A 41,397-nucleotide genomic window follows, 5' to 3' on the forward strand; every position below is an offset into this window, starting at 1 on the left:
TGCGGCGTCCAACAACGAAACGATCTCACCGATGTCGAGATCGGCGGTTGTGCCGTCATTTTGCAATACGCGCGTGCCATGCTGCGAATCGTGGGCAATGACGCTGCCGGGCAGGACAGCCTGATTGCCGCCTGCAAGCTTGATTTTGACGCTGTCCGGCAGCGTTACCGCGACGCTGCCCTGGAGTGTAATCGCCTCCGATTCGGTCGGCCGGGCGGGTTTGGGTATCGTCAGCGCAAGTCCGATAGGCAGCGCGATCCGATAGCTGAACGGCAGCGTCTGAAAGGTGCCGTCGTCGTTCGCTTTGTATTCGGTGTCGGCAGCCTGCAATCCCGGTACCGATTGCTCGTTCAGCCGCTTGACCAGTTCGCCCACGTAAGGGTGAAAGTGCGAATAGAAGCGGTAACGCAGCGTACGGGTCAAGGTGATGATGTTGCGTTCGCCTGTCTCGGTTACGACGACATCCTCGGCGGCATTCAAATACCTCCGGGCAATGGAATCCATCACCCCGTGAAAAGGAGTCGTCACATCGTTTTTGGCACTATTCATATGAATTCTGCTCCTTTACCTTCTCAAATTAAAGCTACCGTTAACACTGGTGATGATGCGGGTATTCGGATCGGGATTTTGCAGCCGGCCTGCGCGTCCTACGACCGTACTGCCGAACATAACCGCAGTGTCGGGCTGGGCGAGCATATCCCGGTTCGGCTTGATCGCATGCAGCGCCGTCGGGTCAATCAGAGCAGGCAGCTTGTATTTGGGCGGAATGATCGGTACGAGCTGTTGCGGCGGGTGCTCGATAAAGTCCTTCCACTTGGGACGCTGCGATTTTCGGGTATGGCTGTAACCTTGCCACAAGTCGATTCTTGTCTCCGTCAGCGAAGGCTCGACAAAAAAAGTATGCAGGTCGTCGGCATAAAACACCGGGCTAATGAGCGGCACGAACTCCGCATTGGGAAAAGCCATGCGGTTGCCGCTCGGCAGCAGCGTATAATCGCCGATGTTCGACAAAATGGGTTGCGGTGCAGGCGGATCGGCTTTTGTGACGCCATCCGTCGTTTCCATTTTTTGCACGTACGTTACCGCCAAAGAACCCGTTCCCGTATAGCGGTTATACAGCTTCTCTTTGGCATAAGGGGAAACCGGACCGGGCATTCTTGGTTCTCCTTTAAGCTGGGGGAGGCTGTTTTTGCTAATGACGCGGAAGTATAATTTCAAGTTGAGCTTGTCCGCATTCAAATGGATCCGGATGGCGCCTTCCAAATCCGAATCCGGATTCTTTTCCTTAGACGCAGTCATAAATATTTGGCTTGGGTCGAACGGCGAGGATAAAGAAACGGTATAGTCAAGCCCGCTCGATTCGCGCACGGTCCAACTGCCTTGAAAGTATTCGGACCAATTCAGCTGGATGGACAGCTTTCGAGCCGTCACCCCCTGCGAAATCGCCGTCGCCGCCGTGACCAGTTTGTCGAAATGCAAGCCACCTAGTGCACCTTGTTCCGGCACCTGCGGCCCCTTCCCTGTTTCTTCCATTTTCTCCATGAACGTCAACCAAAATAAATGCAGTCGCTCGCGCCACATGACCGCTACGAGATGATCTCCGTCTATTTCGGCCGTCACGGGCTCCCACGGAGTCCACATCTGATGGGCGTAGCGGCGGTAAAAATATTGATGCGGCGACAAATAAGTGCGCCCGATGACATGCATGACCGGCGGGCCGAGCGGCTTCTCTTCGGCATACATCGTCACGATTTCCAGCCGCGCCAATTGGTCCAGCTTTTGCAGGTATACGTACAGCGCATCCTCGGCGAGCTGATTGGTCACATCGCCCTGCAGCAAACTACTCTCCAGTTCCTGGAATAAATGCGTTTTGTCATCGCGCCATTCCGTCTCCAGCCAATTTTCGGGAAACAGAAATATTTTGCGGTTCGCCTCCCACACCCGATAGCGTTTCATCCAGCTCCAGTGCTGCGCGTTCAGTACGGAAGGATGCACTTGCTTCTCCAAATTCAAAAAGCAGCGTTGAATGAACGTTTGCAGCGAAGAGATCGCCAGTCGCAGACGGGAAGTTTGTACGACAGGTTCGGTACCGGGATCGATCAGAAAATATTCGAACAGCTTCTCCACGCTGTCCAGCTCTTCGTTCATATGCATGATGCGCGCGACGAGCGCATCCCGCTGCCGCTGCCGCAAAGGATCAAAGACGGATTTGGCGATACGCTGCCAAGCCTCCGGTTCAAAGCGGGCCTTGACCGCATTGCGCACATTCATGGCGACGGGCGCGTCCGGACGCGGGGTCAGCCATCGCTTCAACGCTGCGGCCGACACGCCGAACCGCTCCAATATTTGCAGAGCATGCCACAAACTTTTCAAACGTACGACGCCGGCAAAATCGGCGGCTTCCGTCATCTTCAACATGGCCGCTGCCGCTTGAACTGCGTCAAGCCTCCGCCGCGTCATATCCGCTATTTTTTGGCACAAATCCTGTATGCCCGCGGCAATATCCGCCGTTGAACGATGCGCGGCCTCGAAAACGGCAATCAGGTCGTCGCCCCCGCCGGCCATCTCCTGCTTGAGCGCATCGTAATCCAGCAACCCCATTAATCCGGCGAAAAGCATGGCGGCAGAATCAGCGCTCTCATCGGCCTGCGTCGGCAGCAATCGCCAGTCCACGCTCCCGCAATCCGACGGGTGGGACAACATATGACGAACCTCCCGCTCGCTGAGGTTAAGCCCTTGCGCAAGCTGCAGCGCTTTGGCCAGCATAGTTTGCGAGCGCAATGCCCCGTCCAGCCCGGTTTGAGGAATCATAGCCACGAGCTGGTTGAGGGGCACTTTGGCCGTCGTCTCCCCTTTGATTCGCAATCGAAACGCTCCTTCTTGCAAGCTGCTTGCTTGCAGCGTCACTCTGTATAGCACACCTGACTTCAAGTCAACAAAGCCGCTTAGCTCAGCGCCGTCTTTTTCCGCCGTTCCGGACAAAATCGGTTCATCGGCCGTGTCGAATCGCATTTCGACCGCTGCGCCTTTCTTACCCAATATGGCGTAGAACCGGTAAGCGCCGTCCGAAGGAACTTCGATAGCGCCCTGCCACCGGGCTTCTGTGCATTTGTCGGCTGCCCGGATTTCGAACAGGCCGTCAATGTGCGGCTGCCCGGGAGCGGACGGCGTGAAATTCGCGGAGAATCCGCTCGCACCGAGCTCTTCAAACCGCGCTACAAGCGGCTCGTTGCCCGAATCGGGCAAAGCGAGAAACTCGCTGTTAGCCGTCAAGGTTTCGACGAGCACCGGATCGGCGCCGGTTTGCAGCGCCAAAGCCCGGATGATAGCCTGATGCGTCAGCTTCGCTTGCAAGAACGGCAAAATCTTTTTCACTAACCCGCTGCGTCTCTCTTCCCGCGTAACAACCGCTTCCCCGCCAAAAAAATCGTCAAACTTTAACAGCGCGTCATCAAAATGCTGGTCAAAGAACGCCTTGTATTGGTCTATCGATTTCGTCGCGATGTTATCGAGCAGCTCCGCAAACAATGCATGTGCGGCGGTGGCGGCCCGATCATCAGGCGCCGGTTGCGGCAATTGGTCCAAGAGCGCTTTTTTCGCCGCTGCGGTTAGCACGCCTGTATATGCTGCTTTTTGCAGCTCGCGCGTATCGTCATAAGAGACGGTTACTCCATTTTGACCGAATACCGCTGGGTCGAGACGATTCTCCGGAAGTACGTTTTCCTTTGTTGCGGTAAATACGACTTTATCCAGCAGCGTCTCCACGACATCGGGCGCAAACGCCATGGCCAACTTTTGCCGCAGCACATCATCGCTTATGTCGTTCCCGCCGCCAGGCACGGCAAAATCGCCGGCAATCGTCCGCAGTTCCGCTGCCAAAGTTCTGAGCCATGCCCCGTTGGCGCCTTTGTCCGCCCCGTATTTGCTGAGGGGATCGGCTTTGTGCCGGAATACGTACTCGAGATCCGGAATCGAGAATGCACTCGTTTTTAACTGCTGTGCGCGCTGCACGAATTCAATCGTATGCATGATCGGGTATTCGTTCCGCACATCCGCGCTTATACGGACAAACGGGTTCACGCCGCTTAACGTTTTCAATGCAATCAATTCGCCTATGGACAACTTTAATGCTTTCGCCAAAAGCCCGTAACGGTATAACAAGGAAACATTGGCGAGCGTGAGCGCCGCATTGCCGACATCGCCCTCGCCGCCAACATTGCCGTCCTGCAAAATTTGCGCAATCTCGCCGGCGGTTAGATTCAGCGCAGCTTGCAGAGCAGGCAGGTGATCGATAAGCGGCACATTGGAGCCGCCAAGGTAATGTCCTGATGGATCGTCGAAAACATCGTCGTCTTTCAGAATGCTGCGCGTTAAAAATAATTGCGCATACAACGAGTTTTTGCCCTTGACCGGCAAGTCGCCCCACAGCGTCAGAAGCTTGATTTTGCCAACGCCGATAAGCGCTTCGAGCTCTTTGAGCTGGGCAAGATGGACGACTGCCGTCCTCATCGCATTTCCTAACGATTGGTCGCTTACGACCTCGTTGTCGGGCAAGAAAAAGAAAGCTTTCAGAGTGCGATCCGTCTCCTCGATCGACCAGCCGAGCCGTTTCCATAGCCGAACGAACATATTCAGCTTCATCAAATCTATCGGCTTTACGACTTCATTCGGATTCGCATAGCTTAACTTCGTATCGTCGAAATTGCCTCCCGATCCCGAGTCCTTGAGCAGCAAAATGCGCTCGAATTTGCCATCGTCCCACGCACTATTCAGCCAACTTGCGGCATCGAATTGCGGCTGGAACTGCCCGGTCAGCAAATCAAGCCTCTTCTTCAATTCAGCCTCATCTTCCGGGGAGAGCGGTTCGTAACCTTCGTGTTTTTTGTAGCTGAACACCTGGCTTACTTCCAAACCGAGCTTACGCAGCGTTTCCAAAGCGCTCAGCTGCGGATTTACGAATTCCGTCTCCAACAACCGGACGAGTTCTTTGTAAGTCACGCCTAACCGATGCGAAAGCGTTTTGGCCGATAATAACGCCTCGATCGCTGCTTCGGCGGTGTCGTTTTCTTTGTCATAGCCGTATAGCTTCGGCCATTCCGCAATCCTGGGTGTCGTGTAAATGTCGTATTCGTTAGGGGAAATGCCGAGATACTCCGCAAAAACATGCTCGCGGTAATAGGCTTCCGCACCCGAATCGATCGGTGCGAAAACATCATCGCCGGTCCGGAACGAGTCCAGCACTTTCCAGAACGGCATGTCAAAATAGTCGCAGAAACGGCGAACGGTTTCCAACCACAAATCAAACGGCAAAGTTAGAGGATATACCGCGTTTTTTAACGTATCGTATACCTGAGGGATGATATGGTGCGGTTCGGCGATTAGCTCGGCCGACGGGGCTTCGCCCGTATCGTACACGGCGTTTTCGTCCATGCGATGATGGGCGACGTAATATTCCAAAATTTCGTTCACAAGATCGATGTAAGGCAGCGCCGTGTTCGTATTTTCGCAGGTCAACGGCAGATGCGGCAAATCCGGGCGGCGGAGAAGGAGCGCGTCATACGGTTTGAGGAAGTTATATTCGGGCCCTGTGTACTCCCGCTGATTGTGCCTCTCTTTCCAGTCCTTCATTATATGTTCCCAGTCTTGTTCCGCCGGATCGATAAAACGCAGCAAATCGACCATATATGCGGCCGGGCTCAGCACCGAGCGGCAATGCTCGCATTCGCAGTAATCCATGGAACCGAAAAGCGATTCCATCGACGGATACTCTTTAAGCAGCATTTTCAAATCTTCTTTCGTTTTTTGATGCCGTTCGATAGTGCCGGAAAGCGCCATCACCGGCGGGGTGCTGTCTATTTTTTTCGCCAGCGTATAGATGTTGAACGTGGAGGAATAAATTTGCATGCTTTTATCCCAGACGACTTCCGTTTCTGTGCGCGTGGCGAACTCCTCCCCGTATATTCTTACAAAATCCGCTTTCGGAATGGAGGCGATCTGGCTGGCCGACGTAAAACCGAGCGTGAGCAGCTTCGCCATCGTTTCGTCGCCGGGGGTCATCTGATAAACCCGGGTCAACAGCTTGGCGCCGTCCACGGCAAATTGTTTGTTTTCCTCGGAGAGACCTTCCAACACATCTCCATGCTGCTTCAAAAACGAATCCACCGGCGTTTGCCCAAGTTGAAACCCTTTATTCGCAGCACGTTTCAAAAACGATTGCACCGGCAAGTTCATCGCTTCACGCTGCGCGCCAAGCGTGAGGTCTTCATTTTCCAACATCCGGCCGATGACTTGGGTGGGGTAACTTTGCCGTACTTTGTGCGCCATGTCGCTTGCATACGCATCAAGGCGGTCAGCGGCTTCGCTTTGGGTATAGCCTGTCGGAATCAGCTTCGCTAACCGATCCCAATCCAGAACGCCGCTATCGGTCGCCAAGCCCTTGAGCCGGGTGATCCATGCTTCTTTTTTGTACAAATCTTTCTCGGCCAATTGCACCAAATTGTCCTGCGAGCCGATCTCATTTTGCAAGGACTCGATCAGCGGCGCGTTGTTCAATGTCAAGTAAGCCAATTTCCCCTGCAGCTGCAGATCGGCGATTTGTTCGCCCGGGATTCCGCTCGTCTTGGCTTCCTTCCAGAGGTCCTCGTCTTCTCCGTCGTGCATAAGCACCAGCTTTTCAAAAACCGCTTTATGCGCCGGCTCGATGCGCGCCCGGTCCAGCAGCTCTCCCACGCTGGACAACGTGCCGGGGACGATCAGATTGCGCCTCGTTCTCAGGGCATAGTCCGCGAACTGTTTGCCGGCTGCAGCCAGCCGCTCATTGTCGAAGGCAATGACGCCCGCCTCATTGGCGCGGGTCAATGCCGTCGCGAACGCATCCGGGCTCACCAATGCTAACGCTTCCGGATCGTCGGGCAATCCGGCGCGAAAAGCGCCATACAGCGCTTCTTGCGGAATGCCTGTTATGGCGTTCATTTGGACGGCCGAGGAAGCTCTGGCGATCAAGCGGGCATCCCAATCCGTGGATTGATACAGCATGGTCAAATCCTGCCGGTCTTCGCCCTCCGCAGCTTGGGCGAGCTTGCTCAAGTCCGCACCCGCGAACGTTTCCAAATCGGTCGCCAGCAGCGAAAATTCGTTGGCCAGGGATTTGACCGCGGACGGCGCGACGAGGTTCAGCACTTCGCTTCGGTCGGCATTAAATTTAGGATTGGAGAGGCGCACCTCGTTGTCTTGCCTATCCCACGTACGCACCTCGATATTGGCTGCCGCTCCGTTTATCTCGTACGGCAGCGCATAAAACCCGCGCTCGTCAGTCTCAATCTCGCCCAGCAGCGCCTCATCTTCGCCGAAGCCTTTGTTGACGATACGCAGCTTGATTTTCGCGCCCGGCAGCCCGTTATCCAGGACGATACGGCCTTCGACCCGTCTGGGATGGGCGGCATTGCCCGAAGTGATGGCAAGAGCGCTGCGCGTTGCGTCGTCAAACGCCCCGGTGCGGGCAAGATCGTATTTCGCTTGCAGCTGCAGCAGCGCATCGCGAGTCCCTACGCCGAAGATGCTCTCCGCCAGCTCGCTCTCCGGCAAAATAGCGCCTGCGCGGGCCAACTGCGCATGCAAGTCTTTTACGGCTTCGCCGCGCATGCCCAACGAAAGCGTCGGCGCCGGCGCCGGCGTTTGGCCGCATGTGCCGAGCTTCTCGTCGATCTTCGCCAAATAATCCGTACCGCGGTTAATAGCGGTTAACGTTTGGCTCTGCGCATTCAGCGCCTCGACTACTTGCGCCCAGCCGCCGTCGCCGAGCAATCCGGACTCGCGCAGCATGGCGTTGATCGCGCCGGCGGTCCGTTCGTCGACCGCACCCCCGCCTTCCATGCGCCGCTCCTCCTGAAAGATGCTGACCAGTTTACGGGTGGCATCCTTATAGACTTGCGCGGCGCGTTCGCGCTGCAGCTCGGCGCCAAGCTCCCGGCGGACCGCCTCATCGCCGGGCAAAATTTTGCCCCGGTCGAGCATCCATTGCAGCGCATCTTGCAAATCGGCCACTTCAGGGCCTTGTTTTCCCGGTTGCAGGGGGAAGATGATTGGGTTCATGATGATCCTCCTCGTAAAATCATGTTCTCCTTCGATTGCTGCGTATTTACCATCTATTGAAGCTTGCACCTCTGCCGGTTGATAAGTGAATATGGAAAAACTGATCGATGAATAACGCTTGAATAAAGACGCTTCGTTTAGCAGCTTCATCTCTTGCAGTTTCTAATTCCTTTTTGGCCGCAGGATTCACGATCCGGCTGAAACCCGCGTCTCCCGTTGTATGAATGGTTCCTTTATAATCCTTGTAAACTCGCGGAAGAATACTTTGGCCGCCCTCCGGTCTGTAAGGCGAAGGCGTCAAATTTTTAATTTTGCCGTTTGGCTCAATGACAGCAGGCGTTGCCTGTTCGCTGGAGGACAAGGAGCTGTTGTAATCATTCTCAAAAGCTTTATGCTTTGAATCGCTCTCGATTTTAGGGTTATCCAAAAAGGTCGCGGGATTCCGCGGCAGCCCAAAAGCATATTCTCCGGCGGGCAAATCGCCTATTAATTTAATTAACGCCTTTTGTGTTTCCTTCCATGCATTTTCGCTGCCTTGACTAATAAAGTGTCCGGCATATCTGCTAATATCAACTGCAAGAAGAGAACCATGCAGCCCTTGACCGCTTCTGAATAAACTATCGATGGAAAAAGTAATCAGCTGATCTTTCTTCTGATAATCCTTAGCTTTTGCCGCGAGGACCGCCAATGGCTGGAGAATATTCAATTCTTGCAGCTCAGTGCCCCTCCATTGCTTGTCTGTATAAGTTAATTTCTTGAGCGATTCTAATTGCGAACGGACGGACGGGTCTAAACTTACGGCGGCGTCCGATCCGGTTGCAGAATCCAGGATCGCTGCCGCATTTTTCTTAATGGCATCTATCGCTTTTACTCTGTCGTTAAATTTTTTATTTTGTTCAGCAGCATTTCGGGCAAATTCCTGTGCGTATTTACCCGGCTTTTCCTCGACCTGGTCGTCCGGGGGCTCTCCTTCGTATCCTTGCAGATCAGACAATACAGTAGGCCTATTATTTGTATATGCATACAAATTAGGCCCATCCGCCAGTCCCGCCGGATCGCAGCTGCACCACCTCCCCAGCCACGGCGCGTAATACCGCGCCCCGTGATAGGTGAACCCCGTCTCCTCATCGCGCTCTTTGCCCGTATAGCGGTATCGCTTCAGGCTCACTTCGGCGGCGCTGCGTCCGGCGCAATAAGCTGTGCTGCCATATGGCGTATATTCCTCATACGTGATCACCGCAGCGTTATCGTCCAGTTCCAGGCTGACCGAACCGAGGTGGTTGCCCAGTTGATAGCGCACAATCGGCGGAGGATCAACGACCGGTGTTTGCTCCCGGATCGTCTGCGTCTCCACCAGCGCCACAAGCTGCTTGTCGTCCATCACGTGCAGTGATTCGCGCTCCATTGCGACTGCTCTGCCGCTTCCGTATTCGCGATACACCTCATATCCGCCGAGATAAATGCGCTGCGTACCGATTGCCCCCGACTGGGTTTCGGTCACTTTGCGCACGCGTTGTCCTGCCGCATCGTACACATAGTATGTCGTCGCAGGAACAGTGTCCGGCGGCGGGCTGCTATTTATAACCGTCCCCGCAGCTGCGAGTAATTGGTCTTTGAAATCCCATTTCATCTGCGGCAAGTGCGGCATCGCTGTCATATTGCCGTGCACATCGTACGCGTAGCTCACGCTGTAACCGGGTGCGGCGGCATAATCCGGCAAAGCGTCGGGATCGCCGGGCAAACTCGTGGCCAGCAAACGATTGCTGTCCATCGCGTATTGATAGCGCCGGTCCCAAAGCGCCTGACCCGGCTGCTCCGGATTGCGGCCGGCATGATGCACCAGCTGCATGATATTGCCAACCTCGTCGTAGCGATACGTCTCGACATAGTTCCGGAGCGCCTGACCGTCATTTGGCAAGGTCGTCATATATCTCGGACGGTCGTTCCCGTCATACGGCTCGCCTGTGCCCTTGTGCTCGCGCCCGCTGGCCGCGATCAGACGATACAGCGCATCATAGCGATATTCCGCGCCCGGCAGCACTTGTTGATTGCTGTAAAACACGTGATCCTGAGCTTCGTCGACGATTTGGGTAATATTGCCCGCCGGATCGTACGTGTAGCGCAAGTCTTGCAGCACCGCCCCGTCGCTTGCCCGCGCAGTTTTCGACCGGTTCAGCCGAAAAGTGTACGGATCGTAATCGTACGACGTTTCCGCTCCATTGGCGTATTGCAGCAGCAAACGCTGCCCTTTGGCGTTGTAATCAATACGGCTCGCCACATGCCGGCTTGCCGAATCGGCAGCAAGCAGCGCCGCCGGTACGGCGGATTGGCTGAGCCACACATCCACCCGCTCCAACAAACCGGCTTCGTTGTAGACAGGTTGGGTGACCGTGATGCGCTGCGAATGATTCGCCAAGTTATGGGGTGCGACGATTTGGACCGGCCGGTTCAGCGCGTCGTAACAGATACCGGCGGCATAGCGCTCATCTTCCAGAGCCGGAATTTGCGACCAGTCGGGAACGGCCTTGTAATCGGCCGCCAGTTGGCGTATCGTGCGCATCGGGTTGCCCTTGAAGTCGTAAGCTTCGCTGGTCGCGATGCCCGCGGTGTCCATATGCTGATACAATTTGCCGCGGAGATTGTACTGCTTGCCGTCAGCCTGCCCTTCGCCATAAATCAGCTTCTCGAATTGAATCTCGCGCGCAGGATCGGCCGGATGAACGCCGGTGACGAAAGAGCCGGTCGGACGACGCAGCTCATCGTAGGTTATCCTCGTCGCGAACGAGCGGCTGTTCCAGGCGAACATCGGCTTGCCTGCCGCGTCGTTCAACATCCAGCGGTCGCCGGCGTCCATGCTGTGCTGAAAAAGCAAATTCCCTGCGATGTCGTAACAGGGTACAAACCCGCCCGGCGCCAAATTGCCGGCATCGTCGAACGGATGACCGCCTTCCGGCAGCGGCGGCATGATGTACTGCATCACGCGGTTGCCGCGTGAATCTTGCACCCACAGCGGCTTGCCCTCCGCATCGAGCCGGGTGAACGTAACATACCGCTCGTCCGCCGCCGAGTCAGCGGGTCCTACGCGGTTGTGAGCGATCGTGACGACTTCGCGCCCGAGGCTGTCGAGCACCGTCACCGACGGCGTGTCCGCATGTTCCGCAGCAAGCCGGGCCGCGCGCCGGTCTTCCGCCGATGCCGTCGGCGCGCTTTTTGCTTTAAACCAGGCATTGTCCGCTTCCAGCACCGTATCGTTCGCATCGTAGTGCACCGCATCCCACGCCGAAAAATCGACCCGGCTGTACGATCCGTCCGGCGACTCGGTGCGCCCGATCCGCCCGACCGCGTCATAAAACATGACCGGCGTTACGCCTGCTTCAACCGGTTCTTCGCAGCGATGCCCGGCTGCCGCCGGACTGAAATACGGCTCATACTGCTTGACCGGTTTGCCCTTGTTGTTCAGGATGACTTTGCCGCTCGCAATCCATCGCAAAGGCCCCCCGGCCTGCTCCGGCTCGGCCTGCGTCTTCTTCACGAGCACGCTGCCCGCCCCGTCCGAATACTCAAAAGCGCACCGTACCGGGCTATCCGCTTCGTCGGCCAAGTGCCGCTCCCGCTCGATGCTGCAAGCGCATGCGGGATGCTGCCCCCACACTGTGCCGCCCGCTTCATCCGCGGTTTCGCCCGAATAATACAGATACCTTATGCTGGCTCCGCTTAGCCAGCTTTTGGCCTCGGCCGCATCATAGTCCTCCAGGATGAAAAACTTTTGCAGCGCATCCGGATTCGGATTCAGCAGCGCCTCGCCAGGATCAAAGCCGCTGAGGCTGTCGGCTTCCGTACCTTTACCGAGCATGGCGGCGGCGGTTGGCCTGCCCAGCGCATCGAATCGCGCTTCCAGCAAATTGTCGTTCATATCTTTGATTTGACGCGGAGCCAGCGCATGAAAATCGAACTCCGTCACCTCGGTGCGGTTGCCGAGCGCATCGGTGCAGGACGCGATGTAGAGACCGTGCGGGTCGTAAGCCAGTGCAGTCAGGCTGCCAAAAGGGTCCGTATACCGTTCGGGCAAATAAAAATGAGCTGCCGGTGCCGCGTCCGCGTTAAAACCGGCAACGCCGGAACACATCCAGTATTGTCCCGCAGAGTCGGGCCCAAAACGCAAAGCCAGATCGGCGCCTGCCATGCAGCCGCTTTTACGCTGATCTGCAAGCGCGGTCCGAACATCCGGAGTGATTTTGTCCGCGAAGATCCGATCCAGAATGTCATCCGTCAGCGCCAATTTGTAACTTTCATACGGCAATGCCAAAGCATTCAGTTGGCCCAGCGTCAGCGGCTTATCCAACGTTTTATCGAAAAACAGCGTGCGCGTATGTTCCATGAGCCGTTTTTGAGGCGAACTGCGGTCAGGCTGCAGATGGTAAGCGATTTCTTTTACGGCCATGCCGCTGCTTTGATACTTGTCGCTCAACCGATAGGCGCGCAGATCCGCCAAAGTATAGTGACGATTCACCGAATCGGCGTCACGGAGTATGCCTGTCAGCTCATAAATCATGACCTCGCATGGCATGCGCAAGCGATAGTTGTCCGGATCGGGGTTAGCGGAATCCGGCAAGTCGTTGGTATAGCGCGTCTCGGTGTAGGACATCCGGAGCTCGTCCTGAAGCTGCCGGATCAGCTCCTGCGCGTCTTCCTTTAGCGTGGCGTCGGCATATTTGCCCAAGCGGGGGTACACCGCAGTGACGGACTGCCGGACGTTGCCGTACTCATCGACGTTCAGATGAAGCGCGTGCACGATGCGCGGATCGGGATTCAGCGAATCCGGACGCAGATCCAGTTCGTAATGATAAGTGACCGCCTCGCTCTCGGTAACGTGAAAAACCGCATGGAGGTTGGCCGCTTGCGGCTGTATACGGCGAATGCGGCAGTTGTGATACGCAGCCGAAAAAAGCTTGACCGGCACGTGCCTGCCGTCTCTCAGCGCATCCACATCGAGCTCGTACACTTCCTGGCGCAGCATCATGCTTTTGCACGCGCGCAGCGCCTCGCGCCACTCGTCCGCAGTAAGGTCCGATGCCTCGAGGTCAGGCTCGGGCAGCTCATTTTCCGCAAAACCGCCCGGCACTTGCAAGCCCGGCCTCCCCGCTTTCAGCGCGTTCGGAAAATATTCGTCCTTAAACCGCTCCAGAGCCGCTTTGCGGTTAAGAAAATCGCCCGTATGATACCAGGTCACGGTTTTGACTGGCGGTTGAAACAGCGTATGGTCGTCGGTCATGTAGGGGCTGCTTATGTTCCCCGATGCGAAGGAACCGTAATCTTCCACATCGATCTGCTCTACGCGCCCAAAACCGCGAAACTCGCGCTCCGGCCCATCGAAGTAACCATGATGATAGCTGTAAGCGGTTGAAAAGGCGGTTTTGCGCCAACGATCGTGCACCGTTACCTTCTCCACACAGTGCACCGGGAAGGGCAGCTTGGTGATCCAAGGCTTTCCCGCCTGCTTGTCCTGCAAATAGAACTTGGTTGAGGGCGCATACGCAATCGTCGTTTCCGCACCCAGATTGTTGGACGTTTGGATCAGCAAATGGGGCTTCTGCCCGCCCATCAGATCCAGGTAACGCAGCGGACGGCGGGCATCGCCCGGCAGCGGTGAGGACCAGACCAAACAGGCCGTGCCATTGCCCAATAGATCCAGTACCTGGACGTCAACGGCGTTATCGAGGGCCGGAAAGCAAGAAATTATCGTCGCTTCGCTCCAACTGTTGCCGGATTGGTTGAAAAACACACGCACGCCTTCCCTGGTCAAATATAGGAGGTCCGTCATGCCGGTGCCGTCGATATCCGCTAGCCGAATACGGCGGTGGTCGAATTGGTCGGCATAGTCAAACTGCGGAGCGCAATCCATCGTGACTTTGGCGCCAAAACGGCCATAGCCGAGATTCGGCCAATAGCATATTTCGCCGCTGCTGCGAATTCGGACGATGTCGGTCAGGCCGTCGCCGGACATATCCGACAAATAAATGGACTCGTCGCCGTCCGCAAAGACGATATGCGGCCCTTTTTCTTCATCCCAGGGTTTGTGGACGCGCTGCGCCGAATCAAAACCGGCCTCTCCCAGCGAGCGATACCACACAAAAGCATCGTGTTCACTAATCAAAATGTCAGCGTGGCCGTCGCCGTCAATGTCTATAAACTTGAGATTGGAATCGTCCCAATTCACATTCGGCAGAGCAGCCAGCGGCGTGAACGGAGTCCACCGGCCATCCGGGGTCCGCTCGTAAAAACCCGGATTCGGACCCGCGAATTGCACCAGATCGGGCCGCCCGTTGCCCGACAGATCGAGAAACTGCGCACGATCGGCCAGCGCTGCGGCGGGCTTAGGCGCAACGAGCTCCGCCGGCCCAAACTTGGCTTCGCTGAGCAACCGCCCATCGCGATTAACCGCATGAATCGGGCTGAGGTTGGATTTGTAAAACCATGCGCCGGCCTGCTCGGTCAATACACCCGCTAGCCCTTCGCCTTCCAGGTCAATCCACTGAAACCTTGCGCCGCCGATGCCGATGCCGGCCGGTAAATTTACTAAACCGTCCTCATCGCGCAGCTCGCACACTTCGGACTGGATGACGGCATCGCTATAGGCGAACGCAAGCGGCGGGAGCTGCCGGGAGATGCAGCTCCCGTTCGGTGTAAGCTGATAACCGCGCTGCGAGACCTCAACCAGCTTGGAAAACAACGGCGTCCGAGTGCTTGCGGCACCCTTCTCGTATTCGTAGGTGAAATCGGTCGAGCGGACAAGGCCGTTATAGCCTTTTTGCCCGCCGTTCGGATCGTCAGGGATATGGTGGAACATCAGCACTCGCCGGCACAGGCGATATGTACGCACCTCAAATGCTGCCCGATAGGAGGAAAACGGGTCCGGCCGGGACGCCCACTCACCCGCCTCCTGTGGCGTGGGGTGTTCGCGGTCGTGCTCGCCGTAGTCGAACACCGCTTCGAAGTGCCAGCTGTCGCCGTCAGGCGGCTCAGGCCATGGCCGGTCAGCTTCAAGTTTAGGAAAAAAAGGAGCGTGATTGCCGTATTGTATGCGCTTTAAATAGCGGTTGGCGGAACGGTGCGCGGCCGTCATCTCGCCGCGATTTTGCTCGTGAGCTTGCGAAAGATCTACTTGATCGGCGTTTTCGGCTTTATATCGGTAAGAAACGGCGTTTCCTTTGTCATCATGGCTCAGACAGATGAGCCAACTGAATATGCGCGGAGTGCTTTCGGGATTTGCAGGGTTAAGGTCGGTGGCAGTGGGGTCGTATATACGCGAGTTTTTGTCTCTTCCGTACCATGTTGTGATATTGTCTTTGGAGATCGTGCGCCAGAACATATCATCCGGCTTGGCGGCGTTCGTCCACCGCTCGATGCGGGCGAACAAACCTTCGATGCGTGGTCGATAGCGGTGAATAAAATAGATCGTTCCATTTACCGTTCTTGGCTGCGTTTCCTCGCGTATCCAATGCCCCTCCGCCTGCTGCTGGAGCGTGGGCACAAGATCTTCGGCGCCGGACAGGATGAACACATCCGATTCTTCGTCATCCAGATAGCGCGGCAGCCCTTTGTCCGTTTTACGCGTGATTGCAGGCAAGGCCAGATTCCACCCCATTCCAAACGGACCGTTGCCTGCCCCGGAGTCATACGAGAGCGAAAGCTGGGGGCCGAAGCCGGCGCGGCCAGGGCTGGTTGGAATAGGGACGCTCATGGAGCCTGTGGCCGTGACCGGGTTCGCGGCGAACTTCTCGCCGATCCCCCGGATGGCTCCGCCTCCCTTGGGCAGCGATATGGACGGAGTCTTTAAGATATGCTCGTCTTTGCTTGAAACGTTTGGCATGTCCGAAAGGGTCATAGGGAGCACCTTCCACTCGTTTTTTTGCATCTCAAAAAAACTATAGTATACCGATTCGGAAAAGTCTGTAGTTTCTTGTCGACCTGTGAAATCATTTCTCTTCGCGTCTCGTTAGAACGGCAACCAGAGGGGCACAGCCACTCCCCAGCCACTCCTCCCCTACCTGCGCCTCTCCCGCACGGATTTCGGTGCTGAAGAGATGGCGGAAAAGTGGCTTAACAGGGAAAAAACGGTTCATTTTGACGAAAATCCTGCGAAAGTGCGGGAATTTTCGATGGGAGCGCATCTCAGCCTACGTTCGCAGCGAAAAGCCTGCACAATTGCAGGAATATTTCGCTGCGAGCGTTTTAAAGGGCAAAAAGATGCATTTTTGCAGGTTTTTCTGATCACTGCTCATGATCCGTCAGCTCTAGCAGGAGATTTTTACGCGAACAACAGCCTCTGAACTTTTCTTCTTTCATTGGAAGAAAGTATTCCAAAAAGAGGCTAATGTCAATCCGAGAAGCAGAGTAACCATTCCCCAACCCCATATTTTTCCAAGCAGCTTGGTTATGTGTTCTCCCATTAACTTCTTATCGCTCGTCATCAATACCATGAAAATAAGCAGAGGCAGCATCAGAATACCACCAATGATTTGTGTGATAATGGAGATGAGATTTAATGGCAAATTCGGTATCAAGATGGCAAGTGCCGCAAGGACCAGGCTGCCGATATAGACTGCGTAAAACTTCGGCGCCTCCGTTATCTTGTCATTTAGACTTTTCGACCAGCCAAACAATTCCGCAATGCTCCAAGAAGAAGATAAAGAAACGGTTATGGATGCCAGGAAGCCGGCATTGAACAACCCGAGTCCAAAAAGGATTGCCGGCCATCTGCCTGCAACGTCAGAAAATGCGCCAATCAGGTCGGCCGGGCCTGCGTCGCTAATATTTTGTATATTGCCAAAGAGTGCCGCACCACCGATAATGATGCCTGCTGCAATGATTACCTGGATAATGATGCCTAATGCAGTATCAATTCGGCCCAGACGCAGTTCTTTTGCCGTAACACCTTTATCAACCGTACCGCTTCCTTGAAAGAAGATCATCCATGGAGCGACAGCATTGCCGATGGTAGCGATCACGAACCAAATCACACCGTCTTGCAATTCTAACGGAACATTCCACGTTGCAAAAGCATTTCTGATTGCAGCCATACTCGGGTGTGTCATGCCCGCCACCACTAAAAAGATAACGTTGAGCGCACCCAACAATAGAGCGATTCGCTCTTTTGTCCAATATCCAGTGAAGAGGACGAAACCAACGACAAGCAATAAACAAAGGATGGAGCTGATCCACAGAGGAAGGCCTAAGAGGGCGAGGCCTGCCGTCATGCCGATGAATTCCGTAATCAGTGTCAGCAGATTCTCAAAAGCAAGGGTCGAGATGTGATAGTACCCCCAAAACTTACCATAACGTCGCAAAGCCAATCTTGCAAAACCTTCTTGCGTTACCGCGCCAAGGCGCATGCTCATCTCCTGAATCGTAAACGTCAAAGGCGCAAGGCATAGCACCAAGGCAACAAATAGACCGATGCCAAATTTCGCCCCTGTTACCGTGTATGAAATCACCCCGCCTGCATCATTATTAGCAATTGCAGCAAGTAAACCTGGTCCCATAAGAACCCAAATGAGCCAAATGTAACGTCTCCATCCCTTCTTGCGATTTGTAACCATTTCACGAAACTTGGATTGATTTACATCCGGAGAGGTCAATACTGATTCCAATTTACTCATGTACGTACTCACACCCCATACGAAATTTTCAAATTCATCGTAGTGTATTACGGGGTGTTGAAAAATGTGCATGATCTTCAATACATGTTGAAAAAAAAGAAACTCTTCTCAACACTTTAGCATCATCTAAATATCCGATTGGAAAAACATAATCAGGGATAATGTCAACATATTCAACGGATTTGCATCGTGCTCATCATTCTCCATATGATATTTATCAACAGGAGTTGCATTTTTGTCAACACAATCTCAACGGACTTGCACTCATCTCAACATTTTACCATATGCTGGATTAAAAATAGGTTGGGTGGTGCAAATGGAAATCAAAAAAAGAGCTTCAAACAACCATCATTTGTTGTAACTTGGAAAAATAAGAAGACATGGAGTGGATATCGAATGTTGAAAAAAGTTATGAAGTGCTTATCTCTTTTCTTTCTTATTAGTGGTTGTGTAGCAATTGCCTATGAAGTAAAAGAAATGCAATCGGCTACCGTTCAAGTTACCCAATCTGACGGTCAGGACCGAGCGGCTCAGGCAGATGACCGGAATCAAGCGGCACAAGGGATAATCAAGATCACGTTACCCAATCTGACGATCAGGATCAAGCAGCACTGGCAAATGACCAGAATCAAGCAGCGCAAGCGGAAATCAAGATCAAGACACCCAATCTGACACAGAGCACACGTTGAATTTAATTCTAAAAAGAGGTGATTTAGTATGTACTATTGCATTGTTTGTTCAAGACTACACAATGAAAGTAACATCCGTGGCAAGGTTTTTGAAAAGGGGGTTTATATTGAACCGGGAACCGGCGCAAGGATCCATCTAGGAATGTGTATTGATGAAGAGGATCAAAGACAGATTTGTGATCCTATACAACGAACAAACGTTAAAGAAACTATTCTCAATTATCTACCCTCTCACGATTTTATTAAGAAACTCGATAGAGTCAGGACCTTTGTCAATAGAATGAACACTTAAAACTGAAAGCAAATTGGCTGCCGCTAGGTGAAGCCAAGAACGCTCTGGCCAGAGCGTTCTTTTTCGGTAAGCTTGGGGAACTGCGGGAACGTGCACTACAACCAGCTTCAACGAGCCAGCGCATAGAACATCGCGAAAAGCATACCGATAATGCTTCCCAAATGGATCGCTCATGATCCGTCAGCTCCAGCAGGCGATTTTACGCTCATTTCCGCGATCATGGTCCGGTTTCTTCCCAACTCTTTGGCTTTATACAAGGCCAGGTCGGCCATATGGATCAGTTCTTCGGCTGAATCGGCGTGTTGGGAAAAATGCGCGATGCCCTGCGACACGGTGATCGGCTGCCCGACGAGGTTGTCGCTATTTTCCAGGGCGGTACGGATTCGCTCGGCTGCCAAATAAGCTTCCTCGGCGGACGCGCGAGCGATAAGCGCAATGAATTCTTCGCCTCCGTAACGGCAGCACACATCGCCCGGACGGACGGATGAAACGATGATATTCGCGAAATGCTTGAGCACTTCGTCACCGGCCTGATGACCGTACGTGTCGTTGATCGATTTGAATCTGTCGATGTCCATAATAATGACGGAAAAAGGGATCGGCTCCGCAATCCATTTATGCATAATGGTCTTAAGCGTTCTCCGGTTAGTTAAACCGGTCAACGGATCGGTCATCGCATCATGCGTCAGTTGATCCGTCTGTTTTCGAATATCTGTCAAGGCGTAGCCGATCGCTTGCGTCAATAAGTCGGCCTCCCGGTTCCAGTGCTGCTTCCCTGCAGGGAGCTCGACTTTTTCTCTGCCGATTTTGCTGACCAGGTCGGCAAGGGTGACGAAAGGCCGCGCCAATTTGTGCGCAAGCCATATGACTACGAGCAGCAATGCCGCAAACGAAGGCAGCATATGCAGCAGAATTGAACGGATATGACTGTTCAGCTGTTCGTAGATGACGCTGATCGGCGATACGACGACTACGCCCCAGCCGTTTTCCGGAACTTTGACATATCCCGCCAGCAAGGATTCCCCCTTCAGGTTGACCGACTGTTCTTGTCCGGTTTGGCCCTGGATCAGCTTTTTGACAATCTGGTTGGCGCTGATATCTTCGCCGATCCGGTTTGTATCGCGGTGGTACAGCAAATGGCCGTTGGACCCGACGATGTAAAAGTAGGAGCCTATTTCATCGGCAAGATTGCTCCCGAAGATCGAGTTGAAGATGTTGTTCTCCTGAAGATAAAGAGTGCCTCCGATATATCCCCGGTATACGCCTTCCTTATCGAATATAGGCTCGCTCATGAACACGATGAGGCGGCCTGTCGGCGAAACGTAGGGCTGGGAGACGTAGGGCTTTTTCGATGCCAAAGCCGTCTTGGAAGCTTCCGTCGTAATCGCTTTTCCGGCTGTGCCGATCGATGCCGGGGACACATTTCGCACGATTCCCGTTTCATCGACAATCGCGATGGAATTAAAATAATTGCTGCTGTGACGGACTAATTCGAGATCGGCATTTATCTGCTCCGCGCTCATGGCGTTCATATTTGAAAAGATGCCTGAAGCATAATGCAAGCTGCTCCGCATAGATTTGAACAAAGAATCGATGGTCTGGCTCATTTTCTCGGCGTTCGTACGATTTAAAGTGAGTGTCGTATCGATTAGCGTTTGCTTGTTCGACTGGTAAGAGGCGAAAAGAAGAATGGTCACGGTCAAAAGCACGGATAGTGAAACAAGGCCTGTAAAAAGGGTGGCGAGGCTGATTTTGCTGCATTGAAATACGGTTTTGTTGCGCGGCGGAGACATCGGATGCCCTCTTTTCGACAAAATTCGGTAAAATTCCTCCTTTATTATAAACCAAAAGCCCCAAAAATGGGGAACGAAAATAAAATGCCGAAAAGGCGCCTTTCAAAAAGACGCCCCTCTTTACCCGTGAGCCCGCCGCTCCCGTATTAAGCACACGAACTCGCGGCTCACGCAGCTGCGGATTCCCCTCGTCCTGCTATGCCTTGTTCTGGCGGCACGCTTCCCAGTCTTTCCTGCGCAACCGCGGAGTGTTTATTTGAATCATGGAAACGGATGCGGATGCTGGTTGAGCTGTTCGGCCGTCAGCGGCTGCGCCGCATAGCCCAATTCCGCCGGTACGTTAAACAGCCGCTCCAGGCCCGTTAAACGGGTCAGATGATGCCCGAACGTCATCGGCAGCATGCCGGGTATGAGCACTTTGACACAATGCAGACCGTTGCGCGAAATTTCCGGCATCGTTTGATCCACGACGATCATATCGAGGTTCAAGCGGCGAAACGTTTGAATGAGCTCCTTTAGATCGTCGGTCAAATCCATATGCCTTGCCTGAGGTTGGAATTCTTGGCTGAACGTTCGCAGCGGACGCCGGGCATCCAGCAAAAACTGCAGCCGCTCCTCCGCTTGGGGCAGCCCGTAGAGCATGACATGATCTTCCATTTGCAGCACCTTGAACGGATCGCGAAGCATGGCCTCCAAATTCTCCTGCTCCGCCAGAAACTTGTCTTGCAGTATGAACATCATGCCGGCCAATTCGTGTATAGCGCTTTTCGCCGCCTTCACGGGGTCCAGATGGGCTCCCGCTGCGCAGAGCAGATTCATTTTTCCCGGACCCCCGCCGTTTTTGGCCAGCGCCCAAATGCTTGGTATCCCATTCTCCATCGTTATATTGAACAAATGGACATCGTATCCGGCAACCTGCCGCAGCCTCTCCACCATTAACTCCAATTCCCGGTCATCGGCGGAAAATGGGTCCAGCCGCGGGACGGGCAGCTGCGCATACCAGGTCATCAGGAACGCATCGCGCTCCGCCACTTCCAAAATCCCGTATAAAACGGCTTCCTCCAGACTCCCGCCCAACGCACAGCCGTTGGAGCCCTCCTGAACCAAACCGTCCCCGCCGCCGGAGCTGTAATAAACGAGGCTTTCCGGAACGAGAATCGGCCGCTCCTGCAGCAAAGAATAGCCCCACACCCAATCGACGTCACAGTCGGGATCAAACGGCTCGCACGGAAAATCCGGCAGCTCGTACTGCTCCTTCGCATATAACCCCGCTTGAACCGGATTCAGCGCTTGCCCGGCCAGACGGTTGTAGCTGTCGCGAACCACGGTGCGTCTGCCTTGAGGGGCCATGCCGCAGCGCCGTTCCAATCCTTCCAAAATCGCGGTCAATTCGCTTTCCGCATAAGAATGGCTGCGCCCTGCTGTCACCACGTCACCGGTCGCGAACGACGGCATATTCATGCCAACGGCGGCAAACGGCGAAACAAGGTCGTACATGTGTGCGTTAAAAAGCCCTGTTCGGGCATCCCGGTAATCTTGAAGCAAAACTTCCCGCAAGCCGATGAGCGAACGGGAGCGATAGCTGCCGGCGCTGAGCTTGGGTCTGGGCTGCAAGGATATACGGGCCGCTTCTCTTGAATCGTCGGGCAGACACCCGCATACCGGGCACAACGGATCAGGCAAAAAATGATGAACGGAGCTTTTCAGCGTTTTCAGGTTTATCAGGTAGACGTGTTCTTCGGTATACGGCCGTCCGCCTTGCAGCGCCAGGTGCGTCTCCGCCGCCAGCAGATGTGCCGTCTGCCGAATTCCCGGACGCAATGAAGCCGCCTTGGGGGCCGCCCCCTCGGGTTCGGCTGTGAGCCAATCCGGCGTCTCCCCGCTGCCGTGTCCTGCAATGAAGCGCCGGTTGTCGGCGCATTGGGAACATCCCGGCAAACCCGGACGAATCAAGGGCCCAACCACACCTTCGTCCGATAAAAGGAAGCCGCGAAGCCACGGAATGCCGGTCGGCCGCATCCGTTCCTCAATCTCGAAATAATCGCAGGAATGCCCGTTATCGTCCGCAGCCAAAACAAGTTCCGCCGCCTGCGGGATCCCTGTTGTGAAACCGGGTTGTCGAACTATTGTATAGTGGTCGGAGAGTTCCCCGCAGACGAAGTCCGCCAATAAACCTTCTCCGACAACGGCTACTACAGCTTTCATCAGGATAGCTCCTCCTCTCGCAGCAGCGTGGCGAACAGTTGTACCGGCTCATCATTCCCGAAGGGCTCAAGTCCGATGTCGTAAATGAAAAGCCACTTGCGGTTCAGTTCCAAAATTTGCATGGCTGACCGTAAAATATCCGCCTCCCCCGCCTCTTCCATCGAGGGAATGTCAAGGACGAGCGGCGCCAGGCCTTCCGCGAAAAGAGGCTTCGCTTGATCCGTGGGCGCTTTGCACGACTCCAGCGCTTCCCGCACGTTCTTCTCCTCAGCTTCAGCCTGTGCAGCACCCCCTGCTGCAGCAACTTGCGCTTGCTGCAGCGCCTGCAGCAGAGCGGCACGCAGCGCCAAGGTCGTAGTTAAGCCGGCGCATCCATGCCAGCCCCCGTCTGTCCCGACCCACACGACGGGGAAACCGGACAGATTCTCTCCCAAGCCGACGGTCGGCGTTCCTTGCAAAATAGTTAAGGACGTTAAATAAAAGCGGCAGCGGCGATCTTCGATTTTATGCAGCTGGATTTCCCGGACAGCTGGGCTTTGGTGCGCAGAGCGCTTGCCCAGTTCATGCGCCAAACACGTTTGCAATGCGCGGCAAACGCCTTCGGCAAACGTCACGCCGGCTCCGAAGCCGATAAATTCCAGCCGCCGGTCCTGCTCGTTCCTGCTCCCGTTCCCGGCAGGCGACGGCAGCGCGATCCAATCGGACATTCGCGACGCATAAGCTTCCATTCCGGCCAAACCGGCTTCCCTGCGCGCTTCCTCATGGGTAAAGCCGGCACACGTAACATCCGTCAGCAGCTCGGCCGGCCCTACCGACAGCGGGTCCGCCACCCGCACCCGGCATTGGGCAATCGGAAGCTGCCTCAAGTCCCCTTCCTCCCACGTATGAAAAATGCCGGTTACCGCCGAAGTCAATCGCTTAAAATAAGAAAACCACGGGGAAGGCTCGCCCCGGATGACCGAGTTTTGTTGCAGCCGCTGCTCTCTATGTTGGACTTGTACGCCCGCCGGGCGGCCGCTCACAAGCGGATGGGGGAACAACAAGTGTACTTCCCCCTCCAATGTTGCCAGATTCAGTATATAAATGTGCCCGGAAGCTTGATCGGACGCTTGCAGCATTGCAAATACAAGCGCATTCGCAAGCATCGCAGCTGCGGCAGAAGAGCAAGCTTGTGCGGACGGCTGTGTGTCAAACACCGATCGGTGAATCCGGCGCCACGCCGTTTCCCAGCAAATTTCGGAGTCCGGATGTATGAGCGGGCCTGCCAAACCTGTCTGCCGAATGCATACGGCCGGCAAAAAAAGCTTCTTTTCCTCCCGGCAAACTGAGTGAAGAGCGCGCAATTGTTCCACACGGTTTTCCTGAGATACATACAATATCCAATGAAACGGCCGAACGAGTTCCCGCCAACTATCCGTTCCTTCCTGTTCAGGGACGATCTCTTCGATGACGGCCCCGGGATCCGTCCGGCGGACGCGTTCCGCCATATTCCTTAACCGCTGCCGGTCGGCCGGCGCCGGGTCCGTCATCCGCACATGCACATGGGTCATTCCGGATTCGAGCAGCGACGCGACCAGCGAGAGCAAAATAGAACCGGCCCCGATTGCCAATATTTTGGCTTGCGGCGGGCATAATTGCAGCCTGTTCGTCCCGGCTTTGGCCGCCGTGCCGACTTCCCATTCCTCTGCCATGCCGTTCCCTCCTTCATTTATATGTTTAAATTATGTAACGGGAGACGCGATCGTTCCCTCCGGCACGTTGTATTTTGTGCCCGGAAAAGCAAAAAAGACGATAGCCCCAGGCGGGGATACTCCCGCGCGGTTATCGTCGCGATCTTATGTAACAGGGAACGCGAAGTTCCCTTGCATTTCTGCCAAACCACCCCGGCATCGATTGTCGGGACGCAGCCATATTTTTTATCCGAAAGAGTCTCATTTAGGTTGTTGTCAGTATTACCAAGCAAAAGTCACCGAAATAATAACCAGAAGGATGAAAAGAACCAAAATAGCAGCAGTGCTAGTTCCCATACCGTAACCTGCGCAGCTGCCCATGCCAGCTCCGTACGCGCCCATACCAAACACCTCCTTCTGCTAATGAATCACTTGCAATGGCATTATATGTCCCGGGCGGGTGGGTTGTTTGGACGTATGACTACTTGCAAATACCTAGACCCAAAAAATTTGCCGATTGGTTACATAATAATAATTATGTGACCATTTCTTCGGGCTCGGCCCTGTTTGACAATAATCGGGAACCACGAGATCATCAAGTCCGTTAGATACTCATCTAAGTAGAAGCAACTCGTAACCGAAATGGTTTTTTCGTTTCGCGGTCAGCTCCTCCGTTAGCGGCTTCACGATATAGTCCAGTACCCCCATATCAAACGCTTCGAAGACTTAATCGCTGTTTGAAGCCACGAAAGCAATAGAAATGTCTGGTCTGGAAGACTGGATGACATTTGCCAACTGTAGACCATGAATGCCGGATCTATTCATGTCCAAATCAATTAGCACAAGATCGACGGATGCTCTGGGCAACTGCTCCAGAAGCTCTCGGGGATTCGTGAAAAGAGAGCAAATCCACACAATTTCTAACGCACTCAGCACGGTTTCAGCATGACGTAAGGCGAATGGATCACCACTGACAGCCATTACATTAATCACGTTCTCATGCCTCCTATAACGCCTTGTTGATCGCCTCGATAACCCTTTCTTTTTGGATCGGCTTTACGATGAAGTCCTTGGCACCGGCAGTAATAGCGTCGAGAACCATCGCCTGCTGACCCATGGCCGAGCACATGATGATTTTGGCTTTCGGGTCGATCTTCCGTATTTCTCTGACAGCAGCTACGCCGTCCATATCCGGCATTGTGATGTCCATAGTCACGAGGTCCGGGCGCATCAAAGCATAGAGCTTTACGGCTTCGTGGCCGTCGGATGCCTCGCCTGCGATTTCATGCCCCATACTGAGAATAATGTCTTTGATTATTGTCCTCATAAATACCGCATCGTCAACGACCAGCACTTTTGTCATGAAGCATCCTCCTTCAGTAATCGATGTCGGTGTATTCCGTAATCTTCTAACATCTAAAGCAAGGGCCGTCCCTCAGCTTCATATCCGCTTTTGGACGGCCCCGCTCAGAGCTATCTATTACTTGGAATTACGGTTGTCGATCAATTTAGCCTTTTCCAGCATCCGCTGAACGATAGCCGCCGTTTCCGCTCTCGTGATGTCGCTCGTCGGGTTGACTCCGGCATCTCTGCCTTGAACTAACCCGCTCTTCACGGTCGCTGCAACTGCTTGTTTCGCCCATGCATCTACCGACGCACCATCCACAAACGTGGAGAGCATTGATTCCGCTTCCGCGCCGCTGACGCTTGCGTTAAGTCCCGTCCACTTCATCGCCCGCGCGATCATCGCCATTGCTTCTTCGCGGGTGATTGTTTTGTTCGGACCAAACGTTCCGTCCTCATATCCTTCAATGATGCCGTATTCCTGCGCTTTCGCCACCGCGCCGACGTACCATTCACCAGCCATCACATCGCCGAATGGAGAGATTTTCCCGTTATCGGCCAGTCCCAACGCGCGAACGATAATCGCTGTGAACTCGGCACGAGTGATCGCCATGTCAGGATTGTAATGCGTTGCATCGATACCGGTTACCACAAGGCGCGAAGCCATATCGTTCACCGCGTCTTTCGACCAGTGCCCTTCTACATCCGCAAACGTCATCGGGTGCCATATCAAGGCATAGGTGCTGTTGGTCAAGCTATTGATGTTCGCATAATACTTGCCATCGATCGCAACAACTTTGGTCGGCACATGGCGTACGGTTCCATCAGGCTCGACGACAACGCCTGTAGTGATCTTGTTCTGGTCAACGCCGTCCGGTATCGCAAGGGTGCGTTTCACAATGGTGTTGAACTTCGATACTTCGATGGTTTTTTCTCCGTAGGTGCCTCTCACCGTAAAGTTCAGCGGCGGTGCGACAAGCGTAAACGTTCCTTTGGCTGCTGCATTTTCAACAACTTTCAACGTATCCGCTGTCGGAGTCGCGATTTCGATTTGCACCTTGATGTCCTGCAACGCTACAGACTTGCCGATCTGAGCGGATATGGAGTCGATGTTGATTTGCTGCGCAGGTAGAGTATAAGTAGCAGTCTCCGTCTTTACTTCGACTACCGCCTGCTTATTCTCCATAGCTTTCACCATCTGCCCGTTCAATTCTCCGATAACAATATCAGCCTTCGTGTTCATCGGTATTGTAACGATCGCATGATTCCCTTCACTTTCCAGCCTTTGATTCAGTTTTTGCGGATCCACTGTGATTGTTGTTACCGACTTATTTCCTTCGTTCGTTGTCACAGAAGTTCCAGCACTTTCAACCTTGCCGTTCACAAAAATATCCACGCTTGTATTCCCCGCTGAGGGAGTGGCAGGCTGTGTAGTCGTGGTGCCGCTTCCGTTATTGTTTCCGCTACCGTTACCACTTCCACTATCACTTCCACCTGAGGAATTTTGTTTAATATCCGCAGAGGTTAGCGTAATGAGTTTGTAGCGTACAACTTGATTATTGGCGTTGACTTCGTACACCCCGACATATTTATTGGTTGCCGTATCGATGCCAGAAATGTTTGTGCCCGGAATGTATGGATTGGTGACCCCCGCTCCTGTCGGCACAGCATCTCCTTCATTCGGAGTGGCGATGCTGCCGGACGATACGATAACCACCAGATGGTTGCCTGCCTCTGGCGCGGCTGCAACTGCCGTTGTTCCTGAAGTTGTTCCCGGTGTTATTGTTGCTGCCAGTACGGCTGCTTGTTTATTATTGACGGTGCTTGTTGTAAGAACAATCTGTTTGAAGCCGACGATCTGGTTGTTTGCATTGACCTCATATACGTCAACAAATTTGTTGCTTGCCGCATCTACACCGGGAATGTCTGTACCCGAAATGTACGGATTGGTGACTCCTGCACCATTAGGTGCAGCATCTCCTACATTTGGAGTAGCAATACTGATGGGCGATACTTTCACGACTAGGTGATTGCCGTTTCCGTAAACTGCGGAAACTACCGTCGTTCCAGATGCGCCACCCGGTGCGGCCGAAGCTGTAACTACCGGCGTTGGCGCGCTATTGCTATTTACATCGCCTGCTCCCAGGATGATCTGCTTGAAGTTTACAATTTGGTTGTTTGCGTTGACTTCATACACGCCAACGTATTTGTTCGTTGTCGCATCGACGCCAGAAATGTTAGAGCCCGGAACGTATGGATTGATGACCCCTGCTCCTGTCGGCACTGCGTCTCCCGCATTCGGTGCAGCAATGCTGCTGGACGATACTTTTACGGCCAGATGGTTGTCGTTTCCATAAATCGCAGAAACTACCGTCGTTCCCGGCGCCGCTCCCTGCCCTGGCACGGCTGTCAGCACTGGAGTAGGATTGTTGATATTAGCCGCTGTCAGCGTAATAGGCTTGAAGCTTACGATCTGATTGTTGCTGTTCACTTCATACACGCCAACATACTTGTTCGTTGTCGGATCCGCTCCGCTAATATCTGTTCCCGGCGTATACGGATCTGTCACTCCCGTTCCTGTCGGCGCTGCGTCTCCCACATTGGGGGTAGCGATGCTGCTGGACGATACTTTCACGACCAGACGGTTGCCTGCTCCTGCGGTTGCTGCGACCTCTGTTGTCCCCGGCGCCGTTCCCGGCCCTAGCGCGGCTGTCAGCACTGGAGTAGGATTGTTGATATTTGCCGCCGTCAGCGTAATAAGTTTGAAGCTTACGATCTGGTTGCTGCTGTTCACTTCATACACGCCCACATACTTGTTCGTTGTCGCATCCGCTCCGCTAATATCTGCTCCCTGCGTATACGGATCGATCACTCCCGTTCCTGTTGGCACTGCGTCTCCCGCATTGGGGGTAGCGATGCTGCTAGACGATACTTTCACGACCAGACGGTTGCCTGCTCCTGCGGTTGCTGCAACCTCTGTTGTCCCCGGCGCCGTTCCCGGCCCTGGCACGGTTGCCAGCACTGGAGCGGGATTGTTGATATTTGCCGCCGTCAGCGTAATAAGTTTGAAGCTTACGATCTGGTTGCTGCTGTTCACTTCATACACGCCCACATACTTGTTCGTTGTCGCATCCGCTCCGCTAATATCTGCTCCCTGCGTATACGGATCGATCACTCCCGTTCCTGTTGGCGCAGCGTCTCCCGCATCGGGGGTAGCGATGCTGCTGGACGATACTTTCACCACCAGTCGGCTGCCTGCTCCTGCGGTCGCTGCAACCACTGTTGTCCCCGGCGCCGTTCCCGGCCCTGGCGCGGCTGTCAGCACTGGCGCTGGCGTTGCGGCGGCCAAGGCCACCGCCGTAGGAACCATGAAGGTTCCCACCATAAATGGACCTGAACTCAAACCTATCGTCTGAATCACGGTATTATTGGAGGTATCAATCACGCTCATGCTATTGGAGAGGTAATTAACCGAATAGGCACGGCTTCCATCTTTTGAGATACCCACAACAAAAGGCAAGTTGCCAACTATAATGGTAGCTGTCACAGTGTTCGTAGCGGTATCAATGACAGAAATATTATTGCTATTGCTACTTGCCACATAAACCTTACTGCCATCGGGGGTGACTTCCGTTGCGCTGGGTTGATTACTTATATTAATTGTTGCTTCCACAGCATTGTTAGCAACATTGATGACCGACACAGTATTGCTGGTTTGGTTTGCCACATAGATCTTGGTGCCGGCAGGATTAGCCGATAGACCAAAAGGGTGAGTACCCACCATAATTGTAGGTGCGATGACGGTATCACTAGCGACATCCACAATAAAAACACTATTTGAACTACAAGTGACATAAAGCTTCCCATTAACCACTACCATGGCAGCTGGACCAAGGGATACCGGTATCGTTTTGGTAACAGCAAGGGTATTTGTATCGATCACAGAGAGTGTGTTGCTACCATTGTTTGCCACGTAGGCCTTGCTGCCATCTGCGTTAAAGGCTACACCAAAAGGCGCGGAACCGACTGGTATTGTTCTAACCACCGTATCAGTAGCCGGGTCAATCACCGAAACGGTGTTGCTGCCCCTGTTGGTAACAAAGACTTGGGTGCCGTTGGGGTTAAACCCTGCACTATTAGGTTGGGTCCCTACTGTTATTTTGGCCTTTTGTACCGTGTTGGTGGTCAAGTCCACCACATCCACCACGCCGGTATTATAGCTTGTTATGTAGGCTTTGGTAAATGCGGCGCTGCCGGCTGCATGAACCGCCGCCGGCGGCACAGACAGCAGTTGAATAATCATACTGAGTATCAGTGCCCCTGCAAAAACAAGTCTTTTTAGTTTCAAATGCTGCTTTCTTGCTTTCATGGTTATATCCATTCCTTTCGCTTCGCTCAAGGCACAAAACGGAATGAAATCCGTTCGCCGTGAGCGATTTTTCTGTATTCTTGAGTTACAGGGATATCAGTACATTACAAATCACGTGGAGGTGAGTGGGCCGCCTCTTTTTACGGAGTGACCGCATGGTTATATGTGTAGATTGCCTTTCCAAGCACAAATAAGTGTCGCTTCGAGCACGCACCCTGTCTGTTGCGGAATCAACGTCTACAAAACCTTTATTGTGGCCTGCATCGCTTCCACCAACTTTGTTGTTGATGTCCAGCGTTTTTAGACTACGTTGTAGTGCTAACATTCAGCTTGGAAATGTGGTTTCGGATACCTTCAGCAAAAGCTCCTCCATGAACATCATTGACAAGCTCTTGGACAATCGTCCGATACTTCTTTTGATATCGAACCACTCATTCACAGCTCCATGAAGGAGAAACTTCCTGAACTGAAGCTTTCCCTTGCCGAGTCCTACCTAGATGAAATCAACTTGATCTTGACTGTTCCGTCCATGAAAAACCTGTTTTCCGCCATTACCGTGGTTTCGGAAATCGGTGTGAATATGGACGTGTTCCCGACATCCCCTCCCTATCTCTCCCTCCCATAATGAAACGTTGATGTTCCAATTTCCGGGACCTGTGACAAAGGTATGTCCTGCAAGAGCAGATGCTGAAATTCCGTATACAAATCGAACTTGCTTTAGCCATGGAATCGACGACTCCCGCTCAACTTCATCCACATTTTATCAAACGGTTCTCACAAAATTCTCACAAAACCGCGATTTCTGTCAAAAAACACAAAAAAAGCAGAGAGAATTGCTCTCTGCTTTAAGTCTTTATGCCTATTAGTCGCTTCATCCCAAATAGGACGCCATACGGCTTCTTATCTCCTGAGGTGGTTGCAGACCCATTTCCCGGTGATAGAAGGCTTCGTACCTCGCATAATGCCTGTTGAATTGCTCCCTGTTCCCACGACTTGCATACAGGTCCAGCAATTAAAGCAAATGTTTGCCGCGAGTTTATTAAAGCAAATACTTGCCGCGGCGGCAAAGTTTTGGTTTAACTCTCACACCGCCATTCTATACCCCGAAGATTGGCAGGGGGCGTGGGCATCGAACCCACCACAGTCTGCTTTGGAGGCAGACTCGCCGGCCGAGGAACATGGACCCCTACATAATTGGTGGAATCGAAAGGACTCGAACCTGCATTACATACATTAACAGTGCGTTTATGGAACCGAATTGGAGACGTAGACGGGATTCGAACCCGCGAATCCCTGTTCGAAAGACAGGTGTGTTATGCCGCTTCACCACTACGTCATATGGCCGGGATGACCGGACTTGAACCGATGACCTCTAGTACCCGAAACTAGCGTTCTACCAAGCTGAACTACATCCCGATGGTGGGAAAGGACGGATTCGAACCGCCGAGCCCCGAAGGAAGCTGATTTACAGTCAGCTGCGTTTAGCCTCTTCGCTACTCTCCCATATTGGTGCCGGCGAAAGGATTTGAACCTTTGACCTACTGATTAAAAGTCAGTTGCTCTGCCAATTGAGCTACGCCAGCTTGTGGACACGGTAAATCCTTGCTTGGAGCGGGTTAATCTCCCACAGATTTTTTACAGCTTGTGTTTCGTTCAACCACAACTCTGAACCCAACTCATGGTCGACTCACACTCTGCGAACCGTTCATTTATGTACTTTTTGGTGCGGCAAGTGGGACTTGAACCCACAGGTGAGCTTTCGCTGCACGAGCATCTGAGGCTCGTATGTCTGCCATTCCATCACAGCCGCATGGCTGCCCCTCCAGGGCTCGAACCTGGGATCGCGGCTTCAAAGGCCGCTGCCTTACCAACTTGGCTAAGAGGCAATATAGGGAGATCAACCGGAATCGAACCCATACCGAATGCTTGGGAGGCACCCGTTCTTCCGTTAAACTAATTCCGCATTTTGGTGACGCATGCCGGATTCGAACCGAGCGAATGCAGGATTGAAAGTCCTGTGGCTTAGACCGCTTGCCTAATGCGCCAAGTATTTGGAGGGTCGAGCAGGATTTGACCTGTGATCGACGATTTTGCTGATTGCCGAGTTAGCCGGCTTCACCTTTGGTCTTTTGAACCCTTGGAGGCGCTCGTTTTCAATACGAGTGCAATAACCCCGCTCTCAATGAAACATATGTTCGTTATTACGGTGTAGAAAAGGCTACTCGCCCATTGCGGTTCCACTTGTATCGTTTCGCCTAACCCGGTAGTCCGGAATTACGACAAACACAAATGGACCACTCGCCAAGGGTGCAAGTAGCCTTTTACGTACAAATCTATGGATCAACGGATTCAGATTCAGAACGGTCCGCGATTCATGATCACGTTAGCGCCGTTCCTCCTCTTTTTAGGATTGCACGGCCCAAACGTGGCACGTAAAAACTACTTTTGATTGGCTGGATATAGGCTTTAAGAAAGTTGCTAAATGCCCCTTTACTGCCGCTCTCGCGCCAAATATCGGCATGCTCATGAATGATCGATATCTCATGATAGCCAAATGGCTGTTGCTGATTAGACTGCTCGCATGGATTCATAAATAATGGCTTTCTCATGGCCTATCCCTTCCTTTCTTCGTAGTTTTTACAATGTTACACTTTTTTGCTTTCGCGCTTTATCACTTTAATGTTTTACCGCTTTACTGATTATGATCTTATCACTGGTTATTTTTGCTGTCAACCCTTTTTTTATTATTCCCCCATCGCCTTATAAAACAAAAAGACCGCTGGACTCCAGCGGTCTTTTCATATCCGGACAAATGCGTCAAAAATAACGCAATTTTGCCTGCAATTCCTCCCTGTCGTCAGGGAGATAGGGATATCGAAAAAAGGCCGCGTGGCGAGGTATAAGGCTTTGGGGCGTTTATAAATAAATGGTCGCCTTCCGATGGGCTCCACAGTTGAATGCGCTCATATCCAAATGCCTTTTTCATCCTCGCTCACGCTCCTTCCTACATACCTAAATTTTCCTCATAATAAATCAATAACAACTCCAGTGTCAAGCAGAAGTATGATTAATCGCGAAAAAGAATGAGATCATGTTCTTGTCACCCGATACTTATTGATGGTCCCGTTACTGTACGAGCAAACAAAGCACTTGCTACATCCTCATTTCCAGCACTTTTGGGAGCGCTTCGGCCGATTCGTATTGAGCCCGGCCGCCTAATTGCCTGAGCGCGCGGAGAAAGCCTGCAAAAGTGCAGGCTTTTGCTCGTTCATACGCTGAAAACGAAACATTCCTGCATTTGTGCAGGCTTTTCGCCACGCACAGGGGCTCAGATTCATTTTCAGCGAAAATTCCTGCACTTTTGCAGGCTTTTTGCCAAAATGAATCGCTTTCTCAGAAAAAACCTGCACTTTCGCAGGTTTTCTCCCCAAGCCGGCCATGTGGCCGACCGGCCCCCGTCATGCGGCGCAACACCGCGTGCGGAGAGCTGCGCGCGGTACTGCCTCTCCGGCGCGTAACCGCCCGCCGTGCAGCGCTGCAGCCCGCGCCGGGAGAGGCGCGCATGAGAAAAGAGCCGCTGCGCGATCGCCAGCACCGCCGTCTTTGGGCGGCAAAGCCCTGACCGCGTTGGAGAATTATGACGCCGGATCACCGACGTTCATCGATTATATAGGCAAAAAAGCCGCGCCCCCTCCATGCTGAGATGGAGGAATTGCAGCTTTTGCATTAATCAAAAAGTCGGCAGTATGCTCCGTAGCCTTCTTTTTCAAGATCGTCAACCGGGATGAAGCGCAGTGCGGCGGAATTGATGCAATAGCGCAGTCCGGTCGGCCCAGGCCCGTCGTTAAACACGTGTCCGAGATGCGAGTCGGCCTCCTGGCTCCTCACTTCGGTGCGCACCATGAAATGGCTTAAATCCTGCTTCTCTTTGATCGTGCCGGCATACAAAGGTTGGGTAAAGCTCGGCCAGCCGCAGCCCGAATCAAATTTGTCCCGCGAGCTGAACAGCGGTTCCCCTGAGACGATATCTACGTAAATGCCTTCTTCGTGATGGTCCCAAAACTCATTTTGAAACGGCGGCTCGGTCGCGCTATTTTGCGTAACTTCATATTGAAGCTTCGTCAAGTTGCCCCTGCGCGCTTCCTTGTCTTTGTCGGTGTTCCAGTGATTTTCGATAAAAGCGTCACGGCCGGAACCTTTCCGGTACATTTTGTAACGGAGCGGATTTTTATGGTGATAATCCTGATGGTACTCTTCCGCCGGATAAAATACGCCTGCCGCCACGATTTCCGTCGCGACCGGGCGATCAAAGCGTCCGCTTTGTTCCAGCTCCAGCTTGGACGCTTCCGCCTGCTCCCGCTGCTCCTCGCTATGGTAAAAGATCGCGCTGCGATACGACGAGCCTCTGTCATAAAACTGACCGCCGGCATCGGTCGGATCAATTTGCCGCCAAAAAATGTCCAGCAGCTTCTCGTAAGGGAACAGCTTCGGATCAAACGTGATTTGCACCGCTTCCGCGTGCCCGGTCGTTTCCGAACAAACTTCTTCGTACGTTGGGTTCACCGTGTGTCCTCCGGTATATCCCGAGACAACCTTCACGATGCCCGGCATCTCCTCAAAGGGGGTTACCATGCACCAAAAGCATCCTCCTGCAAATGTCGCCAGCTCATATCCGCCGGTTTCATGCGCATGCTCTGTCATCCTCTCTTCACCGCTTTCTTTAATTGGATATTGTACCTATGACCTATGATAACAAAGAAAGCGGAACTTGCCAAAAATATGCGGCACCCCGCCCTCGCGACGCTCTGTTGACTTGCCGCCTCCGGCGCGCTAAGGTTATTTGAAGAAAGAAACTGCCATCACCTTACGAAAACGGAGGATTCCCCATGTTCCAATCTGCCAGCTATACCGGATCGAGAGAGGACGACTACGAAACGCTCATCAAACAGCTGACCTCTTTGTTGGAAGGCGAATCGGACCAAACCGCCAATCTGGCCAACGCGTCGGCCCTGCTTCGCTCTTTTCTTCAGGAAGTGAATTGGGCGGGCTTTTATTTGCTGAAAAACAACGAGCTTGTGCTCGGTCCCTTTCAAGGTCTCCCCGCCTGCGTGCGAATTCCTCTCGGCAAAGGCGTGTGCGGGACATCCGCTCTCCAAAGACAAACCGTCCGGGTCGCCGATGTCCATCAATTTCCCGGCCACATTGCGTGTGACGCCGCTTCGCAATCGGAGATCGTCATCCCGCTGATCAAGCATAACGAGCTGATCGGCGTTCTCGATATCGACAGCCCCGTCAAGGACAGATTCGATGCAATCGACCAAAAGTATTTGGAAAAATTCGTCGGCGAGCTGATCCGTTTTATCGGTTAGCCGGCTGTCCCTGACGAGCCTCTGTCATCGCCGTACCACAATTCGCGGAAGGTGGCGCTGCCTTGCAAAAGCTCTGCGGAAGTGCCTTCCGCTTCAATTCGTCCGTCCTTCATCACGATGATGCGGTCGGCCCGGCTGAGAGCCGCTTTGCGGTGCGACACGACCAGGCAGGTGGCATCGCCCCTCAGCCTGAACAGCCGCTCCCAAAGCTTTTGCTCCGTCTCGACGTCAAGCGCGCTCGACAGATCGTCAAACACGTACAGCTCGGCGTCGCGCACGAGCATGCGGGCTGCCGCCGTCCGCTGCGCCTGGCCGCCGGACAGCTTGACCCCGCGCGGGCCGATGACCGTCTCGAGCCCGTCCTGCAAATGAGCGACGTCCTCCTCCATCACCGCGGCGTAGACCGCCCGCTTCAAGCTGTCCTCGCCGCCGGCCTGACCTAACAAAATGTTGTTCCGCAGCGTATCGCTGTACAACCGGGGAACCTGCGCCGTGTAGGCGCTGCGCGGCGGGATGAAGAACGATCCGGCATCCTCGACCTCCCTGCCGTTCCATTCCACCGTGCCGTTCGCCTTCGGCAGCAGGCCGAGCAGCGTGCGGACGAGCGTCGTTTTGCCGGAGCCGATCGCTCCCGTGACGACGGTGAACGATCCCCGCTCGAGGCTGAATGCCACGTCCGCAATACCCCTCCCCGTATCCGCGTAGCGGTACGACAGCCCTTTTACGCTAAGACGCCGCAGGGCGCCGGCGTTCGCGGTGCGATCGTCCGGCGCATCCGGGTCGACGCTTTCACCGCCGTCCGCAGCCATTCCCCGGCTTGCCGCAGCGAATCCGCCGCTTTTACGGAGATGCAGCGGCCTGACCATCGTCAGCACTTTGGCGGAAGCCCCCTGCAGCAGCAAAGTAAGCCGTTCGAGGGCGACGCTCATCTGCTTGAAATAAGTCAAAAATTTGCCGACATTGGAAATGAACTGCGTGACGAACGTCAAATAATAGACGAACAGCGCAAAATCGCCGACGGAAAAAGTGCCTGCGCGCATTTTTTGCCCTGCCAATAGCAAGATCAGCCCCGTGCCGAGGTTGACCGAGTTGGAAAAGACCGAATCGAGCAGTTCGCTCATCAGGCGGTCCTTAATCATCGCCTTTCTCCGTTCATCGCCCGAACGGGCAAAACGGCCGATGACCCGCCGCTCGGCGCCGGCCACCTGAATCGCCTGCACGTTCCCGAACATCTCGCTGATCTCGCCGGTCACGCGGGACGTCGCTTCCCGGCTGGCTGCGCGGTATTTTTGCAATCGCGCGGTGGCCAGTTGGGCTGCCGATACGACAAGCACCAAAGGCAAAAAGACAAGCAGCGTCATCTGCGCATCGATGCGAATAAGAATCCAGCTGGATACGGCAGCGAAACAGGTCATCCCGAATACGTCCACCGACCAGCTCGCCGCTTCTTCCGAATGGTCGACGTCATCGCGGAAATGGCTGATCGCCTCCCCCGGAGAAACCGGAATCGCCCGCGCTCCCGGCTGCTTGAGCACATGCTCCAGCAAGTTGCGCCGCAGCAGCATACCCATGCGGAAGCGGAAGTTTACATCCGTAATAAAGCCCATCAGGATCAGCATCATCCGGCCGAGCGCAGCGCCCAGGAGAAGCGCGATAATGCCCCATACGCCGAACCCCGCAGCCGATTGGCCGGCCAAAAAGTCGAAAAACTCCTTGGTCACAAGTCCGGGTGCGATCGGAGCCAAATAAATGACCGTCCATGCCGCCGCATTTATCCAATATAGAACGGGACGGTACATAATTAACCGCCACAAATATTGATGCGTCTTCATCGCTAAGCGAGCACCTCCTCAAGGCCGGTGGCAAGCAGCCGGCTGAACCGGGATGACGGGTCCGCAACCAACTGCTCGCGCCTGCCCGACTCCAGAATCCGGCCGTTTTCCAAAATGACGATCTGGTCCGCCCGCTGCACCGTAGCGAGCCGATGCGCGATCATAATGCAGGAGCGGCCGGCCAGCAGCTTGCCGATCGCTTTCTCGATGCGCTGCTCCGTTAGCGGATCGAGCCTTGACGAAGCTTCGTCCATAATGACCAGCCCCGGTTCCGTCAGAAACACCCGGGCAAAAGCGAGCAGCTGCGCTTCGCCTGCCGAAAGGCTTCCGCCCCCGGAAGCAAGCTGCGTGTCCAGCCCTTCCGGCAGCGACTCGTACCACGCTTCCAGGCCGAGGTCGCGCAGCACTTCGACAATCCGCCCGTCAGGCACGGTATCGTCGTAAAAGGTCAGGTTGTCTCTGACCGATCCCTGCATAATTTCGATATTTTGCGTGACCATCGCCACGCGTTGCCTCAAGTCGTTGAGCGTGCAGCTGCGAATGTCGACGCCGCCCAGCTCGATGGAGCCGTGCTGCGGATCGTAAAAGCGGAGCAATAGCCGCGCCAGCGTCGTCTTCCCGCTCCCCGTCCGCCCGAGCAGGCCCAGCACTTCTCCCGGACGCAGCGTTACGTTTAGCTCCTCAATCGTCGGCGCTCCGGCGTCGCTGTCGCTCTCGTAGCTAAAAGTCACATCGCGAAACGCCACGCCCAGCGGCCCTTGCGGCAGCGGCGCGCCGGGACCGTCCGCGATCCGCGAGCGCGTCTCGAAGAGCTCGCGGATGCGGCTGATGCTGGCGTCGGCTTTTTGCAAATCTTCCATTTGCGTCCTGATTTTCTCAATCGGCTTTGCCAGCAGCTCGGTGTAGAAGAAAATCAAATACACGGTGCCAAGCGAAATATGCTCGGTGTGCCACAAGTAAGCGCTAATGCCGAATGCAAGCGCATTCCCGAGAACAAACACGAGAATCGACGTGTTCCACATCGCGCAAAATCCAAGGAACGCTTTGATGCGCAGCGGCAGCATCCGGCGAAGCATCGCATAAAAGCGTCCCATCACAAATCCGGCGGCCCCGTTGGCCCGAATATCTTCGGTGCCTTCCAGATGCTCCCCGATAAACCCGTAAAACTCGGCGCACGCCTGCCTCCACCCCGACCATACGGGGACGGCGAATTTGCGAATCCGCTGAATGATAACAAACGCAAAAAGCACGAACAGCGCCATCCCCGCGCCGATCATCCAATTTTCCCGGAACAGCAGGACAACAATCCCGATCATTAAAAGCAAATTGCCGACCAGATGAATCATCATGCTGGAAAAAAAGTTGGCCAGCGCATTCACATCGCCGTCAACCCGCTCGATCAGCGCCCCCGGCGTATGCGATTTATGGAAAGACATATCCAGAGACAGGCAGTGAGCGGCCAAATCCACGCGGAGCGTATTGGTCGTTTTCCACCCGATATTTTCGCTAAAATACGTAACTGCGACGGAAATCAGCTGATGCGCGAGAGAAAACGCGATAAATAAGCCCGCGGCAGTGTATAGCGGCGTCATTTCCCCCTGGGATTGCGCCGTATCGATAAAAAATCGGATAATTTGCGGATTGATAAGCTGCATACCGATGGAAACAAAAAGCAGCAGAGCAAGCACGGTCAAAGCTTTCCGCTGCGGTAGCAAGTATTTTTGCAGCATGTTGGAATATTGATGAAGCGAATTTACGCTTTTCGTTTGCTGCATGCGAATCCTCCTGAACATCGAAAAAAATAATTCCGGCGTTACGAGCGTATGCCCGTTTCAAAAGCTTGAATCATGCCGTCCATCCACATATTCCAGGCGTCATCCACCATACAGCGGTGCGGGTCCGCTTCGAACCAGCGGATCGTGCGCTGAATCCCTTCGGCAAACGGGACAGTCGCCGCATACTCCGGCACGTACCGTTTGATTTTGCTGTTGTCGAATACGCTGCTGACCGCTTTGTCGCCATACAGCCCACCGGCCAGCTCCGGGGAACGCGCGCACAGAAAATCGGATGAAATATGTATAAGTTCGGGCTCCACGCCTGCCGCCCGGCCAATCAAGCCGTAGATCTGATTCCAGGACAGAACCTCATCGGAAGTAATGTGAAACGCCTCCCCGATGGCCGCTTCATTGCCCAGCAAACCGAACAGACCTTTGGCAAAATCGCTGTTATGCGTCATCGTCCACAGGGATGAGCCGTCTCCGTGCACGATGATTTTTTTGCCGCTGCGCATGCGGTCTATGAGCGACCACGGATGCTGCCGGCTGTTCAGCGCCGACGGAATCATCGTATTGCCGTACGTATGGGACGGCCGCACGATGGTCACAGGGAACCCGTTCCGCCCGTACGCTTCCATGAGCAGCGTTTCGCAGGCGATTTTGTCGCGCGAATATTGCCAGAACGGATTGTCCAGCGGCGTTTGCTCCGTGACGAGATAATGCTGGAGCGGTTTTTGGTACGCGGAGGCGGAGCTGATGAAAATGTACTGCTTGGTCTTTCCTTGAAACAGCTCGATATCCGTTTGCACATGGTCGGGGGTAAAGGCGATCCAATCCACGACAACGTCAAAATCGTAGGGCTGCAAAGTCCGCGAAGCGGCCGCGGCATCGCGAATGTCGCCCGTAATGATGTGCGCTCCTTCGGGAACAAAGCTGCTGCGCCCTCCCCGATTGAATAAATACAGCTCATGCCCCTTCTCCACAGCTAACTTGGAGACAGCTTCACTAATGAGTCCGGTACCGCCGATGAACAATATTTTCATACCTATTTCCCTCCCAAAATTTCTAGTTCATTCCTAAATATGCAGTACCCTCAATGATACTAGATTAAGCCTCTGCCGACAATGCGGTATTCATCGGACAAGCCTGGAGAAACCGGGGAAACTTGACGTTCCTCATCGAATACTTTCAGAAATTCAACTATTGATTTTAAGGATATGCAGCTTTTATAATTAATTTTTTGAGTAAAATTGGAGAGGATGTGTAAGCGTGTATCAAATCGGATTAATTGGCGATTACGATGCGGAAGTCACGGCACATGCAGCTATACCTCAAGCGATCCAATTGGCGGCAAATGATCTGGGTGTCTCCATCCATTTTGAATGGGTTCCCACCCCTTCGCTGGATCAAGATTGCGAGCGGAAGCTTGCCAAGTATCATGCGCTTTGGGTAGTTCCTGCCAGCCCTTACCGCAGCATGCAAGGCGCCCTCAATGGCATCCGGTTTGCCCGCGAGCGCCGGATTCCCTTTTTAGGCACGTGCGGCGGTTTTCAGCATATGATGATTGAGTTTGCCAGAAATGTCCTGGGACTTGCTGAAGCCGATCACGCCGAGGAAAATCCTTCCGCTTCTTTGATACTGGTTGCTCCTCTCACATGCTCGGTCAGTGAAAAGATACATACGTTTAAGCTGAGCCCCGGTTCAAAAGCGGCAAATATTTATGGAACCCATGAGATTGTTGAACAGTATGGGATTTGCAATTACGGCTTGAACCCCGAATTTGGCCCTATGTTAGAAAAAGCGGGCTTGCGCATTGCCGGAACAGATCTTGATGGTGAAGTTCGCATCATGGAGCTCGATCAGCATCCTTTCTTTATGGGGACGTTATTTCAACCTGAGCGTTCGGCTTTGAAACATGTCAGTCATCCATTGATCGCAGCCTTTCTTCGTAAAGCCATCCAAACAGGTGGAGCTAGAGGGGACGCTTAATTAGGGCGCACCGGGTGCTGAGAGCTGTGCACTGTGGGCTGACGGCGTCGCATGACGGCGGCGGTCGAGCGCACCGCGCGGCTGGAAGCCGCGTTCGTTACGGCGGCGCTACCTGAGTCGGGCTAGGCGCGTGTTGGGCAGGAACGGTTGCATTTCGGCGAGGTGGCATGAGGCACTTGGCTGGCTGGGCCGACCACTGGCTTTGCAAACAAAACCCTAACTGTGGGATGAAATCCATATAAAGGTATTCGTGATGAGATGGCACGCATGTAGTTGAGTGTCGTTTGGTTGCAATTTACTATAATTCGATATATATATAA

General features: G+C 53.8%; 22 protein-coding genes, 7 tRNA genes and 2 pseudogenes (1 of these 31 running past the window's edge). 5 read left to right on the plus strand and 26 right to left on the minus strand.

Going from position 1 to position 41,397, the window contains the following annotated elements:
- The 3 genes in view from AC3G2T_RS23875 to AC3G2T_RS23885 are tightly spaced (at most 46 nt apart) and all read right to left on the minus strand, a layout consistent with a single transcriptional unit that may run on beyond the window.
- Positions 1–549: the start of a Tc toxin subunit A-related protein gene (locus tag AC3G2T_RS23875; protein ID WP_488437138.1), read on the minus strand. It extends 3,216 nt beyond the left edge of the window; the window shows 549 of its 3,765 coding nt (coding positions 1–549); the start codon lies at positions 547–549; its stop codon lies off the left edge, out of view.
- A 15-nt stretch (positions 550–564) separates the two neighbouring features.
- A complete protein-coding gene (locus AC3G2T_RS23880) occupies positions 565–8,091 on the minus strand; it encodes a neuraminidase-like domain-containing protein (protein WP_488437139.1) in 7,527 nt (2,508 codons plus the stop codon).
- 46 nt (positions 8,092–8,137) lie between these two features.
- Positions 8,138–15,976, minus strand: a complete 7,839-nt coding sequence (locus tag AC3G2T_RS23885) for a SpvB/TcaC N-terminal domain-containing protein (protein ID WP_488437140.1) — start codon at positions 15,974–15,976, stop codon at positions 8,138–8,140.
- Between the two features lie 199 nt (positions 15,977–16,175).
- Here AC3G2T_RS23885 and AC3G2T_RS23890 point away from each other — a divergent pair, with 199 nt between their 5' ends.
- Complete coding sequence (locus AC3G2T_RS23890) at positions 16,176–16,421, plus strand: hypothetical protein (RefSeq protein WP_474680935.1); 246 nt, start codon at positions 16,176–16,178, stop codon at positions 16,419–16,421.
- A 12-nt stretch (positions 16,422–16,433) separates the two neighbouring features.
- Here AC3G2T_RS23890 and AC3G2T_RS23895 read toward each other — a convergent pair whose 3' ends face one another.
- Positions 16,434–17,750 (minus strand): NRAMP family divalent metal transporter, encoded by a 1,317-nt coding sequence (locus AC3G2T_RS23895; protein ID WP_474680934.1) that lies wholly within the window; start codon positions 17,748–17,750, stop codon positions 16,434–16,436.
- 34 nt (positions 17,751–17,784) lie between these two features.
- A pseudogene (locus AC3G2T_RS23900) lies at positions 17,785–17,919 on the minus strand (DUF1232 domain-containing protein); the annotation flags it as partial.
- A gap of 227 nt (positions 17,920–18,146) precedes the next feature.
- Here AC3G2T_RS23900 and AC3G2T_RS23905 point away from each other — a divergent pair.
- The gene (locus tag AC3G2T_RS23905; RefSeq protein WP_474680933.1) at positions 18,147–18,422 is read left to right on the plus strand and encodes a hypothetical protein; all 276 of its coding nucleotides are present in this window, start codon (positions 18,147–18,149) and stop codon (positions 18,420–18,422) included.
- Between the two features lie 45 nt (positions 18,423–18,467).
- Positions 18,468–18,731 carry a DUF3973 domain-containing protein gene (locus tag AC3G2T_RS23910; RefSeq protein ID WP_474680932.1) on the plus strand — a complete coding sequence of 88 codons (264 nt, stop codon included), beginning with the start codon at positions 18,468–18,470 and terminating at the stop codon, positions 18,729–18,731.
- Positions 18,732–18,901: 170 nt separating this feature from the next.
- On the opposite strand, the gene AC3G2T_RS23915 is transcribed toward AC3G2T_RS23910, so the two are convergent.
- The 18 genes and pseudogenes from AC3G2T_RS23915 to msrA all read right to left on the minus strand — a co-directional run bounded on the left by AC3G2T_RS23915 (position 18,902) and on the right by msrA (position 34,813).
- Positions 18,902–20,524 carry a sensor domain-containing diguanylate cyclase gene (locus AC3G2T_RS23915; protein ID WP_488437154.1) on the minus strand — a complete coding sequence of 541 codons (1,623 nt, stop codon included), beginning with the start codon at positions 20,522–20,524 and terminating at the stop codon, positions 18,902–18,904.
- A 261-nt stretch (positions 20,525–20,785) separates the two neighbouring features.
- Entirely contained in the window at positions 20,786–22,729 is a 1,944-nt protein-coding gene (locus AC3G2T_RS23920) for a TOMM precursor leader peptide-binding protein (RefSeq protein WP_488437141.1), read from the minus strand.
- Positions 22,729–24,420 (minus strand): bacteriocin maturation protein, encoded by a 1,692-nt coding sequence (locus AC3G2T_RS23925; protein ID WP_488437142.1) that lies wholly within the window; start codon positions 24,418–24,420, stop codon positions 22,729–22,731. Before AC3G2T_RS23925 ends, AC3G2T_RS23920 begins: the two co-directional genes overlap by 1 nt.
- 261 nt (positions 24,421–24,681) lie before the next feature.
- Positions 24,682–24,801: a YjcZ family sporulation protein gene (locus AC3G2T_RS23930; protein WP_474680929.1), complete on the minus strand. Its 120-nt coding sequence runs from the start codon at positions 24,799–24,801 to the stop codon at positions 24,682–24,684.
- 324 nt (positions 24,802–25,125) lie between these two features.
- The gene (locus AC3G2T_RS23935) at positions 25,126–25,392 is read right to left on the minus strand and encodes a response regulator (RefSeq protein WP_488437143.1); all 267 of its coding nucleotides are present in this window, start codon (positions 25,390–25,392) and stop codon (positions 25,126–25,128) included.
- A gap of 13 nt (positions 25,393–25,405) precedes the next feature.
- Complete coding sequence (locus tag AC3G2T_RS23940) at positions 25,406–25,762, minus strand: response regulator (RefSeq protein WP_474680927.1); 357 nt, start codon at positions 25,760–25,762, stop codon at positions 25,406–25,408.
- A gap of 117 nt (positions 25,763–25,879) precedes the next feature.
- Positions 25,880–29,113, minus strand: a complete 3,234-nt coding sequence (locus AC3G2T_RS23945) for an S-layer homology domain-containing protein (RefSeq protein WP_488437155.1) — start codon at positions 29,111–29,113, stop codon at positions 25,880–25,882.
- A gap of 21 nt (positions 29,114–29,134) precedes the next feature.
- Positions 29,135–30,124, minus strand: a pseudogene (locus AC3G2T_RS23950) (beta-propeller fold lactonase family protein); the annotation flags it as partial.
- Between the two features lie 1,247 nt (positions 30,125–31,371).
- Positions 31,372–31,448 (minus strand) — tRNA-Glu (locus AC3G2T_RS23955).
- A gap of 3 nt (positions 31,449–31,451) precedes the next feature.
- Positions 31,452–31,528: transfer RNA gene (locus tag AC3G2T_RS23960), tRNA-Pro, on the minus strand.
- A gap of 1 nt (position 31,529) precedes the next feature.
- Positions 31,530–31,615: transfer RNA gene (locus AC3G2T_RS23965), tRNA-Tyr, on the minus strand.
- Between the two features lie 4 nt (positions 31,616–31,619).
- Positions 31,620–31,695 (minus strand) — tRNA-Lys (locus AC3G2T_RS23970).
- A gap of 138 nt (positions 31,696–31,833) precedes the next feature.
- Positions 31,834–31,922 (minus strand) — tRNA-Leu (locus tag AC3G2T_RS23975).
- Between the two features lies 1 nt (position 31,923).
- A tRNA-Gln gene (locus AC3G2T_RS23980) sits at positions 31,924–31,998 on the minus strand.
- Positions 31,999–32,079: 81 nt separating this feature from the next.
- Positions 32,080–32,157: transfer RNA gene (locus AC3G2T_RS23985), tRNA-Glu, on the minus strand.
- A gap of 333 nt (positions 32,158–32,490) precedes the next feature.
- The gene (locus AC3G2T_RS23990; RefSeq protein WP_474680925.1) at positions 32,491–32,721 is read right to left on the minus strand and encodes a hypothetical protein; all 231 of its coding nucleotides are present in this window, start codon (positions 32,719–32,721) and stop codon (positions 32,491–32,493) included.
- Positions 32,722–33,327: 606 nt separating this feature from the next.
- Entirely contained in the window at positions 33,328–33,552 is a 225-nt protein-coding gene (locus AC3G2T_RS23995; RefSeq protein ID WP_474680924.1) for a hypothetical protein, read from the minus strand.
- A 286-nt stretch (positions 33,553–33,838) separates the two neighbouring features.
- Positions 33,839–34,813, minus strand: a complete 975-nt coding sequence (gene msrA / locus AC3G2T_RS24000) for a peptide-methionine (S)-S-oxide reductase MsrA (protein WP_488437144.1) — start codon at positions 34,811–34,813, stop codon at positions 33,839–33,841.
- A gap of 185 nt (positions 34,814–34,998) precedes the next feature.
- On the opposite strand from msrA, the gene AC3G2T_RS24005 reads away from it, so the two are divergent.
- Complete coding sequence (locus tag AC3G2T_RS24005) at positions 34,999–35,481, plus strand: GAF domain-containing protein (RefSeq protein ID WP_488437145.1); 483 nt, start codon at positions 34,999–35,001, stop codon at positions 35,479–35,481.
- On the opposite strand, the gene AC3G2T_RS24010 is transcribed toward AC3G2T_RS24005, so the two are convergent.
- The 3 genes from AC3G2T_RS24010 to AC3G2T_RS24020 are packed head-to-tail and all read right to left on the minus strand — an operon-like array spanning position 35,478 to position 40,131.
- Positions 35,478–37,313 (minus strand): ABC transporter ATP-binding protein, encoded by a 1,836-nt coding sequence (locus tag AC3G2T_RS24010; RefSeq protein WP_488437146.1) that lies wholly within the window; start codon positions 37,311–37,313, stop codon positions 35,478–35,480. The two genes, AC3G2T_RS24005 and AC3G2T_RS24010, sit on opposite strands and share 4 nt — an antisense overlap.
- 2 nt (positions 37,314–37,315) lie before the next feature.
- Positions 37,316–39,088: an ABC transporter ATP-binding protein gene (locus tag AC3G2T_RS24015; protein ID WP_488437147.1), complete on the minus strand. Its 1,773-nt coding sequence runs from the start codon at positions 39,086–39,088 to the stop codon at positions 37,316–37,318.
- 38 nt (positions 39,089–39,126) lie between these two features.
- Positions 39,127–40,131, minus strand: coding sequence for an SDR family oxidoreductase (locus tag AC3G2T_RS24020; RefSeq protein ID WP_488437148.1), 1,005 nt, complete (start codon positions 40,129–40,131; stop codon positions 39,127–39,129).
- Positions 40,132–40,357: 226 nt separating this feature from the next.
- On the opposite strand from AC3G2T_RS24020, the gene AC3G2T_RS24025 reads away from it, so the two are divergent.
- Positions 40,358–41,077 (plus strand): CTP synthase C-terminal region-related (seleno)protein, encoded by a 720-nt coding sequence (locus AC3G2T_RS24025; protein WP_488437149.1) that lies wholly within the window; start codon positions 40,358–40,360, stop codon positions 41,075–41,077.
- The last annotated feature ends 320 nt before the right edge of the window (positions 41,078–41,397 follow it).

It is taken from the genome of Paenibacillus sp. sgz302191 (assembly GCF_057749925.1).

Excerpts from the sequence above, each read along its gene's own strand:
- AC3G2T_RS23915 (WP_488437154.1), bottom strand. The coding sequence starts at position 20,524 with ATGTCTCCGCCGCGCAACAAAACCGTATTTCAATGCAGCAAAATCAGC.
- AC3G2T_RS24005 (WP_488437145.1), top strand. The coding sequence starts at position 34,999 with ATGTTCCAATCTGCCAGCTATACCGGATCGAGAGAGGACGACTACGAA.
- AC3G2T_RS23940 (WP_474680927.1), bottom strand. The coding sequence starts at position 25,762 with ATGACAAAAGTGCTGGTCGTTGACGATGCGGTATTTATGAGGACAATA.
- AC3G2T_RS23890 (WP_474680935.1), top strand. The coding sequence starts at position 16,176 with ATGGCGGAAAAGTGGCTTAACAGGGAAAAAACGGTTCATTTTGACGAA.
- AC3G2T_RS24010 (WP_488437146.1), bottom strand. The coding sequence starts at position 37,313 with ATGAAGACGCATCAATATTTGTGGCGGTTAATTATGTACCGTCCCGTT.
- AC3G2T_RS23930 (WP_474680929.1), bottom strand. The coding sequence starts at position 24,801 with ATGGGCGCGTACGGAGCTGGCATGGGCAGCTGCGCAGGTTACGGTATG.
- AC3G2T_RS23920 (WP_488437141.1), bottom strand. The coding sequence starts at position 22,729 with ATGAAAGCTGTAGTAGCCGTTGTCGGAGAAGGTTTATTGGCGGACTTC.
- AC3G2T_RS23910 (WP_474680932.1), top strand. The coding sequence starts at position 18,468 with ATGTACTATTGCATTGTTTGTTCAAGACTACACAATGAAAGTAACATC.
- AC3G2T_RS24015 (WP_488437147.1), bottom strand. The coding sequence starts at position 39,088 with ATGCAGCAAACGAAAAGCGTAAATTCGCTTCATCAATATTCCAACATG.
- AC3G2T_RS23905 (WP_474680933.1), top strand. The coding sequence starts at position 18,147 with ATGTTGAAAAAAGTTATGAAGTGCTTATCTCTTTTCTTTCTTATTAGT.
- AC3G2T_RS24020 (WP_488437148.1), bottom strand. The coding sequence starts at position 40,131 with ATGAAAATATTGTTCATCGGCGGTACCGGACTCATTAGTGAAGCTGTC.
- AC3G2T_RS23995 (WP_474680924.1), bottom strand. The coding sequence starts at position 33,552 with ATGGCCGGCTTGGGGAGAAAACCTGCGAAAGTGCAGGTTTTTTCTGAG.
- AC3G2T_RS23990 (WP_474680925.1), bottom strand. The coding sequence starts at position 32,721 with ATGAGAAAGCCATTATTTATGAATCCATGCGAGCAGTCTAATCAGCAA.
- msrA (WP_488437144.1), bottom strand. The coding sequence starts at position 34,813 with ATGACAGAGCATGCGCATGAAACCGGCGGATATGAGCTGGCGACATTT.
- AC3G2T_RS23895 (WP_474680934.1), bottom strand. The coding sequence starts at position 17,750 with ATGAGTAAATTGGAATCAGTATTGACCTCTCCGGATGTAAATCAATCC.
- AC3G2T_RS23925 (WP_488437142.1), bottom strand. The coding sequence starts at position 24,420 with ATGGCAGAGGAATGGGAAGTCGGCACGGCGGCCAAAGCCGGGACGAAC.
- AC3G2T_RS23885 (WP_488437140.1), bottom strand. The coding sequence starts at position 15,976 with ATGACCCTTTCGGACATGCCAAACGTTTCAAGCAAAGACGAGCATATC.
- AC3G2T_RS23945 (WP_488437155.1), bottom strand. The coding sequence starts at position 29,113 with ATGGTTCCTACGGCGGTGGCCTTGGCCGCCGCAACGCCAGCGCCAGTG.
- AC3G2T_RS23880 (WP_488437139.1), bottom strand. The coding sequence starts at position 8,091 with ATGAACCCAATCATCTTCCCCCTGCAACCGGGAAAACAAGGCCCTGAA.